The sequence below is a fragment of the Halorubrum coriense DSM 10284 genome, from assembly GCF_000337035.1.
Classification (GTDB): domain Archaea; phylum Halobacteriota; class Halobacteria; order Halobacteriales; family Haloferacaceae; genus Halorubrum; species Halorubrum coriense.
Map to the genome: position 1 here is coordinate 1 of NZ_AOJL01000020.1, position 54,111 is coordinate 54,111.

The following is a 54,111-nucleotide window of genomic DNA, read 5'->3' on the forward strand; positions in this document are numbered from 1 at the left end:
CCCGCCGCCGAGTCCGGCGACGACGAGGAACGCGTCGACCTCGTGGACCGGGATCGAGTCGATCGCGCCCTGGACCTCGTCGATGTCCTCCTCCGCGATCTCCGCGCCCAGTTCGTTGTCCGCGCCGACGCCGTGGCCCTTCACGCGCGACTGGCCGATGAGGACGCGCTGGTCCTCGGCGATGTGTTCGAGCCCCATCAGGTCCGCCTTCGCCGTGTTGACCGCCGCCGCGGCTCGAACGATCTCGGAGCCCGTCCGCTTATCGTACTCCAAGAACTTGTCAACTACTTTACCCCCCGCCTGGCCGAATCCGATCATTGCGAGTTTCATCGTGTGCTCCCTCCGCGTTTGAAATGAACAGAACGTGATCTCGTATATAAGCCTTCGGTTGCCGTTACCAGCATTGAGATTAGGACAGTTGACACGTTCGCGGTCCCGGTCATCGGATCCCGAGGTGTTCGCCGAGCGTGGTCAGGTCAGCCGGGTCGACGCCGAAGGCTCCGACGTCGCTGTCGGCGGTCGTGTTGTCGAACTTCAGCGACCGGTACTGGTCCGCCCCCATCGGGAACCCGGGGACCGCGCCGAGGACGGAGAGGCCGACCTTCGCGAGCGGCATGGGGAGCGGGACGATGGTGACGCCCTTCTGTTCGGCCTCGTAGACGAGGTCCGTCACCTGCCGAAGCGTGAGCACCTCCGGGCCGCCGATCTCGTAGGTCTCGCCGACATGCTCGTCGTCGGTCACCGCGGCCGCGATCATCGGGACGAGGTCCTCGACGTGGATCGGCTGGAACCGCGTCTTCCCGCCGCCCGGGAGGGGGTACAGCGGGACGCCCGGCGCGAACATCCCCTTCAGGCGCTTGGTGAACGAGACGAACTCGCCGCCCTCGCCGAAGACGACCGAGGGACGGAAGATGGTCCAGTCGAGGTCGCTGTCGCGGACGATCTCCTCCGCCTCGCCCTTGGCGCGGATGTAGGCGGTGTCGCCGTTCGGGTCCGCGCCGAGCGCGCTCAGCTGGACGAACCCGTCGACGCCCCCGTCCTCCGCCGCGCGGACGAGGTTCGCCGTGCCGCCGCGGTGGATCCGGTCGTGCATGCGGTTCCCGCCGTCGGGTTCGAACAGCGGCGAGAGCGCCACCAGATTCACCACCGCGTCGTGGCCGTCGACGGCCGACGCGACGGAGTCGTAGTCAGTCACGTCCCCGCTGACGCCCGTCACGCCGTCCGGCGTCTCGCCGGGCGAACGGGAGAGCGCGGTCACCGCGTGGCCGTCGTCCGCGAGCGCGCGACAGAGATACGATCCGATGAAGCCGGTCCCCCCGGCTACCAGCACTTTCATACGATCCGTGTCACGTGGAAGGCCCGTAAACCTACCGCGACGTCAGACGCCCCCGAAATCGGGGGCAGTGACGGCCGTCGACGGCGCGATCAGTCGGACGACTGCTCGTCGCCGACCGGGACCGTCAACACCGGAACGGGGGCGGTGCGGAGCGTGCGCTCGGCGACGCTCCCGAGCAGGTACCGACCCGCGCCGGTCCGGCCGTGCGTCCCCATCGCGACGAGGTCCGCGCCGGGGTCGTCGACGTACGCCCCGATGCCGCGCGCGGCCGAGGAGGCGACCTCGACGGCTCCGACCGCCTCCAGCCCGGCGGCCTCGACGCGCTCGACGCCCTCGGCGACCGCGTCGTCCGCGTACCCGGAGAGGACGTCCGCCTCGACGTAGTCCCCGATACCGATCCCGCCGGTGTCGACGACCGAGAGGACGTGGACGGTCGCGCCCGCCCGCTCCGCGACCGGAAGGACCCGGTCGAGCGCGGCGGTCGCGGCCGGGCTGCCGTCGGTCGGGACTAGAACGTCCTCGTACGGGTACGGCACCTCATCGTCGCCCGGCCGGAGGGCCAACACCGGCACCAGCGACCGGCGGACGACGCGCTCGGTCGTGCTACCGACGAGGCGTTCGACGCCCTGCCGGCCCTGCGTGGACATGGCGACGAGGTCGGCGTCGACCTCCGCGGCGTACGCGGCGACCGTCTCGGGGACGCCGCCCTGCCGGACCGCCGTCTCCGCCTCGACGCCGCGCTCCGCGGCGCGGGCGGCCGCGTCCGCGACGATCGACTCGCCCTCTCGCTCCAGCACGTCCACCACGTCGCCGCCGATCCGGGTCACGCTGTCGCGGGTGGTGTCCGCGACGTGGAGGAGGTGGACCGTCGCGCCGTGGTCGGCGGCGACCGCCAAGACGTGCTCGAAGGCCGCCGCGGCCGCGTCGCTGCCGTCGGTGGGGACGCAGATCCGGTCGAACATACGGGCACGGTCGCGGCCGCGGGTGAAAAGCGCTCGCGTCCGCGCGGCGGGACGCACCGGTCGGGACGCGCGCGACGCGGACCGCGGAGCGAGGCGCGGTTACGCCGAGTCGCCGGGGGACTCGCCGGAGCCGTCGGACCCATCTCCGCCGTCGGGCGACCCCTCCGCGCCGTCGCGCCGAGTGACCCGCACCGTCGAGATGCGCGCGCCGTCGGTCGAGGTGACCTCGAAGGCGAACTCGGCCGCCTCGACGGCGTCGCCGACCTCGGGCGAGCGCCCGATCCGGTCGAGGACGTACCCGCCCAGGGTCTCGTAGCCGTCGCCGCTGAGGTCGGTCCCGAGCGCGTCGTTGACGTCGGCGAGCGCCACCGACCCGTCTGCCTCGTGCGTCCGGTCGCCGGTCCGCCGGATCGTGTGGCGGCTACCGGCGACGTCGAACTCGTCGCGGAGGTCGCCGACGAGCGCCTCGGCGACGTCCTCGACGGTGGCGATCCCCTCGAACGCCCCCCACTCGTCGATCACCGCCGCCATCTGGCGGCGCTCGTCGCGGAACTGGACGAGGAGGTCGCTCGCGCTCGTCGTCTCCGGGACCACGAGGATCTCCCGCGCCAGGTCGGTCGCGGTCGCGTCGTCGTCGCCCTCGGCGGTCGCGCGCAGCACGTCCTTCGCGTCGACGAAGCCGACGACGCGGTCGGCGTCGTCGCGGTCGACGACGGGATACCGGGTATGGCCGGCGTCGAGGACCGTCTCGCGGACCGCCGCCAGCGACGCGTCCGCGGGCAGCGAGACGACGTCGGGGCGCGGGACCATCAGCTCGCGGGCCGCAGTGTCGTCGAGTTCGAAGACGCCCTCGATCATGGCGACCTCGGACTCGTCGACGTGGCCGGCCTCGCCGGCCCGCGCCAGCACGCGCCGGATCTCGCGCTCTTCGAGCGTCTCGTCGCTCTCCGAGGCCGGGGGGACGCCGATCAGGCCGGTGAATGCGTTCGCCGTGCCGTTGAACACCGCGATGCCGGGCGAGAAGAGGAAGTACGCCAGCTTCATCGGCGGCGCGAGCAGCAGCGAGACCCGCTCCGCCTGCGCGATGGCGATGGTCTTCGGCGCGAGTTCGCCGAAGACGACGTGGAGGAACGTGATGAAGGAGAACCCGATCGCGAACGCGACGAGGTGGACCACCCCCTCCGGCAGGAGCGGCCCGAGGACGGGCTCGATGAGCGCCGCGACGGCGGGCTCGCCGATCCACCCGAGGCCGAGCGACGCGAGCGTGATCCCGAGCTGCGTCGCCGCGAGGTAATCGTCGAGGTTGGTCATCACCTCGCCGAGCGTCTCCGCGCCCGCCTTCCCCTCCTCGACCAGCTGATCGACCGACGTGGCCCGGATCCTGACGAACGCGAACTCCGAGGCGACGAAGAAGCCGTTGAGGACGACCAGTATCAGCGCGGCCGCCACCCGCGAGAGCGAGACGGCGACGGCTACCATCCGTTCCCCCCGGGCGCGCGACGGACCGGCGAGTCGACGGCCCTGCGTGAGTCGACGAACATGCCGGCCGTTCGCGGAGGGGTCACTAAAAAGGGCGGGCGGTCGTCGCACCCGGAAAGGGACGGGAGTCGACCGCCCGGCCGGACCCGGGTCGTTTATTCCTCGCCGCCGCGGAACGCCACCATGCTGATCACGCTGGAGGGGATCGACGGGAGCGGCAAGACGACGGTCTGGGAGGCGCTCCACGACGTGTACCCCGACGCGACGTTCACCCGCGAACCCACCGACAGCTGGTACGGCGAGGCGGTGGGACGCTCGATGGCCGACGCGGACGCGGACCCGCTCGCGGAGCTGTTCCTGTACACCGCCGACCACGCGAACCACCTCTCCGAGACGGTCCGGCCGGCGCTCGCGGCGGGCGATCTGGTGATCTCCGACCGCTACTCGGACTCGCGGTTCGCCTATCAGGGCGCGACGCTCGCGCGCGCCGACGCCGGGGTCCAGCGACCGTTGGAGTACGTCCGGGGGATCCACAGCGCGTTCTCGCGCCCCCCGGACGCGACGATCTACCTCGATCTGGACCCCGAGACCGCGGCCGAGCGCTCCGGTCGCACCGACAAGTTCGAACGCGACGGCTACCTCGCTGCCGTGCGCGACAACTACGAGCGCCTGATCGACGCCGACCCGGGTCGGTTCCACCGGGTCGACGCGTCGCGTGCGCCGGAGGACGTGATCGCGCGAGTCGAGGAGGTCGTGGCGGATCTGGTCGACCGCTGAACGCTCGCCTTCGGAGCCCTCAGCGCGTGTCGGGCAGTTCGTACTCGTCGGGCGAGGGGACGTAGAGGTAGTCGATCGCGATCCCCAGCGCCAGCGGGAGGCCGACGGTCAGCGCCAGCAGGATGGTCGAGCTGCCGACGTTGATGCCGGTGCCGACCCCGAGCGCGCCGGTGAAGACGATCGTCGAGACGAGAAGCAGGAGCGGGGTCAACACGAACGTGTACACGACGGACCCCCACGAGGTCGAGAGCCGGATCCGGAAGAACCGGGTCGCGACCCCGGCGAGGAACGTGTGGAACGCGACCAGCGCGAGGAGGCTGCCGAACCCGAACAGCGCGAGCATGGTCGCCGTACGGGCCGCCGACACTTCCCCCTATCGGCCTCAGACCGGCCCGCCGCCGCCCTGCTGTCGCGCGGCGGAGAGCAGGTCCGAGACGGGTGCCGTGTACTCGTACCCCGGAATCACGCCCTGGACGTACGTCCCCTCGACGAAGTCGATCAGCGCGCCCGCGTCGTCGACGCCGCGCCGCTCGTTGATATCGACGAGCGCGTAGGAGACCGTTATCTCGTCGCCGTCGCGCTCGACGGCCGGGTCGAACTCCCGGTCCTTCCGCGTGACGCCGCCGACATCGACGGCGCGGCGCTCGAACGTGTCGGCCCAGCCGTCCTCCACCACGTCCGCGACCCCGTCTGCCGCGACCGCGGAGAGCGTCGGCACGCGGACGGTGACGGCGAACCGGACTCGCCCCTCGTCGGCGGGTTCGGCCCGGACGCGCCCGTCGAACGCGGTCGTCGTCGAGACCCAGCCGTCGCCGTCGCGCTCGAACGACCCGTGGTCGCCGAACGCCCGCCGGACTCGGTCGGGGAGTTCGTCGGCCGCGTCGGCGCCGTCGTCCTCGGTTTCGGTCATACCGATCTGAAGGCGACGCGGCCTGAAAAGCCGCTCGCGTCGCCCGCGCGACTCCGGACCGCGCCCCCGTCACCGATACGGGCACGCCGAGCCGGTACGTCGGGCGCTTTTATGCGTCGACCGACGAGGCGAGGTATGGCAGACCGGTTCCGGTCCACGGAGGGACTGATCGACGCGCTCGCGGCCGCCGAGTTCGACCGACCGCCGGCGCTCGTGAGCAACGCCCACATCACCGGCCTCGGCGTCGCGCGCGCCCTCGACGCCCACGACGTGCCCGTCGTCGCGCTCGACCGCGCTGGCGGCGCGGGGGCGGGCGGCGCAGGCGGGGGAGACGCGGTCGCCCACGACGGGCTCGCTCCCCCCTCGGACGCGGTCGACTTCGCGGGGGCGGTGACGTACCCGCTCGACGACCTCGACGGGTTCCGCGAGGACGTGGAGTCGATCGTCGACGCGGCGGGCACCGAGGCCGTCGCGTTCGGCTGTATGGACGAGTGGGTGCTGTCGTACGCCGAGGCGGACCCCGACGGCGTCCGACTCCCGTTCGCGGGGAGCGACACGCTCGACGACGTGTTGAACAAGTCGGCGCTGTACGCGACGTGCGAGGCGCTCGGGGTCCCCTACCCGGAGACGTACCGGCTCGCGGAGACCGCGGCGAGCGGGACCCGCGAGGCGGACGCCACGGTCGAGGAGGCGGCCGACGCGCTCGGCTTCCCGCTGGTGGTGAAACCCGAGCTCAAGCGCGACTTCGAGGAGGCGTTCGGCACCAACGTGATCGAGGTCGCGGACCGCGGGGAGTTCGCGGACGTCGTCGCGGCCGCGAGCGAAGAGGGCATCGCCGTGATGGCCCAGAAGCGCGTCGACATCGCGACGGGCCGGGACCACTCGCTGGCCTCCTACGTCCCCCCGTCCGGAAGCGACGACGCCCTCGCGGTGGTCGGCAACGCCGCGGTGCGGTACCCGCGCAACTTCGGCACCTCCTGTCTCGTCGAGACCGCGGACGAGCCGGCCATCGAGGAGCGCGCGCTCGCCGTCCTCGACGACGCCGGCTACCACGGGATCAGCGAGGCGGAGTTCGTCTACGACGACGACCGGGGAGAGTTCCTGCTGCTCGACGTCAACACCCGGCCGTGGAAGTGGATCGGGATGCCGGTCGCCGCGGGCGCGAACCTCCCGATGGCCGCCTACGCCGCGGTCACCGACGCGACCTACGAGTCCGAGGGCGTCGAGCCGACCCGGTGGGTGTACCTCCGCGACTACCTCTCGCTGCTCGGGGGCGACGACGCGTTCTGGGACCAACTCTCGGCCGCCGACTGGCGGCGGCTCGTCTCCGGGGCGTTCGAGCGCGAAGGGAACCTGACGACCGGCGTCTACCGCCCCTCCGACCCCGGACCGGCGGCGAAGCTGTTCGAGACGGAGTTCGTCGACCGCGAGTACTACTGCTCCTGTTAAGCGACGGCGTTCCGAACGGGAGAGCGGGTCAGACTTGATCGCCGACGGAGTCGTCCCCGACGGGGATTTCCCAGAGGAGGATAGCCGCCGCCCCGACCACGAGGACGACCCCGGCGACGCCAAGCGCGAACAGGGGCGAGACGGCGTCGGACACGACACCGCTCCCGAGTTGGAAGGGCACGACGGCGAGGCCGCTGACCATCGCCATCGCGCTCAGGACGGTCGCGCGACCGAGCGTCTCCACCCGGTCGTTGACGTACTGTCCGGCGAACGACCGCGTGACGTCCGACACCCCTCGGATCAGGAGGAACGTCGGAATGGCGAGCACCGGGACGAAGTACATCCCGACCAGCGCGCCGCCGACGGCGAACGGGAGGACGAGGAACCACGTCCGCAGCCCGATCCGCCGCCGGATCGCCCCCGTGTAGTAGTTGAGTACCGCGCCGACGAGGCTGTACGCCGCGTAGAACCAGCCCAGCAGGGATTCGACCCGCGACTGCCCGATCCCGAGGTCGAGGACGACGGTCTCGAAGATCGGCTGGAGGAACACGAACGCGAGGTACGTGACCGCGGCGTACAGGACGTAGTAGTACAGCAGCAGCGACCGCAGCCGACGGCGCGAGAGGACGTCCCGCACGATGCGGACCGTCCGTCGGAGGCTCAGGTCCTCCGTGGCGGTCTCCTCGTACGTCTCGGGCTCGTCGAGCGTGAGCAGTACCGCGACGCCGAAGCTCGTCACGCCCGCCGCGACGAACCACGGGTACGAGAGGTCGACGCTCCCGAGATAGCCGCCCGAGACCGCCGCGACGGCCCCGACGGCCAACGCCGCCGACTCCCCGCGCCCCCGGACGCGAGCGAACTCGTCCTCGGAGAGGTCGTCGGTCAGCGTGTCGTAGAGCCACGCGTCCTCGCTTCCGGACCGGAAGTTGTAGCCCAGCGACCAGCAGACGTAGAGGGCGGCCAGCGCGAAGAAGGAACTCGAGAGACCGATCCCGAGGAGCGTCAGGGAGATGAGCGCGGTCCCGACGAGGAGGCTGTTTCGTCGCCCGACGCGGTCGCCGACGTAGCCGGTCGGGATCTCACCGACCAGCGTCGTCACGTTGTACAGCGCCTCCAGAACGGCGATCTGCGTGAAAGAGAGCCCCTGCGCCAGAAAGAACAGGTACATGATCGGGCGGTAGAACTCGACCGCCTTCGTCGCCTTGTAGGCGTAGTACTTCAGGATCGGTCCGGAGAGCGACTCCCGAAGGCCATCGCCAGTGCCACCGGCCATGCGTGCGGTGACGGACGGGGAGCCGAGGGGTGTATCCTGTTATTACGGGATCCCCCGATCGGCACATACACCGGAGCGTCTGGCCGGTACGGTGGCCCGATCGATGCGGAACACAACGATTAGTTCGCCCCCCGACGCAGGGCGTGTATGGACTTCTTCGAGACGCTCGCGGACCGGATCGAGGCCGTCGACAGCGTCGTCTCGGTCGGGCTCGACCCCGACCCGAGCCGGCTCCCCGACGCCGTGGCCGACGCCGACCTCCCGCGGTGGGCGTTCAACCGGCGGATCATCGACGCGACCCACGAGCACGCCGCCTGCTACAAGCCGAACGCCGCGTTCTACGAGGACCCGGACGGCTGGCGCGCGCTCCGCGAGACGGCGGCGTACGCCGAGGGGAAGGGCGTCCCCGTCCTGCTCGACGCGAAGCGCGGCGACATCGGCAACACGGCGCGGCGCTACGCCGAGGTGCTCGACCACGTCGACGCGATCACCGTGAACCCGTACCTCGGCCGCGACTCGCTCCAGCCGTTCCTCGACCGCGCGGACAAGGGCGTGTTCGCGCTCTGTCGCACCTCGAACCCCGGCGGCGCGGACCTCCAGGACCTCGAACTCGCCTCCGGCGAACCGCTCTACGAGCGCGTCGCGGCGCTCGCCGACGTGTGGAACGCGAACGGCAACGTCGGGCTCGTCGTGGGCGCGACCGCGCCCGCGGAGCTCGAGTCGGTCCGCGAGATCGTCCCCGAGATCCCGTTCCTCGTGCCCGGCGTCGGCGCGCAGGGGGGCGACGCCGAGGCCGCGGTCGAGCACGGACTCGCGTCGCGGCCGGACCTCCCGGTCGACGTCGGGCTCGTGAACTCCTCGCGGGGGATCATCTTCGCCGGCGAGGAGTCGAGCCGCCCCGGCGACGAGGCGACGTACTTCGGCGCCGCGGGCGACGCGGCGAAGCGACTCAAGAAGCGGCTGAACCGGCACCGCTGAGCCGCGGCGTCACGTCGCTGTCGAGCGTCGCCTCGCGCTAGCTCCGACCGGCGGCGCAGCCGGAACAGGCGCCGGCCGCCTCGTCCCAGTGGTCGTCGCAGACGGCGCGCCCGCAGCGGTCGCAGACGTGCTCCGCGGTCGCCGCCTCGCAGATCTGACAGAGTCCGGTGAGGCTCACGGCGGCGGTTGGGTCGCACGGCTTATGACCGTCGGGGGTGACCCTCGACCATGCGCCAGTTCGTCGTCATCGGCCGCGACGTCCCCACCGATCCGGACGCGATATCGCTGTCCGATATCCCGGGAGCCGGCCGGCTCGACCTCTGCTGCCGGTGCGTGAGCGCCGGCGTTTTTCTCTCGCACGGGATCCGCGAGTCGGTCCGCGTCCACCTCGTCGTCGCCGACGAGTTCACCGTCACCTTCGACGCGGACACCCTCCGCCACCTCCACCCCGACGAGCGCAACGTCGCCGCGCGGGTCCGCGACGCGCTCGACGCCCGAGACGAGGCGATCGGCCACATGCCCGCCGACGTCTCCCCCGGCGTCGAACTCCGCCGGATGGGCCTCGACGCGACGCTCGACCGACTCGTCGGCGAGGGCGGACGCGGCCCCGACGGGACGCTCGTCCAGCTCCACGAGGAGGGCGACCCGCTCGTCGACGCCGCGCCCCCGGCGGACCCCGTGTTCGTGCTCTCGGACCACCACGACTTCGCGCCGGACGAGGCGGCGTCGGTGAGCGACCGCGCCGAGCGCCGGCTCCGGGTCGGTCCCGAACTCCTCCACGCGGACCACGCGATCACGGTGGTCCACAACTGGCTCGACACCGACGGGTACACAGCCTACTGAGGCCGAGACGAATGCCGACGCTCCCGCCCGACCGCGAGACCGCGACCGCGCCCGACACCGACCCGCGCTTCGACGTCCCCCTGCGCGGAGTCGCCGTCGACCCCGAGACGCGCTGCGCGCACTGGGACGACCCCGTCGACGTGATCGCGCTCCGGTTCGGCTGCTGTGAGGCGTACTACCCCTGCGACGCCTGTCACGACGCGGCCGCCGACCACGAGGCGGTCCCGTGGCCCCGCGAGCGCTTCGACGAGCCGGCGGTGCTGTGCGGCGTCTGCGGGACGACCCTCACCGCGACCGCCTACCTCGACGGCGACGACGACGCCTGCCCCGCGTGCGACGCGCCGTTCAACCCCGGCTGTCGGGCGCACCGCGACCGGTACTTCGAGGGCTAACTTCTCCGACGGGGAGGAAGGCCGAACGGGATAACTCGGCTGACCGTGTGTGCGAAGAGCCGTCGCGAGGCTACTCCAAGACGCCCAAGTCCTTCGCGTGACGCTCGAGGTGGCTGTTCGCTCGCACGTCGGCCTCGGAGAGTTCGAGGGTTCGAACTTCGTACTCGTTTTCCCGGTTGTCGTACCGAGCGTAGCCGAAGTTCACCAGCTCACGGCGCAGGTGGATCGGCTCGGCGAAGTGCTCGCCGATGCGGCGGGTGAACTCATCGTTCTCGTAGACCTCGCCGACCTCGAACTCCCGGTCGAGCAGTTCCTCCAAGACGAGCAGTTTGAGCGCGCTGTTGCCCGGCATCGAGTCGTTCCGGCGGTGTTTCTCGAACACCGTCTCACGGTCCCGATCGAAGTCGAGTGTCACGGACTCGAAACGCCCGGTCGCGGAATAACCGTTCGGTACGTGTGCGAATTCAACCCACGGACCGAACTCTGACGGGCGGATCCGACTGCCCCCCTTTCGGAAGGATTAAAAGAACGAACGGCCTTCTGTCGAGTGCGGGCCGGTGGGGTAGCTTGGTATCCTTCGGCCTTCGGGTGGCCGTAACCACGATTCAAATTCGTGCCGGCCCACTACCCCCTTATACTTTTTCCAGCCTCTACTGACAGGTCTTAGCGGCTCTACGGGGTGGTCTGCGTGAGCCTATCTGACGGCTCAACAGGGCCAGCCCTGACGACGGACGGGCCTGGAGAGTTCTGGTGCCCCGCGTGTGGCTGTCGGTGTACTCGGAACTCGTCGAGTCAGCTCGAATACGGCCACGCGCTCGACTGCCCCCGGCGTCCTGACGACCTCACTGCTCCCGAACGGTGAGCCGGCCAGCTGCGCGCCGGTCCACCTCCCCACGGTTCCGGCACGATCGCGCTCACTCTCTCGAGGCGAGCCCCGACAGTCTCCCCAAGCGGTCGGCGACCTTGTGGTGCGTGAGGACCGGCGGACCCGGTCCGAACGCCGCCGACCGCGCACAGGCGACCGAAGGTCGCCAAACGAGCGGCGGTGCTGTCGCGGTCGCGGAGCGGTCGCGCACGCTTGGAGGTGGGCGATGAGCGCACCCGATGAACCGTCCGCGTCTTGGCCTTCCAAGGAGACTAACTCTGTAACGGCTTCTCTCACCGGTTTAGAGGAAGACGCCGATCCCATCGTTGAACGGGTGAGCGAGTTCGCGACCGAGTACCCCCACCTCGCCGATCAACCGCTCTCGGAGGCACACGGCCGGAAGCTCCGGCGCATCGTCACCGAAGCTGAATGGGAGAAAGAGTTTGTCGACCCTGATCACCCGCTCGAAGATTCGTTCGCTGTCGATTCGCTTCGCTCTCGATCCGCTGGGACGTGGCTCGACGCGATTCACGCTTTCCTGCGCGCTCATCACGAGTACAGCGGGATGATGGCCCGCTTCGAAGATCGTGAATCAGGCGATGAGTTCGACGTACCGCTCGCCGACGCGTGGGGGAAAGAGTACAGCAAGAAGCAGTACGCGCGGGCTCGCGCACTCCAGCGACAGATGTCCGGTGGAAAGCGTCCATCCGGTGGTGAAGCCGACCCTGCTTGGGACGACCCGGTGACTGTGATGCTCACCCTGACCGCCTCGTCGGTCCCCAACGGTGATCGACTGCCGCCTGTCGAGCAGATGGACGCGATTCACGATGCGTTCAGCTACGGCGGCGTCCGCGACACTCTCCGCAACGTGATGGAATATCACCTCGACCTCGACTCGGAGCAGTGGGGCTACTGGCTCCAGGCGGAACCGCACGGAATGGGCACCGCAGCTGACCCCGACAAAGACGCTGGTCTCAATGCCTGCTACACGCATATTCACGTCGGCGTCTACTTCGACGGAGCCGGATTCGGTGACCTCCGTCCGGTCGCTTCGGAGTTCGAACGAGTGATCGACAAACACCTAGAGGTGTGTGAGCCTGCTGGATGGTCGGCACACAACTACGACGCGATCGATGACTACCTCCAGGAAGACGACGGTTGTATTTCGATGAACGCAGACGTCGGTAACCTCGGCTCGTACCTCGCTGCGTACATGGGCGGATACACCGAGGATCTGCTAGACAAGCCGATCGAGTACATCGCATGGGGCGCGGTCTACTGGTCGGCTGCTCGCCAGCGGACCACCCGTTCGCAGACTGTGAACCAAGCTATCCGCGCCGATCGGTGCGAACAGCGCGCAGAGAATGAAGAGTCTGGACAGGTCGACGCTCATGGCGAGCGCATTCGGTGGGACGATGGTCGCGGCGCTGATGTCGTCTGCTCTTGCTGTGGATCGCCTTGGACTGTCGACCAAGACCAACTCGACGGCCCGCCCGAAACTGAACCTGCGCTCGACGACGATCTCCGATGGGCTGCTGACGCAGCTGCGCCAGCGCCAGAAACAGAGCGCGACCTATCTCTCGCCGAACGGTGGCCGAGCGCTGCCAGCGCGTGGTCATACGGAGAATCGCTCGAAAAGACGGTGATCCGTGACCGCGTCCGGGACTATCTCGACGTTCACGGCAGGGATATCTCTCTGCCGGCGATGCTGGCGCATCTGAATATCGACCCATCTTACAAGCAGTTCGTCGGCGAGATACTGAATGGTCAAATCGAACCTGAATCCGAAGCCTTCGACCGACGCTCGACGGAACCTGAGTTCGGTTACGAGCTGAAAGCGATCGTCGACCGCGACGGGAATGAACACGAACCCGGCGGTGGCGGCGTCGACATGGTGGCTCTAGAATTGCCGATAAAGAATATTATCCGGAATACTCGGCTCCGCCACGACCTCGCTCAAGGGGAGGTCTTCCGCGACGCCCGTACCGGGGTCGCAAGCCACAATCCAGAAACAATCGCTCGCAGGTTCGTCAACAACGGGATCATGGACCCCAATGTCGCCGACCGGCTCCTAGTTGTCGAAGACTATCACGTGAATAATCCGACAATGACTCGGGAAGAGCCCCGTCCTTGTATGTCACCTCCAGGCCAAAATTAGTCGACTCTGTTGAGATATCCAACACTTGATACAAATACCGTGCTGAGTACATCGTGTGTATGTAGCGGACTCAAAATTACAATATCCCACCGATGGTTATTTACATTTCTTGATTTTGCTCACTTTGATCCTCCGAATCCTCTCTAAACTCGGAGAAGTCGTCTCCACCGTCATCTGCGGTCATTACCGCTGCCTCAATTCGGAGGAAATCTTCTACTTCATCATCATCAACATGATCTGGTGTCTCGTCTACAAGATGTTCTGAACCCTCAGTATCTTCTTCTATCTCCCAAGTCATTTGATTACGAAACCCATCCTCAACGTGATGGCCGCGCACTCTTGCTTTTTTATCTCTTGGATCATCTACAAAAGAAACTTCTCTAGCTTCTATATCTCTTAATATCCGGCTACAAATCACACCATTATATGCAATTCCTTGGAGATGGGGACAAGTATCGTAGTCTTCCCCGCATATGGAACATTCGTACGTATTAACAATCAACCCAGGGCTGACGAATTGTTGCGGAGGAAAAATGGAACTCTCAATTGATCCCAATTTCTCTTGATAAGTCTTTACGTTACAATAGCGTGCAATTGAATCGGCAGCAATTGCACTTGAGGCATATTCTTGTGCATCTACAAGATCAGTCCACGCAGATTCCCAGTTTTCTTCTTTCAGTCGGATCCACATTCGTAATTCATGCCGTACTGCCTTTGCCATACAGATTAGAGCAAGTACCTGATTGGCTGCACGACCAGGTATTTCCTCATCTATTTGGAGATCTCGCTTTATTTCCTCAGCATAATCAATGAAATCGGATAGTGACCTGATAGCCTCTCTTTGATATTCGATACCCCTCGGTAGAAACGCGAAGCGTTCTGTATCAGTTACAGTTTCATGATAACTATCGACAACCTCCTCAACCAAAGAATGTACAAGAGCATCTTCGGGCGATTCACTCATTACTCTCTCTCCAATTCTGACGGTTCTTCAATGGCCCCATCATTAATTTCTTCATCCTCTTCCTGAACAGATTCATCTTCAACATCCTCAATTCTGTCGTACAGTTTGTCAGGAATTTCTTGCAACCCTTTCGCGGGCCCTTCGTATTCAAACTCGTATTTTGAATCATCCGATTCAGCTAAGATACTCAGACTAACCTCCCCGGATGTTCTTCTAGAATAGTAAATCGCCAATAATTCAAAGGTTACAACGACTATATCAGGGTTTTCCAAAATGAACTCTAAGGCGAAATAGAGAGATGGTAATGCGATATCAGCTCCGAACTCTGCCCGAGTTCCCTCACCGTCAATTTTCTCGACTTCCGCTATACCTTCTTGCTCCAATAATTTCTGGATCGTCGAAGACTCATCTGCATCTACTAATCTAGTAGAGCTTCCATCAACCGAGATCTCTCGGGGTAAAATTACAATATTGGAATCTTGGTCAATGCCTTCTTGATCAATATACTCGGGTACTGATTCAACTTCTGTGACCTCCAAACTCATGATTCGTTATAATAAACCAGCATAATAAATGCCTTCGTCCTACCCTACGTGGTCGCGTGTCCGGAATATCGCGTATGCTTCCTCCTGACTACTTTCACTAAGCCTTCCATCTGACCTTATATCATAAATTCTGTAACTAACAGTCGGAGATGTCGACTGAAAGACCGACGCCGCCTGACGGGTACGAACAGTTCGAAGGAGANACCTTATATCATAAATTCTGTAACTAACAGTCGGAGATGTCGACTGAAAGACCGACGCCGCCTGACGGGTACGAACAGTTCGAAGGAGAATCCCCAGAGTCCGATGTTCCCACCGTTGAACTCGGCCCCGGTGACGTACTGGACGGGCTCGTTCTCGACCTAACCGAAGGAGAGGGAGAGTACGGCCCGTGGTACCGCCTGAAGATCAAGGACGAGAGTCGCGGAGTCGTGCGATATTTCGCCAAAGATGAGGTGAAACGCGCAGCTGCGCAGGACCGCATCGAGGTCGGCGAGAACATCTGGGTCGCGATGGACACCGAAGAGGTGACGCTGGAACGAGACGACGGCTCAACGCACGACTACCACCCAACGAACTGCGCGTTCCCGGGTGGTGACTGATGGCGTCGTCGTACTCGCGTTCGATGTCCGACACGCTCTCGGACTACACCCACCTGCGGACGCTTCCCGCGCTGCTGTCGGTCGTGTTCGTACTCGCCGGTCTCTACCAGTTCGGCGGGATTTCCGAGGTGATGATCACCTGGCTCGACTACGCGCTGACCGCCCAGCACGCGACGTTCATCTCGCTCGGTGCGTACGCGATCGCCTTCGCGAGCAGCGAGACCAAGCAGTTCGAGAGTTACGAACGCTGGGAACAGGTCGCGATCGCAGCTGGGCCGCTGGTCATCATCGGCTACCAGTACGTCCCGCAGATCGCTAGCATCATCAACACGAACAGTAACCTCGGCCCGATCCTCGCGTTCTTCGCGACGGTCGTCGCTTGGGGCGTCGCTGTTCGGTAACCCATCTCGACCTTCAACTTATGAGTTCCAACCATGACAACCCGACTAGCCGTACCGCTTCGAATCGCCCTCCTGATGGGCCTGCTGTGGGCGCTGACGGTTCTGATACTAACCGCCCTGCTCGTCTGGGCCGCCGTACCTTCGTGAAGGGCCTTGGAGCTGCTGGCGTGACTACTGTCGGCCTCTCTCATGACCGTGGCTTCGCGCAGGATGCCGAAGCAATCGCTCCGCTTGTCGGCTATGCCATCGGCGCGGCCGCGATCTCCGCTGTCGGCGGTATCGGCGTNGGCTTCGCGCAGGATGCCGAAGCAATCGCTCCGCTTGTCGGCTATGCCATCGGCGCGGCCGCGATCTCCGCTGTCGGCGGTATCGGCGTCGGCTGGACGCTCCGCGAATTCGAAGTCGTCGGCTCTGACGACCCTGCTGAGGGGTTGACGCCTGACGTACTCCGCAATCAGCTTAGTCAGTCCGTCAAGAAGCGCAAATCGAACAATCAGAGTACGATCGTCGACAANGAGGGGTTGACGCCTGACGTACTCCGCAATCAGCTTAGTCAGTCCGTCAAGAAGCGCAAATCGAACAATCAGAGTACGATCGTCGACAATCAAAACATCCTCGACGGCGTTGAGCATACGGCCTACACTGAGGCCAAGATCGCCGCCATCGAGGAACTGAACGCTGGTTCGTCTGAGTCCGCGGTCCTGTCCGCCGCCAACAGCGCGATCGACTCCTACGAGACCACGGTCCGCTCGAACTTCTACAAGTCGTGGAACGAGACTGTCCGCGAACTCGAAGCGATGACTCAAACGGTCATCGCGCACAGCGAAGTCGGCCTTTCGGCCATCACCGACTTCGGTGATCCTCGTTTCGACCTCGCTGGTTCGAGCCCGAACACTTTGAAGGATACCACCCTCACGATGCCTGACGGCACGGACTTCACCCTGCTTACCCTCAACCACGACACCGGGTGGTCTGACAGCAACGCTGCGTACTCCGTCGTCGAGTACAATCCGAAAGAGGTTGTCACTCAAACGAGCGCGAACACGTACAACACCGTCGACGGCACGGAGTACATGAAGTTCTCCGACTGGAATGCTGTCGAGACTGAGATGAACACCACGTTCACCAACGTCCGAAACGGAATTTCGACGTGGGTGACGAACGTCTATGGTGACGTTCAGAGCGGCGCGATCGAGATTTCCGACCTCGTGACGCCGCGTGAACGCGCCGCCATGATGGCCCAGGAGGAAGGCATGAGCCAAGCGATTGCCGACCTCATCGCTCTCAACGTTCCGGTCGATGCCGAGCGTGAGGCGACGATCACCATCCAAGACACCGGGGCGACGCTGCCCGGTACGTTCGCGCTTACGGACTCGTCTGACGGCCCGCTGTCCGCTGGACAGACGTACGACCCGTCGACGTTCTCCGGTGACGTGTACTTCACCGCCGACATGTCGCTCGTTGAGGGTCCGTGGGATGCGATCAACTCCGGTATCGACGGAGGCAGCATCACCATTACCTCGGAGCCGTACGAAGGCACCACAATCGAGGTGACGACCGTCGAGTCTGAAACCGTCTCGGTCCCCGCTGCTGACTGGACAGACAACGGCGACGGGACGTGGTCATACGATGCCTCTGCTGACCTCAAAACCACCATCACCAACGTCGACTCCGCGCGGTTCCACGCAACCGCGACTGAGACGACGTACGACACGCTCCAACTGAAAGGCGCGTTCACCGTCGACAAGCTGGTCAACAAGCAGTCCGGCGAAGAGGTCTCGTCGACGAGCTTCGACAACTCTGAACCACAGACCGATTCGAACTACATCACGCAGGATGAGTGGGACCAGCTCGAACAGCAAAACCAAGAGCTGATCGAGAAGTACGAGAACTCGCAGTCTGGCGGGAGTATCGACCTTGGGCAGTTCGACATGTTCGGCATCCCCGGAGAGATTGTCGCCATCGCCGCGGCTGCGCTCGTCGCGCTCGGCGTCCTGAGCAACTGACCCATGTTCTCCCGATTTTTCCTGATCGCGGTCGTGGTAGTGGCCTCACTGTCCGGCGCTGTCGCCGCACAGGATGCCCCGAACGCGACCGCTGAGAACTCGACTGCCGTCGAACAGGTTGACACCTGTTCCGAAGAAATCACACCGACCCTCCGGCTCTGTTCCGCTGAGTACGTCGACGGCGAAGCCGTGCTACTACTCGACTCCGACACTCGCGATCGGGTGACGGTGACTGAGGCGGTCGCGCTCACCGAGTCGCGCGAACTGCGCCGGGACTCGTTCATCGTCGACGGGAAGACCGAGATTCGGATGCCTGTTCAACCGTCGAACGGTCGCGCCGGAGTGACGATCGACGACGGGACTACCCTCTACGGCGTACCGCTTCAAACGGCCTCGACCATCGTCGCCGGTCCGTTCACCGCCAGCGACGCGCAGGCGGCCGGACTCGGCGGCGGCGTCGGTGTCGCCGTTGTGACCATCTTCCTCGTGGCAAAGGTCGTCTACGGCCGCAGCGAGGAACCTGAGAGGTTAGCATGAGAGACGCACCAGAGCCCCGACCCGAGCCGCCCCGCCACGTGAAGATACTCGACTGGCTCCACGGCCACGCGCCGGAACTCGCGGTCGGCGTGATCGCGCTCGTCGGCCTGTCCGCCATCGTCGGCTTCGACCTCGAAGTGCCGCGCTTCTGGTACGTGTTCGGTGTCGCCGCGGTCGGCCTCTCCCCGCTCGGGTTCCTCGTCGGGAATAAGGTCGTCTCGTGGCTCTACGACCCGGCGTGGATCTACCTGATCGACCTCGACGCTCGCGTACTCGAAGGCGGGATCTACCGACTCCCGCTCGAAGACTTTCGCGAACTCGAAATCCTCGATGATGACGAGTTCGTCAATTCGACCTACGACCTCACGCAGCTCTCGCCGAACCTCTACGTGGGGAAGCAGGTCGACCTCAAAGACATGACCGTCGTCGGCACCTGGCGCGGCACGCTCGACGACCGCGACCTGACTCGCGCGCTCCGCGCGGTCCACGAGTGCCGCGGCCAGCTCCAGGAAGACGCGCAGCGAGGATTCATCCTCGAAACTTCTGCGTTCGTCGTGGTCCGCCGCGCGACCCGGAACACGGTTGAGCGTATCGTCGAGCTGTTCGAAGACGGCTCCCTACCCGACTCCGGCGAAGGGATCGATCGAGCCGTCGATCAGGAGCTGAAGGACTTCGGTCTTGACGCCCGGGACTCCGACCTCTCCGACCTCGTCGACGACGAAGTGATCGACGAGATGGACCACAAGTCGGGATTCGACTTCTCGACGCCCGAAGACCCCGACACCGAGCGCAACGGACACGCGGAGAAAGCCGAGGTGCGTGCCGATGGGTAACTCCGACGAAGGGATGCTGACCGCGGCGAAGCTCGCCGAACAGCTCTCCGGTCGCATCGAGACGGATCGGGACCTCGACCCCCGAGCGGGCGTGATCGGCCCGGACGACATGTCGGCGTCGGTGTTCCTCAACGACCTCGACCCGGAGGTTGTCCAGGGCTCGCAGCTCCTCGACCTCGTCGACCGGACCCAACAATCGCGGAAGGCCTCCGAGGCGATTCGCTCGGGTAACTCGCTGCTGCTTTCGCATCTCGTCGGTATCACCGAACAGGACCTCGATGGCTCTGCCCTTCAGCTCCCGCTGCGGCTCGACGACGTGATGACCAATAACGACGCGACGGCGTTCATCGGCGGGGCCGGAAACCCTAACACGGGGAAGACGAACCTGATGGCGCTGCTGGCGGAACTCCGCTCGGCGACCGTCGACGATCTCCTCGTGATCTCGAACTCGCGCACTTGGCCCCTCACAGACAAGGTGGTCACCAGCGCGCACGACCTTGCTGTGACGTGTATCGAACACCGCGACCGGCCGAAGTTCGTGTTTATCGACGAAGGATCGACCCACTTCGACGCGCGGACGAACAGCTACGAGGTCGCGGCACAGTTCTCCCCGCTCGCCAAGCGGATGGCGAAGATCAACGTCGACGTGTTCGGCACGGTGTTCCACACGGGGAAGGACTGCCACCCGGAGCTGAAGCGGCTGTTCACGACGGCCTACTTCAAACACTCCAAGAAGGAAGTCGATTTCTTCGCCGACTGGCCCGCTGACGCCGACAAACCAGAGAACCAGCTCTTCGGCGGGACTGTTGAAAACCTCGAACCCGCGACCGCGGAACCGGACCCGGACGACGCCGCTCCGTGGAACTGGGACCTCGAACCCGACCTATTCTCACTCGACCTCGGCTGGCCCGATCTCCTCGCCGAGCTGCGCGACCGCGGACCAGCAACCTAACACGGTGATCTACCCTTCGACCCACCCACCCCTTTCAGTGGGCGGGAGCCTGCGCGACCCCTCCTTGTGGGGGGGTCGCGCAGGTTAGCCTCTCGACAGATACGCAATTATCGTCAGTAGACCAGCGATAATGGCAACTAGAACCCTTACATTTGACAAGATATTAAAAATCTCAATACTATCTTCTGATGCGCTGACCGAATATTCATACCCGGTAGAATCGAACATATGTGTTTCGCGGCTATTCATGGCTATAATGTTTAAAGTACGATATCCACTACTGACAACCTCTGCTTGTGCCCTAAGAACCACTTCCTCCTGTGGTTCAACAGATTCTGCCTCCCCAATTAGCCCATAAACCTGCCTTTCTGGTAATTTTGCTCCATATAGAACTCTCACATCCCCTGGTTCCTCGCCGGTATTACGAATAGTTACTTCAATAACATATTCTGAACCACTTTCTATCCCGTCTTCTGGTAAATTAACACTCTCAACGCAAAAGTCCGTGCCGGCTTGTGGATTACAGGTTTCTTGAGCTGTGGCTGTCCCTGCTGCCACCAGTGCCAGAATGACAATCAAGCCTATTGCTCTCTTATTCATTCTCTGAGTTTTCTACTTCCTCAATAAGGTCAGAAATCACATCGTCAAATGAATCACCTGGTTCTTTTCTCATTTGGAGCTTTTTCCAGGTATCTCGGCTGACCGTAACGGTAGTCTTCTGCTCTCCCATTGTGAGTGACATTATCACCACGTCTCATGACTGTTAGTATCTCATGAAGTCATAGGACCATAGATTAATGTTACTGTAGAATGTATTCTCTCGTACGGAAGTAAGCTATCCCAAAGGAACGGACCTCGGTGTTGAGGCACCAGGTCCGCGCGTGCTTCCGTGAACTAGCCACGAAAGCCATGTCAGCAAACGCGGCCGGGGGTATTCAATCCCCCCACGACAGGCGTGATCGCGCGACAACCAGCGGCCTCGCTTCGCTTTACTTTCAGTTTCACTCCCCGTACAAGGATTTCGGCTTTTATATCCCACCACGTCGGCGTGAGGTGATGCCTCCAAGAGAAGTTGTGCGGATTGAAGATGACGCTGATCGGTGGCGGTTTCTCTGTCCCCGCGGCCACCGAACGTGGGAACCGACGAATCACCACTTCTGGTGCCAGCTCTGCGCGCGCCACGACGACGCCGACGGCGTGTTCCACGAGCTGCGCGACCAGAAGACCGACGCCCTTCTCGCTCGCGACCGGGTCCAGCTGCTCACGGACTCCGGACCGTACGACCACGATCTCGACGAGGGCGCGCGATGACGACCCTCTACTGCGCCGAGTGCCGGTCCCGGTTCGAACCGGACGACACGCACGTCTGGATCCAAGGCGAGCGGCGGTCCGTCGACGATCAGAACTCGCTCGAAGACTACGCGATGTGCCCGGACTGCTGGGCCGACCTCACGGAAAACTGGGGTGAGCCGGTTTGAAGACCAGTTCCGGCCGTGACCTCACTACCTGTCCGGTCTGTGAATCGCGAATCGAACCCGATCCCCCGGACGGGTTCACCAAGTACGCGCGACAGGTCGCGGGCTACCTCGACCATTTCGCCGAGAACCACCCGGATCATCCGCTCCTCGAAACTCCGGAGGGCTACCTGTGAGCCGGGACCGCTCGCGCAATCCCGGCGACCTCGAACCGCGCGAGGCTGTGTCTCGGTACCTCCGTCGACGGCGATCTGACTCGACCGACGCCAGCGTCAAGTCGTGGAAGTACCGGCTGAAGCTGTTCGTCGAGTGGTGCGAGGGTATCGGGATCGAACGCGTCGATGAACTCCGTGGCTACGACATCGATGAGTACTACGAGCTGCGCAGCGGCGCGGTCGCACCGGCGACCCTCGAAGGGGAGATGTGGACGCTCCAGAAGTTCACCGAGTATCTAGAACAGATCGGAGCTGTCGATGACCTCTCCGACTCGGTTCGGGTCCCCGACCTCGACCCGTCCGACCGGGCAAACTCGGAGAGTTTATCGACCGAACCGGCACTCGCGCTGCTCGACTACTATCGGGATTCCGACGTTCACCGGGCGACTCGCCAGCACACTTTCCTCGAACTCGCGTGGCATACCGGCGCACGGCAGGGCGGCCTCCGGGCGCTCGACGTTCAGGACGTGTACCCCAGCGAGGGGTACGTCGAATTCCATCACCGCCCGGAGACGAGTACCCCGCTCAAGAACAAACGGCACGGGGAGCGCGCCGTGGCGGTCCCCGACGAGGTCGCGACCGTTCTGCGAGAGTTCCTCGGGAAGCGGTACGACGTTCACGACGACCACGATCGGCAGCCCTACCTCGCGAGCCGATACGGGCGGCCGACCGAGAACACGATCCGCACTTGGTCGTACGTCGCGACGCTCCCGTGTCTTCACTCGGACTGCCCGCACGGAAAGGAGCGCACCAGCTGCGACTACACCGAGATTAAGCACGCGAGCAAGTGCCCTTCGTCTCGATCTCCGCACCGGATCCGAACGGGTGCGGTGACGTGGATGCTAAACGCGGGGATTCCCCCCGAGGTGGTCGCGCAGCGCGTGAACGCCTCGGTTCAGACGATTCGCGATCACTACGACTGGGCCACTGAATCCCAGCGGTGGTCGCGCTATCACGACCAGATGGACAGCCGTCGCGAACACCTCCAGAAGCTCGACTTCGACGAAGAACTTGATTTCACCACCCAGTAAGATGAATCGACAGATAGACACCACCGAGCGGGCCGCTCAAGACCCTAGATCGCCGTCGTGCCGGCCCACTTCTCCCGCATTTCTCGTCGACTACCGGCGCGTATCGGTCTCTCGCGAGACCGCGGTGCTTCCGACGTCGATTTTCGCCGACCCCTCGGGCTCGATATCGTTCGGTCGCCTCGTTCCGACACCCCTGCTCACGGGCCGTGACGGAGTGACCGCGGCGACCGAGTCCGGGCTCGCGGCGACGATCTGAAGTGTAAAATCCCGAGATAGAACGAGCAAAAGGCGTCCGAACGGACCCTCGACAGCATACACCGGAACAGGGTATTTTTCAGTTTAGAACCCGTCTATATCGGTAGTTGGAATGTCGATCGATAACCCGAACGAAGCCGCTGCTGCGTCGATCGAAGTCTTACATGTCGACGACGATCCCGCGTTTCTCGACCTGACCGGATCGTTCCTAGAACGGGAACTCGGCAACGTCGAGGTCACCGCGGTAGCCAGCCCGGACGAGGTGCTCGACACGCTCGGCGAAGAGTCCGTCCACTGCGTCGTGAGCGACTACGAGATGCCCGGGACGAACGGGCTCGAACTGCTCGACGCGGTCCGCGATCAGTACGCCGACCTCCCCTTCATCCTCTACACGGGGAAGGGCAGCGAGGAGATCGCTGCGCAGGCGATCAACGCCGGCGTGACCGGGTATCTCCAGAAGGGCGGCCCGGACCAACACCGCCGCCTGGCGAACCGAGTGAAGCACGCCGCGACCGAGTACCGCGCCCAGATCGAGTCGGAGCGGTACTCGACGGTCCTCCGGGCGCTCGACTACCCGATCTACGTCGTGAACGCAGACGCGGAGTTCGAGTACGTCAACGAGGCCTTCCTCGACCTCGTCGGCTACGACAGGGAGGAGATCATCGGCAGCCCGCCGGGCAAGATCAAGACCGACGAGGGGGTCCAGCGGGCGAACGACATGCTCGCGACGATCGTCTCCAGCGCGGGGCCGGAGACCCAGCAGTTCCGGGTGAACATCCACACGAAGGACGGCGACACAGTGCCGTGTTACGACCACATGGCGGCGCTCCCGTTCGACGACGAGTTCCGCGGGTCCGTGGGGATCCTCCGGGACGCGACGCGCGAACAGCGGCAGCGCGAGGAGCTCGTCAGGCAGAACGAGCGGCTCGACGAGTTCACCTCCATCGTGTCGCACGACCTCCGAACGCCGCTTCAGAACGCGAAGACGGCGGCGGAAATGGCTCGCAACGAGGGCGACGCGACGCACTTCGAGACCTTATCGCGGGAACACGAACGGATGGAGCGGATGATCGACGAGCTGCTCACGCTCGCGAAGGAGGGCGAGTCGGTGTCGGAGACGGAGCGCGTCGACGTCGCCGCGCTCGCCGCGGAGGCTTGGAGCCCGTTCGGGTGTCCGGCCGACACGCTCGACGTGGTCGACGACGAGATCACCGTCTCCGGCGACCGCTCCAGGATCCGGCGGCTCCTCGAGAACCTCTTCCGCAACGTCGACGACCACTGCGGGTCCCCCGTGACCGTGACGATCGGCGAGTCTCCCGACGGGTTCTACGTCGCCGACGACGGGCCGGGGGTCGGCCAGACGGACCGGGAGAACGTGTTCGAGGCGGGGTACACGACCGCCGCGGACGGGACCGGGTTCGGGCTGGCCATCGTCAAGCGCATCGCCGACGCTCACGGGTGGGACATCTCGGTCGACGACAGTGCGAGCGGCGGCGTCCGGTTCGACGTGACCGTCGATCCGACGGCTCGCGTGACGGACGACGTGCCGGTCTCGCCGTAGCGTGTCGCGCCGCGGCTTCGGCCGCACCACGCGGGGACCACGCACCGGACGGCTCGCCTGCGGACCGACCCGATTCAATAGCCCGCGGCGAGAACTGACCAGCGATGGCAACCGACACCGTCGCGGGCGTCGACTGGGCGGGCGGGGCGTGGCTCGCGGTCGTGTTCGACGGCGACGAGGGGCCCGAGGCACGCCTCGAATCCGACCTCGAATCGCTGTGGGCCGGGCGCGACTTCGACCGGATTCTGGTCGACGTGCCGATCGGTCTCCCGGACGACGCGGAGACGCTTACGGAGCGCGAGGCGGTCGACTCGGCGGCGCGCTCCGCGGCCGAGCGCCCGAGCAGCGTGTTCCCCGTCCCCTCGCGGGGCGCGTGCGAGGCGGCCAGGAACGGCGCTGACTACGAGACCGTGAGCGAGCGGAACCGGGCCGATCTGGACAAGGGGCTCAGTCGGCAGTCGTACCACATCGCGCCGGCCGTCGGCGAGGTCGACGCGTTCCTCCGGCGGGACGAAGCGGCCAGCGAGCGGGTGATGGAGGCGCACCCGGAGGTGTGCTTCCGCGGGCTCGCCGGGCGGTCGCTCGAACACTCGAAGACCGGCGTGCCCGGGGTCGGCGAGCGGCTCGACGCGCTCGACGACCACCTCGACCGCCCCGACGCCGCGCTCGGTCGGATCTGCCGAGAGCTGTTCGACGCCGCGAATGACGCGCGCGGCGGGACCGCGGCCGACGGCGCAGACGCCACCGTCGACGACGCCGTGGACGCGCTCGGACTCGCGGTCGTCGCGCGCCGGCCGGCCGACGAGCTCCGGTTCCTGCCGGGCGACGACTCCGAGCGGCGGGACGCCGAGGGCGTCCCGATGCGGATGGCGTACTGGAGCCCGGAGCCGCTGGCGTGAGCGCGTCGAGGCGCTCGCCGGAGCGACGTTCGACGGAACACTGTTCCACGGAGCGACCGAACGCGGGTCGACGATCGGCGACGGCCTTCGCGGCGGTCGCGCCGGACCCGCTCACACCCCCCAGCCGACCGCGATGCCGACCGTCGCGACGACGGCGAGGAGCAGCTGGAGCGGGCCGCCGACCCGGAGGAAGTCGGTGAACCGGTAGCCGCCCGGTCCGTACACCATGAGGTTCGTCTGATAGCCGACGGGAGTCATAAACGAGGTCGCGGACGCGAACATCACCGCGAGCAGGAAGGCGAACTCGTTGGCCCCGAGCCCCGCGGCGGTCGTGACGCCGACGGGAATCAGGAGCACCGCGGTCGCCACCGGCGTGATGACGCTCGCCAGCACGCCGGCGATCGCGTACAGGAGGAACATGACGCCGATCGGCGGGAGTACCTCGCCGGTCGCGACGAGGAACGAGGAGACGAGCGCCGCACCGCCCGTCGATTCCAGGGCGATCCCGAGCGGAATGACCCCGGCCAGTAAGAAGATCACGTTCCACGAGACGGCGTCGTAGGCGTCGGCGCTCGTCAGACAGCCGGTTGCGACCATCGCGACGACCTCGGCGAGCGCCGCGATGACGACCGGCAGAACGCCGAGCGCCGCGAGTCCGACGACGCCGCCGAATATCCCGACCGCGAGCGGCGTCTTCGGCGACAGCGGCGCGACCGACCCGGGGGCCGCGTCGGCCAGCCGGTCGAGCGTCCCCTCGTCGGCGACGATCAGGTCGCCGGTCTCCGCGAAGTACTGGACCGCGGTGGGAGTCGTCCGCGCGAGGAGGAGGTCGCCCGGCCGCAGCGTCTCCTCCGTGACCCCGGTACGGATCAGGTCGCCGCCGCGGCGCACGGCCAGCACGCTGGTCTCGTGGAACTCTCGGAGCCCGGTCTCGCCGACCGACTCGCCCGCGAACGGAGAGTGTTCCGGGACGACCGCCTTCGCGAGGAGCCCGTCGGTGGCCGCGGCCTCGAAGGTGTCCTCGGTCACGTCGCCGGGCTGTCGCCCGAGGCCCGCCGCCTCGCGGAACCGGTCGACCGCGTCTCGCGGGCCGTGGACGACGACGATGTCTCCGGCCTCGACGATCCTGTCGGAGTGAGCGCCGGCGTACGCCTCCCCGTCCCGACGCGCCTGAAGCAGTCGGACCTCGCGGTGCGCCTCGCCGACCGCCTCGACGGACTGGCCGACCGCGGCGGAGCCCGTGCGGACGTAGAGGAACGTGAGGTAGTCTTTGAGGTCGAACTCGACCACCGGATCGGCGTCGACGGGCACGCGGGCGGGGGTGAGCCGCCGCCCGACCGTCAGCAGGTACGCGATGCCGACGACGAGCAGGAGGGCCCTGAGCTTGGTGAACTCGAACATCCCGATGCCGTCGCGGCCGTCGATGAGGAGCCGCGCGAAGTCGCCGGCGAGGATGTTCGTCGCGGTCCCGATGAGGGTGAGGGTACCGCCGAGGATGGCGGCGTACGACAGCGGGAGGAGGAGCTTCGAGGGACTCAGGTTCGCGCCCTCCGCGAGGTCGGTGATCATGGGGACGAAGACGGCGACGACCGGCGTGTTGTTCACGAACCCGGCGATCGGGCCGGTCGTACAGACGGTCGCGACGAGCGCGCGGAACTCGCGACCGCCGGTGAACGCCGCCAGCCGGAGGCCGAGGCGCTCCACGAGCCCGGTGCTCTGGACGCCCGCGCTGAGCATGTACATCGCCATGACGGTGACCGTCGCGGGGTTCGCGAACCCGGAGATGGCGGCCCGGGAACCGACGCCCGTCCACGGTTCGAGGACGACGAGGGCGGCGACGACGCCCATGGCGGTGACGTCGTTGGGGACGACCTCGGTGACGAACGCCGTCAGGACGACGAGGATGAGCCCGAACACGACGAGGACGCCCGACGGGTCGGCGGCCGGCATGCGCGGAGCCACTCGCGTCAGTCGCTTCACTGTTTCCCCGACCGCTGTTCCCGCGCGTGCCCCGAGGCGGTGGTAAGCTTCAAGTCGCTCTGTCGCCCGCTACGACACGAATGAAACTCTTCTCCTCGCGGGCAGACCGCCGGCGGGGGATCGCGGCCGCGGTGGGTGTCGCGGTCCTCGCGGTCGGGCTCTACGTCCTCGTGAGCCGGTACGCGGGCTTCATTACCGACACGCAGGCCCTCCGGACGTGGCTCGACCAGTTCGGGATCTTCGCTCCCATCGTCTTCATCGGCCTCCAGGCCCTCCAAGTGATCGTCGCCCCGATCCCGGGACAGGTCGTCGCGCTGGTCGCGGGCTACCTCTTCGGCCCGCTCGCCGGGACGGTGTACAGCCTCACGGGCGTCCTCATCGGCAGCGCGGTCGCCTTCTCGCTCTCGAAGCGGTTCGGGCGCTCCTTCGTGGAGAGGGTCATCCACGAGGACGTGATCGAGCGGTTCGACGACTTCGTCGACACCGTGGGCGTCCCCGGCCTGTTCGCGTTCGTCATCATCCCCGGGCTCCCCGACGACGCCATCTGCTTCCTGAGCGGGCTCACCAAGTGGTCGCTGCCGACGTTCATGGCCGTCATCGCCGTCGGCCGACTACCGGCGTACGTGCTGACGGTGTACGCAGGGGGCGAACTCGCGAGCGGTCGGTTCCTCTCGGCGATGGCGCTCGTCGCGCTCGTCGTGGCCGCGTCCGCGGTCGGCTACTACAAACAGGACGCGGTGCGCGACCTCGTAGAGCGGTTCGAGCCGCGACTCCCCTTCTGAGGGGCCGAACCGAGCGACCCGCCTCAGCCCCACGTCCACCGCGCGTCGAGCACGAAGCGGTAGAGGCCGCTGACGAGGATCGCGGCCACGTTCGCGATCAGGTACATCACTCCGGCCCACTCGACGAGCGCGGCGAGCACGCCGAGCTGGGTCGGGATCGCGGTGCCGCGGACCAGGTTCGTCTTCAGCAGTCCGGCGAGGTACTCGGAGACGCCGGTGTTCTGGCTCGCCCGGAACGTCCACGCGTTGTTGAGGACGTACGAGCAGATGATCGTGATCTCGATCGCGATCGTCGCGCCGACGATGTAGTTGAGCCCCGCGGTGTCGACGAACAGCCACAGGAGCGCCAGCTGGAGCCCCGCGGTGAGTGCGCCGACGACGACGAACCGGCGCATCTGGACCGCGATCGGACCGCTGGCGAGGTCGCGGAGGACCGCTCGGATCATCACTTGTACCCGAGCGCTTCGAGGCGAGCGTCGAGGTCCTCGTCGACCTCGTCGTCGCCGCGCTCGGCGGCCGCCGCCTCCGCCGCGTCGCCGCGCTCGCGGAGCAGCTCCGCGTGGGCGTCGACGATCGGTGCGAACCGGTCGATGGCCGACTGCGCCCGGTCGTCCGGGTCCGTCGCGAGGTTCTCCTGTTGGGTCGGGTCCTCGGGGCGGTGGTACAGCTCCCGCTCGCCGGCGTCGACGTTCTCGATGAAGGTCCAGTCGTCGTCGCGTACGCTGACGAACAGGTCGCCGTCGGACAGCGACCGCGGGATCGGTTGCTCGGTCACCTCCTCGCCGCGGACGGTCACCGAGACGACGGGGTCCGCGGAGCCGGCGGACGCGTCGCCGTCGTCGGTGTCGCTGCGGTCGTCGCCGTCGCCGTCGCTACCGTCGTCGCCGCCGGAGATCGTCTCCTCGCCGCGGAGCGCCGGCAGGACCGACTCGCCGTGCCACTCCGGCGACGGCTCGACGCCGAGCAGGTCCGCGACCGTGGGCGGAATCGCGTCGAGCCCCACGTGGCCGTCGACGCGGCCGCCGTCGAGACCGGGCACGTCCGCCACGAAGGGGACGTGGATCAGCTCGTCGTACAGCTTCGGGTAGTGGGCGAGGTGGCCGTGTTCCTGAAACTCCTCGCCGTGGTCCCCCGCGAGCAGCACCGCGGTGTCGTCGGCGACGCCGGCGGCGTCGAGGCTGTCGAGCAGCCGCCCGACGCTGGCGTCGACCTGCCGCACCGTCGCCTGATACAGCGTCCGAAGTTCGCGCAGGGTCCGCTCGCCGACTTCGAGACCGAGGCTGGTCCGAGCGTGCGCGTGGAGCATCTGGTGCGTGCCGACGATGCCGTCCGACACCTCGCGGATGTACCGCGGCGCGGGGACGTACGGCGTGTGGGTGTCCATGTAGTGGACCCACAGGAAGAACGGCTCGTCGGTGTCGTCGACGAACTCGGTCGCGGCGTCCTCGACGTCGAACATCCGCGAGGCGTCGAGGAACGGGCGGTCGTCGTTTTCGCCGCGGAGCTTCGACCCCAGCCGGCGGATCGGCGAGGTCGCGAGCTGGATCCACGCCTCCACGGTCGGATGCGCGGCGAGGTACCGGCTGTAGACGCTGGAGCCGACGCTCGTGACGAACGGCTCGAACTCGTCGAACCCGTCGGGATACCCCCAGTGGTCGGTGAGGAACCCGTTCGCGGCGTTGAACCCCCCGGTCGCGATCCCGGCGTCGGAGAGCACCTCCGCGAGCGTCACCGACTCGTCGACGCCGATATCTCCGCTCCGGGAAAACACCGGCTCCGAGGCGAGGATCGACGGGAACGAGAAGGGCGTCCAGTTCCCGGTCGCGAACGCGCGGTCGAACACGGTCCCGTCCTCGGCGAGCCCGTCGATCACCGGCGAGCGCCGCTCGGTGTCGTACGGGGAGACCGCGTCGGCGCGCAGCGAGTCCACCGTCACGAGGACGACGTTGGAGACGGGCGCGTCGTCACTCGACGCGTTCGCGTCCGCCGCTGAAGGGGTCGACGAGTCGGAGATCATTGGATACGGTGCGAATCCGCGGAGAACGCGCTCACCGCGGGCGAACTACGGGATCCGCGTATATACCGGGAATCGCGGCTGCCAGCGGCTTGAGGATTTCGATCCCCCGCATCGACGGGGGAACGTACCTATTTGACCGAGCCGACGCACGGGATCAGTATGGACGATTCGCCCACGGGCCGCCCGGTCGACGAGGCGGCGCTGCCGGACCCGATCCCCGACGACGAGATCCCGGAGTCGATCCCCGCCGAGTCCCGGGCGATCGAGACGAACGGCGTGCCGCTTCACGTCGTCGAGGCCGGCCCCGAGGACGGGAAGCTCCTGGTCTTGCTCCACGGATTCCCGGAGTTCTGGTACGGCTGGCACGAGGCGATCGCCCCCCTCGCGAACGCCGGCTACCGCGTCGTGGTGCCCGACCAGCGCGGTTACAACTGCTCCGCGAAGCCGCCGGCGGTCGGCGACTACCGGATCGACGGGCTCGCGCGCGACGTCGTCGGCCTGATCGACGCCTACGACCGGGAGACCGCCGCGGTCGCCGGGCACGACTGGGGCGCGGCGGTGGCGTGGTGGCTCGCGCTCCACCACGAGGACCGCCTCTCGGAGCTGGTCGCGATCAACGTCCCGCACCCGAGCGTCTTCGAGCGCGCGCTCCGCACCTCGTGGGACCAGCGGCTCAAGAGCTGGTATATGCTCGCGTTCCAGCTCCCCAAACTGCCCGAGGCGGTCGCCAGCGCGGGGAACTGGCGGCTCGCGACGAACGCGCTGCGCGACACGAGCGCGCCCGGCACGTTCACCGACGAGGACCTGCGGCGGTATCGCCGGGCGTGGAACCGCGACGGCGCGTTCGAGGCGATGGTGAACTGGTACCGCGCCATCGTCCGCGATCGTCCGGAACCGGAACGGACCGAGGTGTCGATTCCGACGCTCGTCATCTGGGGCGCGCAGGACCAGTTCCTCGCGCGCCGACTGGCCCACGAGAGCGTCGACCGCTGCGCCGACGGTCGCCTGCTCGCGATCGAGGAGGCGAGCCACTGGGTCGTCCACGAACACCCGCACCGCGTCGCCGAGGCGATCGCCGACCACGCCGACCCGCTGCCCCCGGGAGCGCGCGAGTGAGTCGGGTCACAGTCGCGATCTACGGGGCAGAACGACACCCCCGGTTCGGCCCATAGGCCGTTCTGAAGCCCGAACGGACCGCATATCGAATACTGTCCTCGGCTCACCGCCACAAAGATTATATCTGCCCTCCACCAAAGGACAGATATGAGTAAGCACTTCGAAGACGCGCGGTACTACCTCGGTCGAGCGGCGGAACACGCGAAGGCGGGCGTCGTCGAGGAGCTAGAGCCGGTCGAAGCGCGGGTGAAAGAGCTCGTCGGCCGGGAAGACGAGGAACCGGAGCCGGAACCGTCGCGGCTGGACAAGCTCCAAGCGGACCTGAAACGCCTCGAAGAGCGCGCCGAGGGCGAGGCCCGCGAGGCGGTCGCGTCCGCGCGGAAGCGCGTCGCGGAGTACCGCGGCGAGGACGCCGCGGCGGAGTAGTCGCGTCGCGGAGTAGCCACGCCGCGGTCCCTATCGGATCGGCGGCTCCGCTCCGGTCGTCGCGCCGCCGCCGATTCGTTCCGCGGCGGGCACCACCGCGTACTCGATACCCGCTTCTTCGAACAGCGACCGCGCGCGCCGGATGCCTCGTTCCGCGTCGACGTCCGTCGCACGGTAGTGCCGGATCGGGTGTCGGATCCACGACGGCTCCCAGTGCGCGTACACGTCTGTCGTTGAGCGGTCCGGGCCCGCGTACAGCGAGAGGTGAAGCTGGTCGTCGCTGGCGAGCGCACCCTCCGGGTACCACGCCCAACTGGCGACCGTCGTCTCCGGCGGCATCTCGTAGTCGCGGTACTTCAGCGAGGAGACGAGGTTGCGGACGAACCCGAGCCGATGGAGCTGCGCCTCGACGATCGGATACGGCTCCCGAAGCGTGAACGCGTACTGCTCGCGGGGCGTCTCCCGCTCGGCGTAGAGGCCGACGAGCGACAGCAGTGCGTGGAGGAGGCTCGCGACGCCTTGGCGGAGGCGTTCGAGGAAGCGGAGTTCGTGGGTCACACCGAAGGGTGCGGACGGCCCCGAAATGAACCTTCGGCGTAAGGTAACTCTTAAGTCCGGAGGTCGGATACTCCGAAGCGAGCGGGTTGGTGGTCTAGCTAGGTTATGACGGCTCCTTCACACGGAGCAGGCCGGCGGTTCGAATCCGCCCCAACCCACTACGTCAATATACGCCCATAGAGGACGGTACACCGACTTCTTCATGCGACTTTCCCGGACCTAGATGTCCTTACCGCAACCGCACAGCAATCGTTCCGGTCCAAATCATCAGACGTGACCGAGTTCGTGAATACGGACGAGTGCCAGACTTCTTTGGTCTCTGTCGAAGAACCCGGCCGCCCGCGTTTTCGTCTTCCTGCTCTCGGAGACTCGTCGGTCTCGGAGTGATGAACGTCCTCCGGATATCGGCACCCACGCGCCGCTATATCCCACGCAGCGCTCGCCACTTCGCGGCGGCGAACCCCGCCACGATGAACGCGAACCCGGCGACGGTCGCGGGCGTCACTTCCTGCCCGAGTACGAGCCACCCTGCCAGCGCCGCGAACACGGGAATGACGTACTCGATGAAGCTCATCTCGATGGGCCCGAGGTCGTTCAGCAACGTGAAGTAGAGCAGGAAGCCGCCGACGCCGGCGACCGCGGAGAGGTACGCGAGTGCGCCGAGCGCGGACGGGGTCCACGTGGCGGCCGCGAACGACTGGCCGGGCAGCGCGAGCACGGCGACGTGGAGGACGACGGCACCGGTAGCCATCATCCACGCCTGCGTCGAGAGGAACGGCATCGACGGCGAGCGGCTGTGCGTGACGACCGCGGCGACGGCGAACGCGAGCGCGGACGCAAGCACGAGTGACACACCGAGGACGCTGTCCACGATGTTCGCCGGGTCGGGGTCGGCGATAACGATGACGCCGACGAACCCGAGCGCGACGCCGAGCGCGGTGGCGGCGGTGAACTCCTCGTCGGTGGAGGCGAGGCGCGTGAGCGCGGGCGTCACCACGGGGACGAGCCCCAACAGCACGGCGGCGACACCGCCCGTGACGTACCGCTGGCCGGCGAAGAGGAACGCGTGGTGCGCGCCGATGATGAGCGCGCCACCGACGAGCACGTAGACGTAGTCGTCCCGAGTTCGCGGGCGGACGTCCGTCCCGGAGACGAACACGGCGGCGAACAGCAGCGCGGCGGCGACGTCGAAGCGCACGGCCGCGAACGGCACCGCGGGCAGATCGGCCAGGCCGACGTCCGTCGCCATGAACGCCGTTCCCCAGATGGCACACAAGAGCAAGAACCGGCCGGCCGTCCCGTAGCGACTCATTCACGGGGAGGTCGCCGGCGACGGCGAAGTATGCGTCGAACCGCCCCGACGCTCTTAGCGATCCACCTCCACGTTCTGCGGTCGTTTCGTCGCCCGCGCTCACGTGGTACAAGTGGACCGCACCTCAAGACAAATAAAATTGTATTAGAAAAAGTGAAATTTACGGATAGAACGCTGAGAGCCGCATCTGTCGCAAGTATTTCGGATACTGGACAACAAGACTTTATTTACGGCTGTTGAAGATCGGCTAATGGGAGACCCAGCGGGCGGCGGATCGCCGGACGTCCTCGAGAACAAGCGGAACGCGACCCGGTATCAGATACTCGTGGAGATCGCGGCCCGCCAGCCGGCCGTGAGCCAAGGCGAGATCGCGGACGCGATCGGGGTGACATCGCAGGCCGTCAGCGATTACGTCCGAGACCTCGCCGAGTCCGGATACGTGGAGAAGGGCGGCCGGGGTCGGTACGAGGTGACGAAGGAGGGCGTCGACTGGCTCATCTCGCGGACGGACGACCTGGAAGCGTACCTCGAACGGGTGAACTCCGATGTCCTCGGGAGCGTCGAGGTCGACGCCGCGATCGCGCTCGACGACGTCGCGGAGGGGAGCGAGGTCGGACTGGTGATGCGCGACGGCGTCCTCCACGCCAACCCCGCCGGCGGGACCGCGACCGCGGTCAGCGTCACGAGCGCGGAGAAGGGCGAGGCCGTCGGCGTCGCCGACTTCGAGGGCGTCGTGGACTACGAGACGGGGAGCGTCTCGGTGTTGCCCGTCCCGACCGTCACCGACGACGACCACCTGAATCCGGACGTGGTCTCGTCGCACGCCCCGGACGAGGGGCTCGTCGCGGTCGCGGGCACGGAGGCGTACGCGCTCGTCTCGCGGAGCGACACCTCGCCGGACATCCGGTTCGGGACCGCGGAGGGCGTCGCCGAGGCGGGGATGCTCGGCCTCGACGTACTCCTCGTCGCGGTGACCGACGAGGTACCGCGACACACCTCCAAGCTCCGCGATAGGAACGTCCCGCACCGGGTGCTGGACTCGGACGCGTTTTAATCCCTCCGCGGGCCGTCGGGTCGGCTCCCCCGGCGGTCGTCGTCGGCGAAGTCGTACCGCGCCGATCGGCGCGTCGGCCGAACCAACGGAACGCGGCGACGGTCGACATCTATGGCCTGACCCGCGAGAAGCCGGCGAGCCGGCCGACCGCCACGACGAGCGCGACGGTCCGGTCGCTCGGACGGCCGTCGGCGACGAGGCGACTGGCACCACGCCGCTGTGACCGCGGCAACTGGTTTTAAATCGGACTGAAAGGCGCTCGAACGCACGAGTCCGCACTCAGGATGGTAGTCACTCCCGGGTGACGCCGGCGACCGTCACGTACAGGCCGAACGTCGCGATGACCGTCCCGCCGAGCTGCGTACCGGCGGTCGGGAGGAACCCGACGTCCGAGTAGAGCAGCGGCGCGAGCATGAACCAGCCGCCGAATATCGTCGTCAGGACGGCCGGCGGGAGGCTGGGCGTCCCCGTCGCTCGCAGGAGTTGGAGACTCCGCGCCGCGAAGACGACCCCGAGAAGGCCGCTCGAACTGATGCTTCCGGCGAACGCGTTGGACGTCCCGAGCAGCAGCGGCAGGACGGCGACCCCGGCACACGCGACGAGGCAGACGGCCGTCGACGCCAGCATGAACCGCGACGGTTGGTGTTCGCTCACGTCCGCACGCTCGCGGCCGGGCCAATTAACTCCACTGGCGGGGCCGGACGCGCCCGCCGAGCAGCGTCGGCCGAAGCGGGCGGGGCGAGGCTCTCCGCGGGAAGGGGCCGTGCGCGGCGAACCCGCAGGCTTTCACCCGTCACGCACGAACGGACATGCGTGTCTCAGGACCAGTCTCGTCCGTCCGCGACCGGGCTCGACGTACTGATCTCCGGCGGATCGATGGGCGGACTCTTCACCGGCATCGCGCTGGCGCGCTCGGGTCACAACCCGACGATCTACGAGCGGTCGGCGGGAGCGCTCGAAAGCCGCGGCGGCGGGATCGTCGCCCAGGAGAACATCCGCCGATTCCTCGGCGATCACGACATCGTCGACCCGGAGGCGATCACGACGCGGTCTCGCGAGCGTCGATTCCTCACGGAGAGCGGTGACGTCGAACGCGCCGTCTCCGAGACGATGGTGTTCACCTCGTGGGACGCGCTCTATCGACAGCTTCGCGACGCCTTTCCCGACGAGCGGTACCGAACCGGGGCGGAGGTCACGGGCGTCTCCCCCGAGGCGGCCACCGCCGCGGTCGCCGACGAGACGGAGCGGACGGCGGACCTGATCGTCGCCGCCGAGGGCGGTCAGTCGACGACGCGCACGCAACTGTATCCCGACGCGGAACCGGAGTTCGCCTCCTACGTCGCGTGGCGCGGCGTCGTCGACGAGGCGGCCCTCTCGGCCGCGTGTGTCGAGGCGTTCGACGGGACGTTCACCTTCTATCAGGGGGCCGACCAGCTCATCCTCGCGTACTTCATTCCGGGCGCGGACGGCGAGACCGAGCCGGGCTCGCGTCGGCTCAACTGGGTGTGGTACGACACCCTAAACGGCCGGGACCGGGAGGCGATATTCACGGACGCGAGCGGCACCGAACGACGGTTCTCCGTCTCACCGGGGCGGTTGCGCGACCCGGTTCGCCGCCGACAGCGCGAGCGCGCCGAAACGCTCCCGCCGGCGTTCGAGACGCTCGTCGCCGATACGCCGGACCCCTTCGTTCAGGCGATATACGACCTGACGGTCCCGGCGATGGTCGCGGATCGGGCGTGTCTCCTCGGCGACGCCGCGTTCGTCGCCCGCCCGCACACGGGGGCCGGGACGGCGAAGGCGGCGGGCGACGCGACCGCGCTCGCCGACGCCCTCGCGAGTCGCGGCTCGGTCGACGACGCGCTCGCGGCGTGGGATCGGAGGCGCGCCGAGTACGGCAGCGCGCTCGTCGACCGCGGAAAACAGATGGGAGACGAGCGACTGAATCTGCGCTGACCGAGGCGCGGAGCGACCGCGCGAGCGTCGCGCGATCCCGTCTTCGAGCGAACCGGCGGCCGAACCGGCCGTCACCGGTCTCTGAACTCCACCGTGTAGCCGTTGTCGCGGAGCGCGTCGACGAGCTCGTCCCCGCGCTCGATCGTGAACTCGTGGAACGAGTTGGTGGGACTGTCCGCCGAGTACAGATCCGAGTCGATGTTGTCCGGGATCTCGTTCTGGTGGGTGTCCTCTTGGACGACGACCGGCTGACTGGGAACGTGGGAAGAACCGCTATCTTCTGGCATTTGGACATCGGTTGTTACGACTATTCGGCTATTTGAATTCCGATCTCGGTTCCCGTCGGGACCGCTGTCGGCGCGAAGGGAGACGCCGAGAGCGGACCGAGGGAGGAAAAGCCGTCCAGAGCCGTCGACGGGAGAGAAACCACCCGACTCGGTACCCGTCGCCCGACGCCTCTCGTCGGAGCGCACCAACTAACTTATAATCCGGCACGAGGTGAACTCCGGCACGGAGGACCGACAGTGGCACAGGAGTTTCTGATCCCGCTCGTCGCCGGCATCATCGGACTCGGCGTCCTCGCGCAGATCCTCGCCGCCCGGCTTCGGGTTCCGAGCATCATCTTCTTCCTGCTCGTCGGGGTGGTCATCGGCCGCCCGGGGCTGGGCATCGTGACGAGCGAGAGCTTCGGCGACTCGCTCCCGGCCATCGTCGGGCTCGCGGTCGCGATCATCGTCTTCGAGGGTGCCTTCCACCTCGAGTTCGAGCGCATTCGGCAGGCCCCCAGAGCCGCGCTGCGCCTCGTCACGGTCGGGGCCGGCATCGCGCTCGTCGGGACCGCGGTGGCCGTCCGGGTCTTGGAGGGACTCCCCTGGGAGCTCTCGTTCGTGATCGGCGCGCTGCTCGTCGCCACCGGGCCGACGGTCATCTCGCCGATCCTGGAGGTTGTCCCCGTCCGCGATCAGGTCGCCGCCGTCTTAGAGACCGAGGGGATCGTCAACGACGTGACCGCGGCGATCACGGCCGTCGTGCTCTTCGAGACGGTGAACCCGACGGTCGCCGGCGAGGGGATAATTCAGGGGTTCGCGCTCCGCCTCGGGGAGGGGCTGCTCGTCGGCCTCGTCGTCGCGGGGGTCCTCTACTATCTGCTGCGGTACGTCGACCTCTCGCCCGGGGCCGCGCCGCGGAACGCGCGGTTGCTCGCCCTCGCCGGCGCGCTCGCCGCGTACGCGGGGGCGAACCAGCTGGCGAGCGAGGCCGGCGTCGCCGCCGCCGCCACCGCGGGACTCGCGCTCGGGAACGCGGACATCCCCTACAAGGACGAGATAACCGACTTCAAGGGCGACATCACGCTGCTCGTGCTGGCGTTCGTGTTCATCGCGCTCGCCGCGCAGCTCCCCCCGGCGGCGATATTCGACGTCGGGCTGGCGGGGCTCGGCGTGGTCGTCGTGGTCGCGGTGGTGATCCGGCCGCTGCTCGTGTTCGTCTCGACCGTCGGGGACCGGTTCACCCTCTCCGAGCGACTGTTCATCAGCGCGATCGGTCCCCGCGGGATCATCCCCGCATCGGTCGCGACGCTGTTCGCCACCGAGCTTCGGACGGCCGCCACGGAGCTCAACGACCCGGCGCTGGCCCAACAGGCGGACCTGCTGATCGGGACGGTGTTCCTCGTCATCTTCGTGACCGCCCTCGTCCAGGGCGGGCTGGCGCGGTACATCGCGCAGTACCTCAACGTGATACCCATGAGAGTCATCATCGTCGGAGGCGGACAGGTGGGCCGCGCGCTCGCCGAGCGCCTCGAAGACCGCGGCGAAAACGTCGTCATCGTCGACGAGGACGAGGCGGCGGTCGAATCGCTCCGCAACGACGGCTTCGCCGCCGTGATCGGCGACGGGACGGACACGGAGGTGTTGCGCAAGTCCGGCGCCGAGAACGCGAAGATCCTCGTCGCGGCCACCGGGGACGACGACACGAACCTGCTGGTCGCGCAGCTCTCGAAGACGAACTTCGGCGTCGAGAAGATCCTCGCGAAGGCGAACAACTCCGACAACGTCGACGCGTTCGAAGACCTCGGTGTGAGTACGATCTCCGCCGCGATGTCGGCCGCGTGGGCCCTCGACAACCAGATCGAGCGGCCGGACCTCGCCCACTGGATGACCGACATCGGGGAGACGGGCGACGTCCAGCAGGTGGAAGTCACCAACGAGGAGCTGGTCGGCAAGAGCGTCCGCGAGGTCGGCCCGATGCTGCCCGACGGCTGCCTCATCGCCGTCCTCAGCGACGGCGACAGCGAGTCGGTCGCGGTGCCGAGCGCGGACACCGTCATCGACCACGGCGATCACGTCACGCTGCTCGGTCGACGTGAGGCCGTCAGAGACGGTATGTCGTTGGTTCAAGACGACTAAGCGGACAGGCGGTCCGCCGCCGCGGTCGGCCGCACCTCACACCGAGGAGAAGTACGACTGCCCGAACCGGAGGAGGTCGCGGTCGAACTCCTCCGGGTCGTCGATGCGGAAGTGGAAGAGTCGGTTTCGCATGTCGCCGATCTCGAGCACCAGCTCGCGGATCACGTCCTGCTCGTCGTCGAAGATCGGCTCGAACTCAGCCCAGTGGATGGAGATGAACTGGGCGTAGTGCGCGTAGCTACAGTGGTCGACGGACGCCGGCGTCGGCAGCGGGTGGTCCTCGTCGAACGTCGCTGCCAGCTGCTCCGACAGCGCGTCGCCGAACGCCCGCGCGAGGAGTTCGCGCAGCCGCATCTCGATCGACTCGATCAGCAGGAACGGTTCGAGCATCCGCTTCAACCGCGTCAGGAGGTCGTAGTCGGTCAGGATGTGCCACTCCTCGCCCCTGTCGACGACGAGGTACGTGTGCTCCGCGAGCGCGTCGAACACCGCGAGGACGGTCTCGTCCTCGCTGACCGCGTGCGCGTCCTCGACCGCCGCCCCGACGGAGACCTTGTCCAGCGTCTTGTGGCCCACGTCCAGCTGGTGGAACGCGAGCAGCGTGCGGACGACCGACCGGTAGGTGACGATCCCGACGAGCTCGCCGTCGCGTTCGACGCCGACCTGCGTGTAGCCGTTGTCGAACATCCGGCGGAGCGCCGATTCGAGCTCGAGGTCGTACCGGACGGTCCGGAGTCGGTTGTCGATCGGGAGGTCTGCGATCGTGTACATGGATGGCTGTCGGGTCGTCGGGTGGAAAGCTACGCGTTTTCGTGCGGCCGCATCGCCGATTCGCTCACGGGTCACGCCGGAGCTCGGAGTCGACGTACGAGGCGACGGAGACGCGCGTTGCCGCGGCGGCGCTCCCGCGATCGGTCGTCGCGCGGGCGTACATCGCGCCGTTGACCGTCGCGAGGATGTGCTCCGCGACCCGCGACGGGTCGACGTCGCGGAACGCCCCCTCGTCGATGCCGCGCTCGACGATCTCCCGGATGGTGGCCGCCAGCCGGTCGTCGATCCGCGTGAACTGCTCGCGGAACACCTCGTTCGTCACGGCCTGCGACCGGAGCCCGACCAGCACGGCCTGGAGTTGGCGCTGCTCCTCGTCGGGCCGGAGCGGGAGGAGCTTCTCGACGACGTGTTCGAGGTCGGCGGTCGGCTCGTCGCCGGTCTCGGTCGCGACCGTCTCTTCGAACCTGTCGACGGCGAACTCGAGGAACGCGGCCAAGAGGTCGTCTTTGGCGTCGTAGTGGTAGTAGATGGCGGCCTTGGACTTGCCGAGCTCCGCGGCGATCCGGGAGATCGACAGCCCGGCGTAGCCGTGTTCGAGCAGCGCCCGGTAGGTCGCCTCCATGATCTCCGCCTCGGCGGCGCTCCAGTCCCGCTCGGGTGCGTCGGGCGCCATCGTCAGTTCGAGCCCCGCTCGGTCGCCTGCCCGTGATCGGCGGCGTCGACGGCGTCGAGCTCGGTCGTACACCAGTGACAGAACCCGATGTCCGGGTCGACCGGCTTTCCGCAGGCGGGGCAGGCCGGCGATCCGTCCGCTTCCGTCGCTCTCGTCGGCTCCGCCGCTTCCGTCGGTCCCGCCGCACCGGTCGCCCGAGCGCCGTCGGACCGGCGCTCGGCCTTCGCGACGAGGTACGCGTCGAGGACGCTGGCGGCGCTGACGAGGACGACCGGGAGCAGCGAGAACGGGTCGGCGACCGTTCCCGAACTCACGGCGGACAGCGTCGACTCGGGGACGAACAGGACCGTCGCGGCCAGGGTGGCCGAGAGCCACCCGAGCGCGCGGATCCAGCGCCGGAGGTACAGGTGACCGAGCCCGGTGGCCACGGTTCCCAACAGGGCGGCGAACAGCGGGTTCTTTCGGAGCGAGACGCGTGCCATATCGTATACTGAACGTTCGGTAGGTAAAAGCGCTTCGCCCGTGTCGTGAATGGCGAGTCGGAGCGGAGCTTCGGGGACTCGGTCGGTCGCGCAAACGTCGCTTGACGGCTCGTTAACGGCGTCGAACGCGATATACGGACGCCAGCGAGACGCCTTCCCTTTCGGCGGCGACTCCGGGCGAAAGGTTGATACTTACCGAACGTTCAGTAGGACTACGGGCGGACCGACGCCCTCGACCGAACTATGACCCGAGAACCCCGACCCGCCGACGAATCGACGGCACCGTGGCACGACCGCCGGCTCGCTCGCTGGGACGACGAGTCGTCCCTCTACGAGGCCGTCACCGACGCCGTGTCGAGCGCCACCGGTACGGCGCGCTCGACCGTCGCGTCTCAGTACGACCGAGCGCACGCGATCGCCCTCAGCCGGCTGTTCGGCGAGACCGAGGGGACGGCGACGCCCTCGACCGGGGTCGTCAAGTTCGTCCTCTCCGAGTGCGTCGTGTCGGTCCACAGCAGCGGACGGGTCTCGGTCAGTCCCGTCGACGAGACGGCCGCCGCCGACGCCTGACCGGCGGCTACGCCACGCCTCGCTCGGCGGCCCCCTCGCGGATCTTCGTCGCGCGCTTGCGGACCCGATTGATGAGCCGCTGCGTCCGTTCCGGCTTGAACCCGTAGAAGGACGCGATCCAGTTGATGCTCCCGTACGGCTGTGTGTGGAAGTACGCGGCGAGGGTGTCGCGGCCGGCCTGGATGATCGCCGGCGGGACGCCCTCCTCGCCGACCTTCTCCTCGTCGAAGCCGTTGACGTCGAAGTAGACGTCGGCGTACAGCTCGGCCTTCTCGGGGTCGTCGAAGTCGACGCCGCAGTGGTGCGGGGCCTCGAACCGATAGGCGGTCCGGGCGGGGGTGCTGTGCTCGACGATGCGGACGTGGAGGACGTACTCGCGGTAGACGGTCTCGTCTTCGATTGGTTCGGATCGTGACATGGGTGATGGGTGGGTATCGACCGGAGTCTCCGGGTGGGGGTGGTCGCCGCGACGACGCGCCGGGTGGGACGGGCGCGGCCGCGCGTCAGCCGCGTCGCCTCGCGCCGGCGGCCGCGAAGAGGCCGATAGCGACGAGGGCGAGGACCGGTGAGAGCGGCAGGTCGCTCGACGTGGCGTCGGCCCCGCTTCCGTCGGCCGCGGCACCGTCGGCGGACCCGGCGTCGTCGCTCCCGGCGGACGCGGCGTCGTCGGTCGACGAGGCGTCGTCGCCGGCGACCGTCACCGTTCCCGCCCGCGTGTCGGGGGTGAAGGCGCTCCCGTCGTCCGCGTCGAACTGCCGGGGCTCGACCGCGAGTCCGGCGTCGCCCGCCCCGACGCCGGCGACGGTGACCGTCGCGAGCGTCACGTCCGTCGCGCCGGGTTCGATGGCTCCCTCCACGTCGGCGGCTTCGAGGGCGACGCTGCCGCCGTCGTCCCCGATCGCCGGCTCGGTCGTCAGACCGAACCGGTCGGGATAGCTCGCGGACTGAATTCGGGCCGTCTCCGGGGCCTCGACCGAGAGTTCGAGGTAGTAGCCAGAGAGGCCGTCCGGCACGCTCGTGAGGACGACATCGACGGTCGTCGTCCCGTCGGGCGTCGTCGAGGCGTCGCCGACGACGACGGTCGGCCCGTCGGTCTGTGCCGCGGCCGTCCCCGCCGCCGTCGCGCCGAGGAGGGCGAGCGCCGCGAGTGCCACCGCGACGGCCGCCGTCCGGCCGCGGGTGTCGGTGAACGTCGAAAGTGAACGCGTGGGTCGTGTCATGGGTATCGGATGATGAACGTGGGGCGGCGGCGATGGGACGCCGCAGGTCGGCCGCGGGGCCGACCGAGGGCCCTCAGTTGACCTCCTCGTAGAGGTCGACGACGTCGTCGAAGTCGAGCTGCCCGTTCTCGTTGAAGTCGTACGCCGACTCGTTCAGCCTGACGCTGTCCGACTCGAAGTTGTCGAAGAGGATCTCGATGTCCTCGTAGTCGAGGCGACCGTTCCCGTTGAGGTCCTCGTAGAGCCCGTCGCCGTCGGGGTCGGTCGGCGCCGCGCCGCCGGTCACCGTCGGCGGGCCGGTGACGAGGACGCCCGTGCGGGCGTTCGCGTCGATGGCGGTCCCCGCCTCGTCGTCCATCCGGTCGATGTCGACTTCCAGGTCGGCTGTGCCGGTGCCGTCGCCGCGTAGCGTGAGCGTCGCGAGCGGGACGTTCCGTCCGCCCGCCTCGACGCTGCGGTCGGTGTCGGCGACGCGGACGGTCGCCGAGGAGCCGTCGTCGCTGACCTCGCTCTCGGTGAGCCCGAGCGCGTCCGGGAACTCGACGCCGGTGATGGCGGCGACGTCCGGGTCCGAGACGGAGACCGAGACCGCGGCCCCCGAGAAGCCGGTCGGGAGCGCGGACGCCGAGAGCGCCGCCTCGCCGGTCCGACCGTAGCCGATCGCCAGCGACTCGACGTCGACCTGGACGTTCGGCTGGAAGACATAGAGACCGTCGTTGGGGTACGAGCGCGAGGGGCCGCCGAAGCCGTCCTCACAGCAGAGGACCCGCCCGTCGCGCATCGCGTACACGTTGTCGATGTTGCGGAGCGCGTCGTCGGCGTCCTCGGGCCCGTCGGTGAAGTCGGGCCCGGTGATGACCGGTTCGAGCGTCGAGACGTTGTAGTCGGGTTCGAGTTCGGCGCGGTAGACGACGCCCCCGTCGACGCGGTCCATCTGGACATCGCCGGTCTCGTCGGCGAGGTCGTCGTTGAACTCGGAGATGCCGAAGTAGACGAAGTCGCCGGGGCCGGCGCCGTCGACGCTGTCGACGCCCTCGGCCTTGTTGAACTCGATCGACGCGCCGATCTCCTTGGCGGCCGCGCGGGTCTCGAGGAAGGGGACGCGGCGGAGCGCCTCGTCGACGCCGTCGGGACCGTCCGCCTCGTACTGGGCGGCCCACTCGACTATCTCCTCGTTCGTGATGTAGTTCCGGTTACCGTTCTCGATGACTTCGAGGTCGGCCTCGCGGACGGCGTCGCCGTAGGCGACCTCCTGCCCGAGGTCGTCCGCGTCGTACTCGGTGTGCGTCGTGAGGTAGTCGACCTGCGTGACGTCGTCGTACTCGGCGACCCAGGACTCGACCTCGCCGTTCGTCGCGCGACCGAGCGGGATCCACTCGACTTCGAGGTTCGTGTCGGCCGGGGAGTTGCGTTCGCCGGCCTCCGCGGCGTTCGCGGCGTCGTTGGTGATCTTCGGGGCGTAGAGCGTGCCCTCGATGTCGTCGGTGTCGTCGTAGCTCGGGATCGGGTCGGCGGCGACGAACTTGTAGATCCCCTTGCTGTCGCCGTCGGAGCAGCCGTACAGCGTCCGTTCGTCGCCCAGGAAGTCCGGCGCCTCCCACGAGGCGCGGCCCGCGACCCAGTACTTCATCGGGTCCGGCTCCTCGGCCGTCGGCTCGCGGAAGTCCACGTGGTAGCCGTAGCGGTAGGGGTTCGGGTAGACGTCGCCGATGGGCGTCAGATCGTTGCTCTCGTCGGCCTGGTCGACCGGGTCGGCGCCGAGGTAGTACGCGAGGAACTCGACGCCGGTCATCGCCCAGTAGCCCTGGATGTACCAGCCGTCGACCTCGTCGTACTCGTCGACCGCGCTCTGGATCGCCGAGGGGTTCGGCCGGTTCCAGAACTGGCACGCGCCGAGGAGCCCCTCGCCGCTGCCGGCGTCGACGACGTCGCCGACCGTGTTCGTCAGCGAGACGCGGGGGTGCGCGTAGTTCTCCTCCGAGGAGACCGGGGTCTCCCACGGGCTGAGGTCGCCGTAGCAGTTGATTCGGGTGCCGCCGAGCTCGCGGAACGCCTCCGTGTTCGGCAGGTTCATCGCGTCCTCGGGGTCGGCGCTCCACTCGCCGTCCGCGTCCTGGCTGATGAAGACCCGCGAGATGTTCCCGGGGCTGTTCTCCCAGTTGGTGAACAGGTAGCCCTCGGTGCCGTCCTCGTCCGTCGGGACGAACTGGTTACAGTCCGGGTTCGTCGCCGCGGCCCCGTACTGCGTCCCCGCGAAGTTGCTCTGGGTGATGTCGGTGCCGTCGGGCGTCTGCGTGACGCCGAGCAGCTCGTCGCCGCCGCCGATGGGTTCGCGGCCCTGAACGAGGACTTCGTACTGGCCGGCGGCCGAGCGGACCCGGCGCTGTTTCTCCTGCGTATCGGGGATACCGACCTCCGGGAAGTCGTCGTTGTTGCCGTCGAACTCGAAGTTGAAGCCGCTGAAGTAGCCGACCGCCGCCCGGCCGAACGGCTCCGGGTTCGCCGCTTCGGGGTGCTGGAGGCTGTACAGGAGCGAGCCGTCCTCGAAGACGAACGGGCCCGTCACCTCCGCCCCGAAGGCCGTGGTCGAGAACCGCTTGAGGCCTCCTCGGACGCTGGGCGCGCCGGGGGTGTCTCCCTCCGGAATTTCGCTCTCACTCGCGCTGGCGACCCCCGCGACGCTCGCGCCGAGGGCGGCAGCAGTTGACGTTGCGATCAGGCTCCGCCGGTTCAGATCCACCATGCAAATTCAGACACCAAGTGTTGTTTAATAATCGTTTATAATAGGTGGACAGAACGGTATACGGTCGGCCCGGGGAACATTTTAGATTAGTACTCGAATTTACGGAAATTGAAACGTAAGCGCGGTATATAGCGGTCGGGTCGCGAATATAGGTCACACGTCCGTCGTCCCGCGAGCCGTCAGTCCGGAGCTGTCGCCCCGCGAAATCCCGAATCGGGCGAAAATCGAGAGAGACGCCGCGACGGCCCCTCAGAAGGTGATGACTTCGTAGTCGTCGTCGACGAGCGACCGAACGCTCGGGTGACCGTCGTACTCGGCGAGGGTGGCCAGCCCGGAGGCGGAGACCGCGTCCGCGACGTCGAACGCGCTCGCACAGTAGTCGCAGACCGCCGCGTCGTCGCGGACCGCCTGGTACAGCTCGTGGTAATCGCTCTCCTCGTCTTCCAGTTCCGGGATCCACTGCGTCCCGGCTCCGTCGAAGATGAGCTTCAGCTCGTCGCCGTCGGTCTCCGCGAACTCCTTGGCCGCCTCCAAGGCGTTCGCGAGGCGACCGTAATCTGCGTGCGACTCGTTCCCGGCGAGGATCACGATTGCGGCTTTTGCCATCGTGAATCTCCGTAACTCGCGGCCGTAAAAGACCCGCTCGCGGCTGTGCGTTCGCTACGTCGGACCGATGACCGACCGAGGGGATGAGGTCGGAGATCTCACTCCGTCGCGCTCCCCGTCCGTGCCGCCGGCACCGTCCCCGCCTCCGCCGTCACCAGTCGCGAGACACCGGCGTCTCGCTCGCGTCGACGGTCGACAGGAGCCACGCCGCGGCGTCGGCGAGCGCGTCGTCGTCGGTGGCGGTCACCTTCAGCCGGTTGTGGTCCGCCTTGCGGTCGGGGTAACAGCCGACGGCGACGTCGAACCGCTCCATCGCCTCCCGCAGCGCGGGGACGATGTTCGATTCGGGCTCGACCGTGTAGAGGAACCGCGAGCGGCGGTCGCCGGCGAACTCGTCGGCGACCGCCTCGAACGTCGCTCTCAGCTCGTCCGGGATGCCGGGCATGACGTAGACGTCCTCGACCACGCAGCCGGGCGCGAGCCCCGCGTCGGTCACGAGCGGGCGGCTCCCCTCGGGGACCGCCGCCTCCGCCTCGACGTCGACGTCGAACTCGCGGTCTGGGACCCGCTCGCGGATCGCGGCCAGCCGCCGCTCGACGGACTCGCGCGTGAGGTCGGTGGGGACCATCTCGCGATCGAACGCGTCCGCGACGGCCTCCATCGTCACGTCGTCGGGGGTGCTGCCGATGCCGCCCGTCACGATCACGGCGTCGAAGTCGGCGGCGTACTCCCCGACGCGGTCGGCTATCTCTCCCCTGTCGTCCGGGATCGAGAGGATCCGTTCCACGGCGACGCCGCGCTCGCTCAGCTCCGCGGCGAGCCAGTTCGCGTTCGTGTTCACCGTGTCGCCCGAGAGCAGTTCGTCTCCGACCGTGATCAGCGCGACCTCCATCGGTGCGCCGTACGGTCGGGCGACGGATGTACGTTTCCCGCCCCGAGCGGGAGTCGAGCTGCGTCCCGGAAGCGACCACCAGAAGGGCTAATTGTTCGGTTCGTGTATCCCGAGTTATGGCCCTCCACGCGGTCGAAAACGTAGAGAGAGCGTTCGGCGTCACTCGGGAGTTCCTGACGCCAGTCACCGTGCGTCGCTGGCTGAAGCTCGCGGTCGTCGTGTTCTTCGTCGGGGGCGGCGTCGGCTTCCCGACGGCACAGTTCGGCGCGTCGACGCCGACGGGAGACGTCGCTCCCGGTGAGGTACCGTCCGCCCTTTCAGTCGACGTGTTGACGCTCGCCGTCGCGGTCGTCGCCGTGTGCCTCCTGCTCCTCGGCGCGTTCGGGCTGATCGGCGCGATCATGGAGTTCGTGCTGATCGAGTTGCTTCGCACCGGCGAGGTGTCGCTCCGACGCCACTGGCGGAAGCGGTGGCGGCAGGGGCTCCGCCTGTTCGGGTTTCGGATCGCGATCGGACTCCCGATGATCGCGCTGTTCGCCGGCTGGCTCGCGCTGCTCGTCGTTCCCGTCCTGACCGGACGCGATCCCGCGTTCTCCGCCACGGCGTTTCTCGTCGGGCTCCCGGTGATGTTCCTCGTCGGCGTCGGGTACGCGTTGGTGTCGGGGTTCACGACCGCGTTCGTCGTGCCGCTCATGATCCAGTCGGACTCGGGCGTCCTCGCGGCGTGGCGTCGCCTCTGGCCGTCGATCAAGCGTTCGTGGAAACAGTACCTGGCGTACGTCGCGGTCGGGTTCCTGTTGACGGTCGCGACCGGGGTCGTCGTCTCGGTCGCGGTCGCGCTCGTCGCGCTCGTGCTCCTCGTCCCCGTCCTCGTCGCGGCCGCGGTCGTCCACGCGACCGTCTCGGTGACGTCGCCGATCGGACTCGCCGTCCTCGTCGCGCTCGCGGCGCTGTTCGGCGTGGCGCTGCTCGTCGTCGGGACGCTCTCACAGGTCCCCGTCGTGACGTACCTCCGGTACTACGCGCTGCTCGTGCTCGGCGACGTCGAGGAGTCCTTCGACGTCCTCGCCGATCCGCGACCGTCGGCCGCGGATCCGTGACGGGTCCGATCTGCCGACACCAGACCGTAAGCTGCTCCGGACCGAGCGGCGCGCATGAGACGACCGCTCCTCGGCGCAATCGGTGTCCTCACGGCGCTCGTTCCGGAGCGTCTCGCGGGAGCGTTCGAGGGTCTCGCGGTCGAGGACCCCGCGTCGGTGGCATGGAACGAGCGCCTCACCGACGGCGTCCGCGCGATCGGCGTCGTGTACGTGCCGCTCGCGCTCTGGGAGCGTCGGCAGCGGAACGGGACGTGACCGAGACATCTCGACGAACGTCTCCGAACAGACCGCACGCTCAAAACAGCGACTCCAACTCCCCGTCGCTGTCCATCAGCTCCGCGAAGCGGTCCTCGCTCTCGTCGGTGATCTCCCCTTGGTTCCGCTGTGCCTCGATCGCGACCTGCTGAAGCTCCTTGACTCGCGGAACGTTCGTCACCCCGCCGAGCAGGACGAGCGCCGCGACCGTTCCCCCGCCGCGTCGCGGATAGTCCCCGCCGCGGACCTCCATCGAGCCGGTCTGTTCTTCGAGCCACTTGCGACCGTGCTCGATACCCTTCCGGTTGAGGTACGCCGGCGGCCCGGCGACGACGAGCAGCGCCCGCTCCGTGCCGCTCGCCTCGCAGGGCAGGGTGAGTCGACCGAGCGTCGCCTTCCGGACGAGGCTCGTGACCCGATTGGTGGCCTCCGTGCTGTCGATCCCGGCGGTCGAATCGTCGCGGAGCCGCGACAGCAACCCCGATCGCTTCGCTTCGTCCACCTCGACGTCGGCGTACCCCAGCGACGAGATGCCGCCGCCTTTGAGCGTGTTGATGATCTCGGAGGAGTCGACCACGCTCTCGGCGACGTCGCTCCCCTCGGTGATCTCGCCGGCGCTGAACAGCACGCCGAACCGCCGGACCAGTTCCCTGTTGATCGCGTCGAACCCTTCCCCGACGGACTCGCCCGAACTGCGCCACGCGTCGTTGTCGAACAACAGGAGGTTGTCCACCTCGTCGACGAACGTCTTGAGCGATCGGGCGGCGTTCAGCGTGTAGATCCCGCCTTCGTCGCTCCCGGGCAGAATGCCGAGCCCGTACACGGGTTCGGTGTAGATCCGCTTGAGGTTCTTCGCGATCACGGGCGCACCGCCAGAACCCGTCCCGCCGCCGAGCCCGGCGACGACGAGGAACGCATCGATCTCGTGGACCGGGATCGAGTCGAGCGCCCCTTGGATCTCGTCGATGTCCTCCTCGGCCACCGCTGCGCCCAGTTCGTTGTCCGCGCCCACGCCGTGGCCCTTGACCCGCGACTGCCCGATCAGGATCCGTCGGTCAGTCGGAAGGCGGTCGATCCCGTCGAGATCCGCTTTCGCCGTGTTGACCGCGATCGCTCCCCGAACGATGTCTGCGCCCGTCTCCGCGTCGTAGGCAAGGAACTCGTCGACCACCTTCCCACCCGCCTGTCCGACCCCGATCAGTGCGAGTTTCATGTGAACACACCGCACGTATCTACGCGGGTCGGACTGATAAAGGTTCGAAGCCCGATCCGATCCAAATTATAATGAGGGATCGCGGCCTCGCTTGGGAGGTGACACGCGACACCACGCGCCGCGCGGTCCTCGCGAGCGTCCTCGCCGCCGGCAGCGCCGGGCTGGCGGCGAGCGACGCGGCCGACCTCCTCGACTCGTTCGCGCCGCTGTCGGGCGAGGCGTGGGACGCCGCCGACCGCTCGCTTCCCGAGACCGTCGAGAGCCCGCACGGGGCGGCGACGGTGGCCCGCGACGAGTTCGGCGTCCCGCAGATCGAGGCGGACGAGGAGCCCGCGGCGTACTTCGCGGTCGGCTACTGTCAGGCGTTCGACCGGCTGTTCGCGATGGACCTCCAGCGGCGAGTGATGCGCGGGCGGCTCTCGGAGGTGATCGGCGAGGCGACGCTCGACAGCGACGAGTTCAACGTCGCGATGGGGTTCGCCGACGCCGCCGCGGCCACGTGGGACGTCGTCGCGGAGACGCGCGCCGGACCCCTCGTCGAGGCGTTCGCGGACGGCGTCAACGCCGCGACCGACGACCTGCCCCTCCCGCTGGAGTTCGATCTGATCGGCTACGAGCCGGAGCCGTGGACCCCGGTCGACTCGATGCTGATGGAGAAGCAGATCTCGTGGACGCTCACCGGGGACTTCGGCGAACTGCGGCGCGCGCTCGTCGCCGAGCGACTGGGCGCGGAGCGCGCTGAGACGCTGTTCCCGACGCGGTACGACCACGACGACGCGATCCTCGACGGGACGGAGACGCGGCTGGGCGGGAGCGCCGAGAACGCTCGCGGTGCGGGCGAGCGCGCGTCGACCGGCGAGCCGCGCGGCTCCGTCGACCCCGTCGACCCGGAACTGGCCGACTGGCTCTCCGGCTTCGAGTCGCCGACGGGCGTCGGCTCGAACAGCTGGGTCGTCTCCGGCGACCACACCGCGAGCGGGACGCCGACCGTCGCGTACGACCCGCACCTCTCGCTCCAGGCGCCGCCGCTGTGGTACGAGCAGTCGGTCACGACCCCCGAGCGGTCGGTGCGGGGCGCGACGTTCTCGGGCGTCCCGTTCGTCATCGCGGGCGCGAACGACCGCGGCGCGTGGTCGTTCACCAACCTCGGCGCGGACGTGTTGGACTGCTACCAGTACGACGTCGACGACGCGGGCGACCGCTACCGGTACGACGGCGAGTGGCGGCCCTTCGAGACCGACGAGACCGAGGCGATCCCGGTCGCCGGCGGCGAGGACCGGGAGGTCCGCGTGCGGCGCACCGTCCACGGCCCTCTGATCGAGCGCGAGACGGAGACGGTCGGCGTCGCGTGGACGGGCCACACCGCGACGCGCACGACGGTCGCCATCGAGGCGTACGGGCGCAGCGAGGGGATCGACGACCTCCTCGACGCGACCCGCGACTTCGACCTGCCGACGCAGAACCTCGTGTACGCGGACGCGGACGGCCGGACGCTCTACTTCGCGACCGGCCGGCTCCCGATCCGCCGCACCGACGGCGCGGTCGTCGACGGCGACCGGGTCTTCGACGGCTCCGCGGGCGAGGGCGAGTGGAGCGGGTTCGAGCCGTTCGGCGAGTCCTCGTGGGAGGGGTTCGTCCCCTTCGAAGAGAAGCCGCACGCGATCGACCCCGACGTCCTCTCGACCGCCAACCAGCGCCCGATCGACGACCCGACCCACTACGTCGGCGTGAGCTACGCCGCCCCGTACCGCGGGTCACGGATCGCCGACCGGCTCGACGCGGCGACCGACGACGGGGGGTCGACGGACCCCGACTTCCACCGCGCCCTCCAGAACGACGTGCGCGACGGGCGCGGCCCGGAACTGGTCCCCGGGCTGGTCGCCGCGGTCCGCGACCGCGACGACCCCGACCCCTCGCTCGTCGACGCCGCCGACGCCCTCGACGAGTGGGACTACCGGATGCGGCGCGGCTCGCGCGCCGCGCTGCTGTTCGCCCGCTACCTCCCGCACTTCCGCGAGCGCGTCTTCGGCCCGGCGTTCGCCGCCGCCGACCTCGGCGAGGGGTACTACCCGAGCGACTGGACGCTCGCGCGGCTCCCCGACGACGACCCGCTGTTCGACGGGCGGTCGCGGTCCGCCCTCGCGGTGAGGGCCCTCCGCGACGCGCTCGACGAGGTCGGGGCGGAGGGGTGGGAGACGTACGGCGACTACAACACCACGCGGTCGATGCGCCACCCGCTCGGCGGCGAAGCGCCGTTCCTGAACTACGGGGCGCTACCGGCCGACGGGTCGCCCGCGACCGTGAAGAACTACCGCGTCGACTCCGCGGTCGGGTCGAGCTGGCGGATGGTCGTGCGGCCGGGGACCGACGCGACCGCGGTCCTGCCGGGCGGGAACTCCGGCGACTACTTCTCCGAGCACTACGACGACCAGCTCCGGCGGTGGCTCGGCAACGACCAGCGGCCGATGCCGCTCGACGCCGGCGGCGAGCCGGCGGTGCGGTTCGAGCCGTCGACGGAGGGGTCGCAGTGAGCGACTCGCCGTCTCCGACCGACTCGTCGCCTCCAAGCGACTCGCCGTCTCCCCTCGACCGCGTCCGGACGGAGCCGCGACCGCACGCGGTCGCACTCGTCGCCGCGGTCGGGGTCGGCGTCGCGCTCGCGTTCGTCCACTGGGTCGGGCTGATCGCCGCGGGGGCGCTCGCGTCGGTCGTCGCGCCGACGGTCCGCCGCGGGGTCGGCTACGCGCTCGCCGCGGGGGTCGTCGCCCTCGCGGCGTTCGCGGTCGCGCTCGGCCCGGCCGCCGCAGCGGTGCCGGGGATGCGCCCGGTCGTCTACGTCGCGGTCGGCGCGGGCCTCGCGCTCCCGCTGTTCGGGTCGCTCGCGCGGGCCGTCGTCACGTGAGCGAGGCGCGGGAAGTCGGGGCCTAGTCCAGCCGCTCCACTTCGGCGGTCTCGTCGGTCTCCACGTCGCCCGTGTTCCGCGTCCCGCTGGGTTCGAACAGCACGATCTCGGCCTCCGGCTCGGCGACCGGGCGGTGCTCGGTCCCGCGCGGGACGACCGTGAACTCCCCGGCCTCCAACACCGCGTCCGCGGCCTCGCGGAACTCGATCCGGAGCCGCCCGGCGTGGACGAGGAACAGCTCGTCGGCCGACTCGTGACTGTGCCAGACGAACTCGCCGTCCGCCTTCGCGAGCTTGACCGCCTGCCCGTTACACTCGGCCGCGAGCCGCGGGGACCACGTCTCGTCGAACGAGTCGAACGCCTCGGTGAAAGAGATCGGCTCCATACCCCCGGTCGGCGGCGGAACGGTAAAGTCGCTGTCCACCGGTCCCGACGAGCCGGGGATCGCGGTCGGCCGAGCCACAGCGGAGGTATATATCGCTCCGGAGCGGTTCGGACCGCTCGGGACGGCGGCGGACCCCTCATATAAGCGTTTACGGGGGGGCTGAGCGTGTCGCGACGTATGACAGCGACCCACGCGGACGGCGGAAGCGGTCCGGTCCGAGCGGCCAGAGCGGAGCTCCGAGTCGAGCGGCGGCGGGTCGTCGACGAGCGAGAGGCGTTCCGCGCGTTCAGCGCCCGCGTGTCGTCGATTCCGGACGAGAGCGCGAACGCGGGCCCGTCGGACCCCGCTGCGGCCGACGGGTTCGCCGGCGTCGGCGGCGCGGTCGGCGGCGCGGTCGGCGGTTCGGGGGGCGGAGCGGCGTCGCCCGGCTCCCGGCTGGTCGCGGTGCGCGACGCGTACCGCGCCACGGTGATGTCGGTGCCGCACTACGAGACGGAGTACGACGACACCTACGAGCGGAGCGTGGCCGAGGAGTTCGGCCCGGAGCTCGCCTACGCGCTCACCCGGACGAGCCGTTTCCACGAGGAGTACAAGCGGTCGCTGCTGAGCGCCGCGGAGACCGCGGTCCAAGAGCGCGAGGCGTTCCTCGATGCCGTGGAATCGGAGATCGAATCGATCGAGCGCGCGGGCTCCCGGCTCGACCCGATCCGGAGCGAGATCGAGGCGATCGAGGACGAACTCGGCGCCGCCGGGAGCGAGGGGGGTGCCGAAGCCGAGGTCGAGACACCCGGATTCGGGGCGCTCGACGCCTGCCGGACCCGAACCGAGGCGCTCACGGACGACTGCGACCGCATCGCAGGGCGCCGCCAGCGGGTGCTTGCCGACCACCGGCGACGGCTCGCGCTCGGCGACGACCTCGACCTACCCGCGTACTGCTATCAGACGCTCGACGTCACGTACCCGGTGCTCGCGGCGGTCGGCGCGGTCGGCGACCG

Annotated in this window: 58 protein-coding genes, 2 tRNA genes and 1 pseudogene (1 of these 61 only partly in view); 31 read left to right on the forward strand and 30 right to left on the reverse strand. The window is 67.6% G+C overall.

Annotation, left to right across the window (positions count from 1 at the left end):
- From C464_RS03700 to C464_RS03715, 4 genes and pseudogenes are all read right to left on the reverse strand, one after another.
- A pseudogene (locus tag C464_RS03700) lies at positions 1-330 on the reverse strand (cell division protein); the annotation flags it as partial.
- 109 nt (positions 331-439) lie between these two features.
- Positions 440-1,336 carry a complex I NDUFA9 subunit family protein gene (locus tag C464_RS03705; protein ID WP_006112208.1) on the reverse strand — a complete coding sequence of 299 codons (897 nt, stop codon included), beginning with the start codon at positions 1,334-1,336 and terminating at the stop codon, positions 440-442.
- Positions 1,337-1,425: 89 nt separating this feature from the next.
- Positions 1,426-2,298 (reverse strand): universal stress protein, encoded by an 873-nt coding sequence (locus C464_RS03710; RefSeq protein WP_006112209.1) that lies wholly within the window; start codon positions 2,296-2,298, stop codon positions 1,426-1,428.
- A 99-nt stretch (positions 2,299-2,397) separates the two neighbouring features.
- Positions 2,398-3,777 carry a hemolysin family protein gene (locus C464_RS03715; RefSeq protein ID WP_006112210.1) on the reverse strand — a complete coding sequence of 460 codons (1,380 nt, stop codon included), beginning with the start codon at positions 3,775-3,777 and terminating at the stop codon, positions 2,398-2,400.
- Between the two features lie 183 nt (positions 3,778-3,960).
- Here C464_RS03715 and tmk point away from each other — a divergent pair, with 183 nt between their 5' ends.
- Positions 3,961-4,554, forward strand: a complete 594-nt coding sequence (gene tmk, locus C464_RS03720) for a dTMP kinase (protein ID WP_006112211.1) — start codon at positions 3,961-3,963, stop codon at positions 4,552-4,554.
- 19 nt (positions 4,555-4,573) lie between these two features.
- On the opposite strand, the gene C464_RS03725 is transcribed toward tmk, so the two are convergent.
- Entirely contained in the window at positions 4,574-4,897 is a 324-nt protein-coding gene (locus C464_RS03725) for a hypothetical protein (RefSeq protein ID WP_006112212.1), read from the reverse strand.
- A 39-nt stretch (positions 4,898-4,936) separates the two neighbouring features.
- Entirely contained in the window at positions 4,937-5,464 is a 528-nt protein-coding gene (locus C464_RS03730) for a DUF5813 family protein (protein WP_006112213.1), read from the reverse strand.
- Positions 5,465-5,599: 135 nt separating this feature from the next.
- Between C464_RS03730 and C464_RS03735 the strand changes: the two genes are divergently transcribed.
- On the forward strand, positions 5,600-6,913 hold the full coding sequence (locus C464_RS03735; protein ID WP_006112214.1) for a carboxylate--amine ligase: 1,314 nt from the start codon (positions 5,600-5,602) through the stop codon (positions 6,911-6,913).
- A 28-nt stretch (positions 6,914-6,941) separates the two neighbouring features.
- Here the strand turns inward: C464_RS03735 and C464_RS03740 are convergent, their stop codons facing one another.
- Complete coding sequence (locus C464_RS03740) at positions 6,942-8,186, reverse strand: MFS transporter (protein WP_006112215.1); 1,245 nt, start codon at positions 8,184-8,186, stop codon at positions 6,942-6,944.
- 147 nt (positions 8,187-8,333) lie between these two features.
- On the opposite strand from C464_RS03740, the gene pyrF reads away from it, so the two are divergent.
- On the forward strand, positions 8,334-9,164 hold the full coding sequence (pyrF, locus tag C464_RS03745; protein WP_006112216.1) for an orotidine-5'-phosphate decarboxylase: 831 nt from the start codon (positions 8,334-8,336) through the stop codon (positions 9,162-9,164).
- Between the two features lie 37 nt (positions 9,165-9,201).
- Here pyrF and C464_RS19150 read toward each other — a convergent pair whose 3' ends face one another.
- Positions 9,202-9,342, reverse strand: coding sequence for a hypothetical protein (locus C464_RS19150; protein WP_006112217.1), 141 nt, complete (start codon positions 9,340-9,342; stop codon positions 9,202-9,204).
- A 50-nt stretch (positions 9,343-9,392) separates the two neighbouring features.
- On the opposite strand from C464_RS19150, the gene trmY reads away from it, so the two are divergent.
- The gene (gene trmY / locus C464_RS03750) at positions 9,393-10,007 is read left to right on the forward strand and encodes a tRNA (pseudouridine(54)-N(1))-methyltransferase TrmY (protein WP_006112218.1); all 615 of its coding nucleotides are present in this window, start codon (positions 9,393-9,395) and stop codon (positions 10,005-10,007) included.
- A gap of 11 nt (positions 10,008-10,018) precedes the next feature.
- The gene (locus tag C464_RS03755; RefSeq protein ID WP_006112219.1) at positions 10,019-10,399 is read left to right on the forward strand and encodes a CHY zinc finger protein; all 381 of its coding nucleotides are present in this window, start codon (positions 10,019-10,021) and stop codon (positions 10,397-10,399) included.
- A gap of 70 nt (positions 10,400-10,469) precedes the next feature.
- On the opposite strand, the gene C464_RS03760 is transcribed toward C464_RS03755, so the two are convergent.
- Positions 10,470-10,814: a DUF2087 domain-containing protein gene (locus C464_RS03760; RefSeq protein ID WP_006112220.1), complete on the reverse strand. Its 345-nt coding sequence runs from the start codon at positions 10,812-10,814 to the stop codon at positions 10,470-10,472.
- A gap of 136 nt (positions 10,815-10,950) precedes the next feature.
- Between C464_RS03760 and C464_RS03765 the strand changes: the two genes are divergently transcribed.
- A tRNA-Pro gene (locus tag C464_RS03765) sits at positions 10,951-11,023 on the forward strand.
- Between the two features lie 575 nt (positions 11,024-11,598).
- Positions 11,599-13,422: a hypothetical protein gene (locus C464_RS03770; RefSeq protein WP_006112221.1), complete on the forward strand. Its 1,824-nt coding sequence runs from the start codon at positions 11,599-11,601 to the stop codon at positions 13,420-13,422.
- 100 nt (positions 13,423-13,522) lie between these two features.
- On the opposite strand, the gene C464_RS18350 is transcribed toward C464_RS03770, so the two are convergent.
- Positions 13,523-14,386 (reverse strand): hypothetical protein, encoded by an 864-nt coding sequence (locus C464_RS18350; protein ID WP_152420879.1) that lies wholly within the window; start codon positions 14,384-14,386, stop codon positions 13,523-13,525.
- Complete coding sequence (locus C464_RS18355; protein WP_152420880.1) at positions 14,386-14,931, reverse strand: hypothetical protein; 546 nt, start codon at positions 14,929-14,931, stop codon at positions 14,386-14,388. Before C464_RS18355 ends, C464_RS18350 begins: the two co-directional genes overlap by 1 nt.
- 239 nt (positions 14,932-15,170) lie before the next feature.
- Between C464_RS18355 and C464_RS03775 the strand changes: the two genes are divergently transcribed.
- The 5 genes from C464_RS03775 to C464_RS03800 all read left to right on the forward strand — a co-directional run bounded on the left by C464_RS03775 (position 15,171) and on the right by C464_RS03800 (position 20,262).
- Positions 15,171-15,533, forward strand: a complete 363-nt coding sequence (locus C464_RS03775) for a hypothetical protein (protein WP_006112222.1) — start codon at positions 15,171-15,173, stop codon at positions 15,531-15,533.
- Positions 15,533-15,934: a hypothetical protein gene (locus C464_RS03780; RefSeq protein ID WP_006112223.1), complete on the forward strand. Its 402-nt coding sequence runs from the start codon at positions 15,533-15,535 to the stop codon at positions 15,932-15,934. The genes C464_RS03775 and C464_RS03780 overlap by 1 nt, the downstream gene beginning before the upstream one ends.
- 2,045 nt (positions 15,935-17,979) lie before the next feature.
- Positions 17,980-18,477, forward strand: a complete 498-nt coding sequence (locus tag C464_RS03790; protein ID WP_239640187.1) for a hypothetical protein — start codon at positions 17,980-17,982, stop codon at positions 18,475-18,477.
- Positions 18,474-19,310, forward strand: a complete 837-nt coding sequence (locus C464_RS03795; protein WP_239640188.1) for a hypothetical protein — start codon at positions 18,474-18,476, stop codon at positions 19,308-19,310. Before C464_RS03790 ends, C464_RS03795 begins: the two co-directional genes overlap by 4 nt.
- The gene (locus C464_RS03800) at positions 19,303-20,262 is read left to right on the forward strand and encodes a hypothetical protein (protein WP_006112227.1); all 960 of its coding nucleotides are present in this window, start codon (positions 19,303-19,305) and stop codon (positions 20,260-20,262) included. The genes C464_RS03795 and C464_RS03800 overlap by 8 nt, the downstream gene beginning before the upstream one ends.
- Positions 20,263-20,346: 84 nt before the next feature.
- Here C464_RS03800 and C464_RS18360 read toward each other — a convergent pair whose 3' ends face one another.
- Both C464_RS18360 and C464_RS17270 read right to left on the reverse strand, forming a co-directional pair.
- A complete protein-coding gene (locus C464_RS18360; protein ID WP_152420881.1) occupies positions 20,347-20,862 on the reverse strand; it encodes a hypothetical protein in 516 nt (171 codons plus the stop codon).
- Complete coding sequence (locus tag C464_RS17270) at positions 20,855-20,992, reverse strand: antitoxin VapB family protein (RefSeq protein ID WP_080510398.1); 138 nt, start codon at positions 20,990-20,992, stop codon at positions 20,855-20,857. The genes C464_RS18360 and C464_RS17270 overlap by 8 nt, the downstream gene beginning before the upstream one ends.
- Positions 20,993-21,318: 326 nt before the next feature.
- On the opposite strand from C464_RS17270, the gene C464_RS03805 reads away from it, so the two are divergent.
- The 6 genes from C464_RS03805 to C464_RS03820 all read left to right on the forward strand — a co-directional run bounded on the left by C464_RS03805 (position 21,319) and on the right by C464_RS03820 (position 25,698).
- Entirely contained in the window at positions 21,319-21,573 is a 255-nt protein-coding gene (locus C464_RS03805) for a hypothetical protein (protein ID WP_049910822.1), read from the forward strand.
- Positions 21,570-21,740 (forward strand): hypothetical protein, encoded by a 171-nt coding sequence (locus C464_RS18880; RefSeq protein WP_161781659.1) that lies wholly within the window; start codon positions 21,570-21,572, stop codon positions 21,738-21,740. Before C464_RS03805 ends, C464_RS18880 begins: the two co-directional genes overlap by 4 nt.
- A complete protein-coding gene (locus tag C464_RS18885; RefSeq protein ID WP_161781660.1) occupies positions 21,737-21,913 on the forward strand; it encodes a hypothetical protein in 177 nt (58 codons plus the stop codon). The genes C464_RS18880 and C464_RS18885 overlap by 4 nt, the downstream gene beginning before the upstream one ends.
- Positions 21,910-22,983, forward strand: coding sequence for a tyrosine-type recombinase/integrase (locus tag C464_RS03810; RefSeq protein ID WP_006112228.1), 1,074 nt, complete (start codon positions 21,910-21,912; stop codon positions 22,981-22,983). Before C464_RS18885 ends, C464_RS03810 begins: the two co-directional genes overlap by 4 nt.
- A gap of 367 nt (positions 22,984-23,350) precedes the next feature.
- Positions 23,351-24,799, forward strand: coding sequence for a sensor histidine kinase (locus C464_RS03815; RefSeq protein WP_006112229.1), 1,449 nt, complete (start codon positions 23,351-23,353; stop codon positions 24,797-24,799).
- Positions 24,800-24,903: 104 nt separating this feature from the next.
- The gene (locus C464_RS03820; RefSeq protein ID WP_006112230.1) at positions 24,904-25,698 is read left to right on the forward strand and encodes a DUF429 domain-containing protein; all 795 of its coding nucleotides are present in this window, start codon (positions 24,904-24,906) and stop codon (positions 25,696-25,698) included.
- Between the two features lie 111 nt (positions 25,699-25,809).
- On the opposite strand, the gene C464_RS03825 is transcribed toward C464_RS03820, so the two are convergent.
- Positions 25,810-27,648 (reverse strand): SLC13 family permease, encoded by a 1,839-nt coding sequence (locus tag C464_RS03825; protein WP_006112231.1) that lies wholly within the window; start codon positions 27,646-27,648, stop codon positions 25,810-25,812.
- A gap of 110 nt (positions 27,649-27,758) precedes the next feature.
- Between C464_RS03825 and C464_RS03830 the strand changes: the two genes are divergently transcribed.
- Entirely contained in the window at positions 27,759-28,460 is a 702-nt protein-coding gene (locus C464_RS03830; protein WP_006112232.1) for a TVP38/TMEM64 family protein, read from the forward strand.
- A gap of 23 nt (positions 28,461-28,483) precedes the next feature.
- Here the strand turns inward: C464_RS03830 and C464_RS03835 are convergent, their stop codons facing one another.
- Together C464_RS03835 and C464_RS03840 are read right to left on the reverse strand one after the other, a co-directional pair.
- Positions 28,484-28,906: a GtrA family protein gene (locus C464_RS03835; RefSeq protein WP_006112233.1), complete on the reverse strand. Its 423-nt coding sequence runs from the start codon at positions 28,904-28,906 to the stop codon at positions 28,484-28,486.
- A complete protein-coding gene (locus C464_RS03840) occupies positions 28,906-30,477 on the reverse strand; it encodes a sulfatase-like hydrolase/transferase (RefSeq protein ID WP_006112234.1) in 1,572 nt (523 codons plus the stop codon). The genes C464_RS03835 and C464_RS03840 overlap by 1 nt, the downstream gene beginning before the upstream one ends.
- 159 nt (positions 30,478-30,636) lie before the next feature.
- On the opposite strand from C464_RS03840, the gene C464_RS03845 reads away from it, so the two are divergent.
- Positions 30,637-31,593, forward strand: a complete 957-nt coding sequence (locus tag C464_RS03845; RefSeq protein WP_006112235.1) for an alpha/beta fold hydrolase — start codon at positions 30,637-30,639, stop codon at positions 31,591-31,593.
- Positions 31,594-31,740: 147 nt separating this feature from the next.
- Positions 31,741-32,019, forward strand: coding sequence for a DUF7553 family protein (locus tag C464_RS03850; RefSeq protein WP_006112236.1), 279 nt, complete (start codon positions 31,741-31,743; stop codon positions 32,017-32,019).
- Positions 32,020-32,049: 30 nt separating this feature from the next.
- Here the strand turns inward: C464_RS03850 and C464_RS03855 are convergent, their stop codons facing one another.
- The gene (locus tag C464_RS03855; protein ID WP_006112237.1) at positions 32,050-32,577 is read right to left on the reverse strand and encodes a hypothetical protein; all 528 of its coding nucleotides are present in this window, start codon (positions 32,575-32,577) and stop codon (positions 32,050-32,052) included.
- Between the two features lie 83 nt (positions 32,578-32,660).
- Between C464_RS03855 and C464_RS03860 the strand changes: the two genes are divergently transcribed.
- Positions 32,661-32,735 (forward strand) — tRNA-Val (locus C464_RS03860).
- A gap of 263 nt (positions 32,736-32,998) precedes the next feature.
- On the opposite strand, the gene C464_RS03865 is transcribed toward C464_RS03860, so the two are convergent.
- Complete coding sequence (locus tag C464_RS03865; protein ID WP_006112238.1) at positions 32,999-33,889, reverse strand: DMT family transporter; 891 nt, start codon at positions 33,887-33,889, stop codon at positions 32,999-33,001.
- A 250-nt stretch (positions 33,890-34,139) separates the two neighbouring features.
- Here C464_RS03865 and C464_RS03870 point away from each other — a divergent pair, with 250 nt between their 5' ends.
- Entirely contained in the window at positions 34,140-34,943 is an 804-nt protein-coding gene (locus tag C464_RS03870) for a DUF7839 domain-containing protein (protein ID WP_006112239.1), read from the forward strand.
- 291 nt (positions 34,944-35,234) lie between these two features.
- On the opposite strand, the gene C464_RS03875 is transcribed toward C464_RS03870, so the two are convergent.
- Positions 35,235-35,597, reverse strand: a complete 363-nt coding sequence (locus C464_RS03875) for a hypothetical protein (protein ID WP_204365984.1) — start codon at positions 35,595-35,597, stop codon at positions 35,235-35,237.
- A gap of 159 nt (positions 35,598-35,756) precedes the next feature.
- Between C464_RS03875 and C464_RS03880 the strand changes: the two genes are divergently transcribed.
- Positions 35,757-36,899 (forward strand): FAD binding domain-containing protein, encoded by a 1,143-nt coding sequence (locus C464_RS03880; protein ID WP_006112241.1) that lies wholly within the window; start codon positions 35,757-35,759, stop codon positions 36,897-36,899.
- A 71-nt stretch (positions 36,900-36,970) separates the two neighbouring features.
- On the opposite strand, the gene C464_RS03885 is transcribed toward C464_RS03880, so the two are convergent.
- Positions 36,971-37,186, reverse strand: a complete 216-nt coding sequence (locus C464_RS03885; RefSeq protein WP_006112242.1) for a hypothetical protein — start codon at positions 37,184-37,186, stop codon at positions 36,971-36,973.
- 237 nt (positions 37,187-37,423) lie between these two features.
- On the opposite strand from C464_RS03885, the gene C464_RS03890 reads away from it, so the two are divergent.
- Positions 37,424-39,304: a cation:proton antiporter domain-containing protein gene (locus tag C464_RS03890; RefSeq protein ID WP_006112243.1), complete on the forward strand. Its 1,881-nt coding sequence runs from the start codon at positions 37,424-37,426 to the stop codon at positions 39,302-39,304.
- A 36-nt stretch (positions 39,305-39,340) separates the two neighbouring features.
- Here the strand turns inward: C464_RS03890 and C464_RS03895 are convergent, their stop codons facing one another.
- From C464_RS03895 to C464_RS03905, 3 genes are all read right to left on the reverse strand, one after another.
- Positions 39,341-40,075 carry a CBS domain-containing protein gene (locus C464_RS03895; protein WP_006112244.1) on the reverse strand — a complete coding sequence of 245 codons (735 nt, stop codon included), beginning with the start codon at positions 40,073-40,075 and terminating at the stop codon, positions 39,341-39,343.
- 64 nt (positions 40,076-40,139) lie between these two features.
- Entirely contained in the window at positions 40,140-40,748 is a 609-nt protein-coding gene (locus C464_RS03900) for a TetR/AcrR family transcriptional regulator (protein WP_006112245.1), read from the reverse strand.
- Between the two features lie 2 nt (positions 40,749-40,750).
- Positions 40,751-41,230 (reverse strand): zinc ribbon domain-containing protein, encoded by a 480-nt coding sequence (locus C464_RS03905; RefSeq protein ID WP_006112246.1) that lies wholly within the window; start codon positions 41,228-41,230, stop codon positions 40,751-40,753.
- Between the two features lie 243 nt (positions 41,231-41,473).
- Here C464_RS03905 and C464_RS03910 point away from each other — a divergent pair, with 243 nt between their 5' ends.
- The gene (locus tag C464_RS03910) at positions 41,474-41,800 is read left to right on the forward strand and encodes a HalOD1 output domain-containing protein (RefSeq protein WP_006112247.1); all 327 of its coding nucleotides are present in this window, start codon (positions 41,474-41,476) and stop codon (positions 41,798-41,800) included.
- Between the two features lie 7 nt (positions 41,801-41,807).
- On the opposite strand, the gene C464_RS03915 is transcribed toward C464_RS03910, so the two are convergent.
- From C464_RS03915 to C464_RS03935, 5 genes are all read right to left on the reverse strand, one after another.
- Complete coding sequence (locus tag C464_RS03915) at positions 41,808-42,218, reverse strand: hypothetical protein (RefSeq protein WP_006112248.1); 411 nt, start codon at positions 42,216-42,218, stop codon at positions 41,808-41,810.
- Between the two features lie 85 nt (positions 42,219-42,303).
- Positions 42,304-43,020, reverse strand: a complete 717-nt coding sequence (locus C464_RS03920; protein WP_006112249.1) for a hypothetical protein — start codon at positions 43,018-43,020, stop codon at positions 42,304-42,306.
- A 73-nt stretch (positions 43,021-43,093) separates the two neighbouring features.
- Positions 43,094-45,763, reverse strand: coding sequence for an alkaline phosphatase PhoX (locus tag C464_RS03925; RefSeq protein ID WP_006112250.1), 2,670 nt, complete (start codon positions 45,761-45,763; stop codon positions 43,094-43,096).
- A gap of 249 nt (positions 45,764-46,012) precedes the next feature.
- The gene (locus tag C464_RS03930; RefSeq protein ID WP_006112251.1) at positions 46,013-46,369 is read right to left on the reverse strand and encodes a DsrE family protein; all 357 of its coding nucleotides are present in this window, start codon (positions 46,367-46,369) and stop codon (positions 46,013-46,015) included.
- A gap of 151 nt (positions 46,370-46,520) precedes the next feature.
- Positions 46,521-47,261 (reverse strand): competence/damage-inducible protein A, encoded by a 741-nt coding sequence (locus C464_RS03935; protein WP_006112252.1) that lies wholly within the window; start codon positions 47,259-47,261, stop codon positions 46,521-46,523.
- A 116-nt stretch (positions 47,262-47,377) separates the two neighbouring features.
- On the opposite strand from C464_RS03935, the gene C464_RS03940 reads away from it, so the two are divergent.
- Both C464_RS03940 and C464_RS03945 read left to right on the forward strand, forming a co-directional pair.
- Positions 47,378-48,361 carry a DUF7544 domain-containing protein gene (locus C464_RS03940; RefSeq protein WP_006112253.1) on the forward strand — a complete coding sequence of 328 codons (984 nt, stop codon included), beginning with the start codon at positions 47,378-47,380 and terminating at the stop codon, positions 48,359-48,361.
- Positions 48,362-48,415: 54 nt separating this feature from the next.
- Positions 48,416-48,616, forward strand: a complete 201-nt coding sequence (locus C464_RS03945; protein ID WP_006112254.1) for a hypothetical protein — start codon at positions 48,416-48,418, stop codon at positions 48,614-48,616.
- A gap of 40 nt (positions 48,617-48,656) precedes the next feature.
- Here the strand turns inward: C464_RS03945 and C464_RS03950 are convergent, their stop codons facing one another.
- The gene (locus C464_RS03950) at positions 48,657-49,829 is read right to left on the reverse strand and encodes a tubulin/FtsZ family protein (protein ID WP_006112255.1); all 1,173 of its coding nucleotides are present in this window, start codon (positions 49,827-49,829) and stop codon (positions 48,657-48,659) included.
- A 98-nt stretch (positions 49,830-49,927) separates the two neighbouring features.
- Here C464_RS03950 and C464_RS03955 point away from each other — a divergent pair, with 98 nt between their 5' ends.
- Together C464_RS03955 and C464_RS03960 are read left to right on the forward strand one after the other, a co-directional pair.
- Positions 49,928-52,360 (forward strand): penicillin acylase family protein, encoded by a 2,433-nt coding sequence (locus C464_RS03955; protein WP_006112256.1) that lies wholly within the window; start codon positions 49,928-49,930, stop codon positions 52,358-52,360.
- Positions 52,357-52,731 carry a hypothetical protein gene (locus C464_RS03960; RefSeq protein ID WP_006112257.1) on the forward strand — a complete coding sequence of 125 codons (375 nt, stop codon included), beginning with the start codon at positions 52,357-52,359 and terminating at the stop codon, positions 52,729-52,731. Before C464_RS03955 ends, C464_RS03960 begins: the two co-directional genes overlap by 4 nt.
- A 22-nt stretch (positions 52,732-52,753) precedes the next feature.
- Here C464_RS03960 and C464_RS03965 read toward each other — a convergent pair whose 3' ends face one another.
- Positions 52,754-53,116 carry a cupin domain-containing protein gene (locus C464_RS03965; protein ID WP_006112258.1) on the reverse strand — a complete coding sequence of 121 codons (363 nt, stop codon included), beginning with the start codon at positions 53,114-53,116 and terminating at the stop codon, positions 52,754-52,756.
- 177 nt (positions 53,117-53,293) lie between these two features.
- Here C464_RS03965 and C464_RS03970 point away from each other — a divergent pair, with 177 nt between their 5' ends.
- Positions 53,294-54,111 carry the 5' portion of a DUF7260 family protein gene (locus tag C464_RS03970; RefSeq protein ID WP_006112259.1) on the forward strand. Its footprint extends 52 nt past the window's final position, so the window shows 818 of its 870 coding nt (coding positions 1-818); the start codon lies at positions 53,294-53,296; the stop codon falls past the right edge of the window.

What these genes read in the sequence shown, in the direction of transcription:
- C464_RS03850 (WP_006112236.1), top strand. Translation starts at nt 31,741, where the DNA reads ATGAGTAAGCACTTCGAAGACGCGCGGTACTACCTCGGTCGAGCGGCG.
- C464_RS03950 (WP_006112255.1), bottom strand. Translation starts at nt 49,829, where the DNA reads ATGAAACTCGCACTGATCGGGGTCGGACAGGCGGGTGGGAAGGTGGTC.
- C464_RS03780 (WP_006112223.1), top strand. Translation starts at nt 15,533, where the DNA reads ATGGCGTCGTCGTACTCGCGTTCGATGTCCGACACGCTCTCGGACTAC.
- C464_RS03930 (WP_006112251.1), bottom strand. Translation starts at nt 46,369, where the DNA reads ATGGCAAAAGCCGCAATCGTGATCCTCGCCGGGAACGAGTCGCACGCA.
- C464_RS03815 (WP_006112229.1), top strand. Translation starts at nt 23,351, where the DNA reads ATGTCGATCGATAACCCGAACGAAGCCGCTGCTGCGTCGATCGAAGTC.
- C464_RS03910 (WP_006112247.1), top strand. Translation starts at nt 41,474, where the DNA reads ATGACCCGAGAACCCCGACCCGCCGACGAATCGACGGCACCGTGGCAC.
- trmY (WP_006112218.1), top strand. Translation starts at nt 9,393, where the DNA reads ATGCGCCAGTTCGTCGTCATCGGCCGCGACGTCCCCACCGATCCGGAC.
- C464_RS03925 (WP_006112250.1), bottom strand. Translation starts at nt 45,763, where the DNA reads ATGGTGGATCTGAACCGGCGGAGCCTGATCGCAACGTCAACTGCTGCC.
- C464_RS03935 (WP_006112252.1), bottom strand. Translation starts at nt 47,261, where the DNA reads ATGGAGGTCGCGCTGATCACGGTCGGAGACGAACTGCTCTCGGGCGAC.
- C464_RS17270 (WP_080510398.1), bottom strand. Translation starts at nt 20,992, where the DNA reads ATGGGAGAGCAGAAGACTACCGTTACGGTCAGCCGAGATACCTGGAAA.
- C464_RS03740 (WP_006112215.1), bottom strand. Translation starts at nt 8,186, where the DNA reads ATGGCCGGTGGCACTGGCGATGGCCTTCGGGAGTCGCTCTCCGGACCG.
- C464_RS18355 (WP_152420880.1), bottom strand. Translation starts at nt 14,931, where the DNA reads ATGAGTTTGGAGGTCACAGAAGTTGAATCAGTACCCGAGTATATTGAT.
- C464_RS03830 (WP_006112232.1), top strand. Translation starts at nt 27,759, where the DNA reads ATGAAACTCTTCTCCTCGCGGGCAGACCGCCGGCGGGGGATCGCGGCC.
- C464_RS03795 (WP_239640188.1), top strand. Translation starts at nt 18,474, where the DNA reads ATGAGAGACGCACCAGAGCCCCGACCCGAGCCGCCCCGCCACGTGAAG.
- C464_RS03905 (WP_006112246.1), bottom strand. Translation starts at nt 41,230, where the DNA reads ATGGCACGCGTCTCGCTCCGAAAGAACCCGCTGTTCGCCGCCCTGTTG.
- C464_RS03885 (WP_006112242.1), bottom strand. Translation starts at nt 37,186, where the DNA reads ATGCCAGAAGATAGCGGTTCTTCCCACGTTCCCAGTCAGCCGGTCGTC.
- tmk (WP_006112211.1), top strand. Translation starts at nt 3,961, where the DNA reads ATGCTGATCACGCTGGAGGGGATCGACGGGAGCGGCAAGACGACGGTC.
- C464_RS03920 (WP_006112249.1), bottom strand. Translation starts at nt 43,020, where the DNA reads ATGACACGACCCACGCGTTCACTTTCGACGTTCACCGACACCCGCGGC.
- C464_RS18880 (WP_161781659.1), top strand. Translation starts at nt 21,570, where the DNA reads ATGACGACCCTCTACTGCGCCGAGTGCCGGTCCCGGTTCGAACCGGAC.
- C464_RS18350 (WP_152420879.1), bottom strand. Translation starts at nt 14,386, where the DNA reads ATGAGTGAATCGCCCGAAGATGCTCTTGTACATTCTTTGGTTGAGGAG.
- pyrF (WP_006112216.1), top strand. Translation starts at nt 8,334, where the DNA reads ATGGACTTCTTCGAGACGCTCGCGGACCGGATCGAGGCCGTCGACAGC.
- C464_RS03715 (WP_006112210.1), bottom strand. Translation starts at nt 3,777, where the DNA reads ATGGTAGCCGTCGCCGTCTCGCTCTCGCGGGTGGCGGCCGCGCTGATA.
- C464_RS03735 (WP_006112214.1), top strand. Translation starts at nt 5,600, where the DNA reads ATGGCAGACCGGTTCCGGTCCACGGAGGGACTGATCGACGCGCTCGCG.
- C464_RS03870 (WP_006112239.1), top strand. Translation starts at nt 34,140, where the DNA reads ATGGGAGACCCAGCGGGCGGCGGATCGCCGGACGTCCTCGAGAACAAG.
- C464_RS03730 (WP_006112213.1), bottom strand. Translation starts at nt 5,464, where the DNA reads ATGACCGAAACCGAGGACGACGGCGCCGACGCGGCCGACGAACTCCCC.
- C464_RS03710 (WP_006112209.1), bottom strand. Translation starts at nt 2,298, where the DNA reads ATGTTCGACCGGATCTGCGTCCCCACCGACGGCAGCGACGCGGCCGCG.
- C464_RS03840 (WP_006112234.1), bottom strand. Translation starts at nt 30,477, where the DNA reads ATGATCTCCGACTCGTCGACCCCTTCAGCGGCGGACGCGAACGCGTCG.
- C464_RS03865 (WP_006112238.1), bottom strand. Translation starts at nt 33,889, where the DNA reads ATGAGTCGCTACGGGACGGCCGGCCGGTTCTTGCTCTTGTGTGCCATC.
- C464_RS03900 (WP_006112245.1), bottom strand. Translation starts at nt 40,748, where the DNA reads ATGGCGCCCGACGCACCCGAGCGGGACTGGAGCGCCGCCGAGGCGGAG.
- C464_RS03725 (WP_006112212.1), bottom strand. Translation starts at nt 4,897, where the DNA reads ATGCTCGCGCTGTTCGGGTTCGGCAGCCTCCTCGCGCTGGTCGCGTTC.
- C464_RS03965 (WP_006112258.1), bottom strand. Translation starts at nt 53,116, where the DNA reads ATGGAGCCGATCTCTTTCACCGAGGCGTTCGACTCGTTCGACGAGACG.
- C464_RS03820 (WP_006112230.1), top strand. Translation starts at nt 24,904, where the DNA reads ATGGCAACCGACACCGTCGCGGGCGTCGACTGGGCGGGCGGGGCGTGG.
- C464_RS03945 (WP_006112254.1), top strand. Translation starts at nt 48,416, where the DNA reads ATGAGACGACCGCTCCTCGGCGCAATCGGTGTCCTCACGGCGCTCGTT.
- C464_RS03800 (WP_006112227.1), top strand. Translation starts at nt 19,303, where the DNA reads ATGGGTAACTCCGACGAAGGGATGCTGACCGCGGCGAAGCTCGCCGAA.
- C464_RS03845 (WP_006112235.1), top strand. Translation starts at nt 30,637, where the DNA reads ATGGACGATTCGCCCACGGGCCGCCCGGTCGACGAGGCGGCGCTGCCG.
- C464_RS03895 (WP_006112244.1), bottom strand. Translation starts at nt 40,075, where the DNA reads ATGTACACGATCGCAGACCTCCCGATCGACAACCGACTCCGGACCGTC.
- C464_RS03940 (WP_006112253.1), top strand. Translation starts at nt 47,378, where the DNA reads ATGGCCCTCCACGCGGTCGAAAACGTAGAGAGAGCGTTCGGCGTCACT.
- C464_RS18360 (WP_152420881.1), bottom strand. Translation starts at nt 20,862, where the DNA reads ATGAATAAGAGAGCAATAGGCTTGATTGTCATTCTGGCACTGGTGGCA.
- C464_RS03825 (WP_006112231.1), bottom strand. Translation starts at nt 27,648, where the DNA reads ATGCCGGCCGCCGACCCGTCGGGCGTCCTCGTCGTGTTCGGGCTCATC.
- C464_RS03835 (WP_006112233.1), bottom strand. Translation starts at nt 28,906, where the DNA reads ATGATCCGAGCGGTCCTCCGCGACCTCGCCAGCGGTCCGATCGCGGTC.
- C464_RS03755 (WP_006112219.1), top strand. Translation starts at nt 10,019, where the DNA reads ATGCCGACGCTCCCGCCCGACCGCGAGACCGCGACCGCGCCCGACACC.
- C464_RS03705 (WP_006112208.1), bottom strand. Translation starts at nt 1,336, where the DNA reads ATGAAAGTGCTGGTAGCCGGGGGGACCGGCTTCATCGGATCGTATCTC.
- C464_RS03805 (WP_049910822.1), top strand. Translation starts at nt 21,319, where the DNA reads ATGCCTCCAAGAGAAGTTGTGCGGATTGAAGATGACGCTGATCGGTGG.
- C464_RS03775 (WP_006112222.1), top strand. Translation starts at nt 15,171, where the DNA reads ATGTCGACTGAAAGACCGACGCCGCCTGACGGGTACGAACAGTTCGAA.
- C464_RS03915 (WP_006112248.1), bottom strand. Translation starts at nt 42,218, where the DNA reads ATGTCACGATCCGAACCAATCGAAGACGAGACCGTCTACCGCGAGTAC.